54 protein-coding genes (2 of these 54 only partly in view) are annotated in these 57085 nt (G+C 63.0%); 18 read left to right on the forward strand and 36 right to left on the reverse strand.

Annotated elements, in window-relative coordinates; translation table 11 throughout:
* From atpA to BGI01S_RS17315, 22 genes are all read right to left on the reverse strand, one after another.
* Positions 1-1091: the 5' portion of a F0F1 ATP synthase subunit alpha gene (gene atpA, locus BGI01S_RS17210; protein WP_042327175.1), read on the reverse strand. Its footprint begins 451 nt before the window's first position; 1091 of the gene's 1542 nt are visible here — the first part of the coding sequence; the start codon lies at positions 1089-1091; its stop codon lies off the left edge, out of view.
* Positions 1092-1149: 58 nt separating this feature from the next.
* Complete coding sequence (locus BGI01S_RS17215; RefSeq protein WP_042327176.1) at positions 1150-1689, reverse strand: F0F1 ATP synthase subunit delta; 540 nt, start codon at positions 1687-1689, stop codon at positions 1150-1152.
* Positions 1690-1691: 2 nt separating this feature from the next.
* A complete protein-coding gene (locus BGI01S_RS17220) occupies positions 1692-2162 on the reverse strand; it encodes a F0F1 ATP synthase subunit B (RefSeq protein WP_042327177.1) in 471 nt (156 codons plus the stop codon).
* A 138-nt stretch (positions 2163-2300) separates the two neighbouring features.
* The gene (gene atpE, locus BGI01S_RS17225; protein ID WP_007180033.1) at positions 2301-2570 is read right to left on the reverse strand and encodes a F0F1 ATP synthase subunit C; all 270 of its coding nucleotides are present in this window, start codon (positions 2568-2570) and stop codon (positions 2301-2303) included.
* An 82-nt stretch (positions 2571-2652) separates the two neighbouring features.
* On the reverse strand, positions 2653-3504 hold the full coding sequence (atpB, locus tag BGI01S_RS17230) for a F0F1 ATP synthase subunit A (RefSeq protein WP_042327178.1): 852 nt from the start codon (positions 3502-3504) through the stop codon (positions 2653-2655).
* A 161-nt stretch (positions 3505-3665) separates the two neighbouring features.
* A complete protein-coding gene (locus tag BGI01S_RS17235; protein ID WP_042327179.1) occupies positions 3666-4211 on the reverse strand; it encodes an ATP synthase subunit I in 546 nt (181 codons plus the stop codon).
* 852 nt (positions 4212-5063) lie between these two features.
* On the reverse strand, positions 5064-5951 hold the full coding sequence (locus BGI01S_RS17240) for a ParB/RepB/Spo0J family partition protein (protein ID WP_042327180.1): 888 nt from the start codon (positions 5949-5951) through the stop codon (positions 5064-5066).
* A gap of 18 nt (positions 5952-5969) precedes the next feature.
* On the reverse strand, positions 5970-6761 hold the full coding sequence (locus tag BGI01S_RS17245) for a ParA family protein (RefSeq protein ID WP_042327181.1): 792 nt from the start codon (positions 6759-6761) through the stop codon (positions 5970-5972).
* A 78-nt stretch (positions 6762-6839) separates the two neighbouring features.
* Complete coding sequence (rsmG, locus tag BGI01S_RS17250; RefSeq protein WP_042327182.1) at positions 6840-7523, reverse strand: 16S rRNA (guanine(527)-N(7))-methyltransferase RsmG; 684 nt, start codon at positions 7521-7523, stop codon at positions 6840-6842.
* Positions 7520-9478, reverse strand: coding sequence for a tRNA uridine-5-carboxymethylaminomethyl(34) synthesis enzyme MnmG (gene mnmG / locus BGI01S_RS17255; protein ID WP_042327183.1), 1959 nt, complete (start codon positions 9476-9478; stop codon positions 7520-7522). The genes rsmG and mnmG overlap by 4 nt, the downstream gene beginning before the upstream one ends.
* Before the next feature lie 172 nt (positions 9479-9650).
* Positions 9651-10403: an ABC transporter ATP-binding protein gene (locus BGI01S_RS17260; RefSeq protein ID WP_174447417.1), complete on the reverse strand. Its 753-nt coding sequence runs from the start codon at positions 10401-10403 to the stop codon at positions 9651-9653.
* An 11-nt stretch (positions 10404-10414) separates the two neighbouring features.
* Positions 10415-12199, reverse strand: a complete 1785-nt coding sequence (locus BGI01S_RS17265) for a branched-chain amino acid ABC transporter ATP-binding protein/permease (protein WP_052400494.1) — start codon at positions 12197-12199, stop codon at positions 10415-10417.
* A 4-nt stretch (positions 12200-12203) separates the two neighbouring features.
* A complete protein-coding gene (locus tag BGI01S_RS17270) occupies positions 12204-13259 on the reverse strand; it encodes a branched-chain amino acid ABC transporter permease (protein ID WP_042327185.1) in 1056 nt (351 codons plus the stop codon).
* A 216-nt stretch (positions 13260-13475) separates the two neighbouring features.
* Positions 13476-14636 (reverse strand): ABC transporter substrate-binding protein, encoded by a 1161-nt coding sequence (locus BGI01S_RS17275; RefSeq protein ID WP_042327186.1) that lies wholly within the window; start codon positions 14634-14636, stop codon positions 13476-13478.
* A gap of 404 nt (positions 14637-15040) precedes the next feature.
* Complete coding sequence (locus BGI01S_RS17280) at positions 15041-16207, reverse strand: ABC transporter substrate-binding protein (RefSeq protein ID WP_042327187.1); 1167 nt, start codon at positions 16205-16207, stop codon at positions 15041-15043.
* A gap of 524 nt (positions 16208-16731) precedes the next feature.
* Positions 16732-17703 carry a branched-chain amino acid ABC transporter permease gene (locus BGI01S_RS17285; RefSeq protein ID WP_042327188.1) on the reverse strand — a complete coding sequence of 324 codons (972 nt, stop codon included), beginning with the start codon at positions 17701-17703 and terminating at the stop codon, positions 16732-16734.
* Entirely contained in the window at positions 17703-18587 is an 885-nt protein-coding gene (locus tag BGI01S_RS17290; protein ID WP_042327189.1) for a branched-chain amino acid ABC transporter permease, read from the reverse strand. Before BGI01S_RS17290 ends, BGI01S_RS17285 begins: the two co-directional genes overlap by 1 nt.
* A 182-nt stretch (positions 18588-18769) precedes the next feature.
* Complete coding sequence (locus BGI01S_RS17295) at positions 18770-19984, reverse strand: ABC transporter substrate-binding protein (RefSeq protein WP_042327190.1); 1215 nt, start codon at positions 19982-19984, stop codon at positions 18770-18772.
* Positions 19985-20043: 59 nt separating this feature from the next.
* Positions 20044-20802, reverse strand: coding sequence for an ABC transporter ATP-binding protein (locus BGI01S_RS17300; protein ID WP_042327191.1), 759 nt, complete (start codon positions 20800-20802; stop codon positions 20044-20046).
* On the reverse strand, positions 20799-21578 hold the full coding sequence (locus BGI01S_RS17305) for an ABC transporter ATP-binding protein (protein ID WP_042327192.1): 780 nt from the start codon (positions 21576-21578) through the stop codon (positions 20799-20801). Before BGI01S_RS17305 ends, BGI01S_RS17300 begins: the two co-directional genes overlap by 4 nt.
* A gap of 370 nt (positions 21579-21948) precedes the next feature.
* A complete protein-coding gene (locus BGI01S_RS17310; RefSeq protein ID WP_042327193.1) occupies positions 21949-23664 on the reverse strand; it encodes a GMC family oxidoreductase in 1716 nt (571 codons plus the stop codon).
* A 110-nt stretch (positions 23665-23774) separates the two neighbouring features.
* Entirely contained in the window at positions 23775-25313 is a 1539-nt protein-coding gene (locus tag BGI01S_RS17315) for a CoA-acylating methylmalonate-semialdehyde dehydrogenase (protein WP_042327194.1), read from the reverse strand.
* Between the two features lie 143 nt (positions 25314-25456).
* On the opposite strand from BGI01S_RS17315, the gene BGI01S_RS17320 reads away from it, so the two are divergent.
* The gene (locus BGI01S_RS17320; RefSeq protein ID WP_042327195.1) at positions 25457-26356 is read left to right on the forward strand and encodes a LysR family transcriptional regulator; all 900 of its coding nucleotides are present in this window, start codon (positions 25457-25459) and stop codon (positions 26354-26356) included.
* 343 nt (positions 26357-26699) lie between these two features.
* Positions 26700-27239: a class IV adenylate cyclase gene (locus BGI01S_RS17325; RefSeq protein WP_042327196.1), complete on the forward strand. Its 540-nt coding sequence runs from the start codon at positions 26700-26702 to the stop codon at positions 27237-27239.
* Between the two features lie 82 nt (positions 27240-27321).
* Here BGI01S_RS17325 and BGI01S_RS17330 read toward each other — a convergent pair whose 3' ends face one another.
* The gene (locus BGI01S_RS17330) at positions 27322-27813 is read right to left on the reverse strand and encodes an Lrp/AsnC family transcriptional regulator (protein WP_042327197.1); all 492 of its coding nucleotides are present in this window, start codon (positions 27811-27813) and stop codon (positions 27322-27324) included.
* A 147-nt stretch (positions 27814-27960) separates the two neighbouring features.
* Here BGI01S_RS17330 and phhA point away from each other — a divergent pair, with 147 nt between their 5' ends.
* Positions 27961-28860 (forward strand): phenylalanine 4-monooxygenase, encoded by a 900-nt coding sequence (gene phhA, locus BGI01S_RS17335; protein WP_042327198.1) that lies wholly within the window; start codon positions 27961-27963, stop codon positions 28858-28860.
* Positions 28861-28959: 99 nt separating this feature from the next.
* Entirely contained in the window at positions 28960-29250 is a 291-nt protein-coding gene (locus BGI01S_RS17340; protein ID WP_042327199.1) for a 4a-hydroxytetrahydrobiopterin dehydratase, read from the forward strand.
* A gap of 105 nt (positions 29251-29355) precedes the next feature.
* Here BGI01S_RS17340 and BGI01S_RS17345 read toward each other — a convergent pair whose 3' ends face one another.
* On the reverse strand, positions 29356-29580 hold the full coding sequence (locus BGI01S_RS17345) for a DUF3717 domain-containing protein (protein ID WP_042327200.1): 225 nt from the start codon (positions 29578-29580) through the stop codon (positions 29356-29358).
* Between the two features lie 163 nt (positions 29581-29743).
* On the opposite strand from BGI01S_RS17345, the gene BGI01S_RS17350 reads away from it, so the two are divergent.
* Both BGI01S_RS17350 and BGI01S_RS17355 read left to right on the forward strand, forming a co-directional pair.
* Positions 29744-30430, forward strand: coding sequence for a response regulator transcription factor (locus BGI01S_RS17350; protein ID WP_042327201.1), 687 nt, complete (start codon positions 29744-29746; stop codon positions 30428-30430).
* Between the two features lie 132 nt (positions 30431-30562).
* Positions 30563-32068, forward strand: coding sequence for a sensor histidine kinase (locus BGI01S_RS17355; protein ID WP_042327202.1), 1506 nt, complete (start codon positions 30563-30565; stop codon positions 32066-32068).
* 99 nt (positions 32069-32167) lie between these two features.
* Here the strand turns inward: BGI01S_RS17355 and BGI01S_RS17360 are convergent, their stop codons facing one another.
* From BGI01S_RS17360 to mnmC, 8 genes are all read right to left on the reverse strand, one after another.
* Positions 32168-32707, reverse strand: coding sequence for an SET domain-containing protein (locus BGI01S_RS17360; RefSeq protein ID WP_042327203.1), 540 nt, complete (start codon positions 32705-32707; stop codon positions 32168-32170).
* 217 nt (positions 32708-32924) lie between these two features.
* Positions 32925-34037: an NADH:flavin oxidoreductase/NADH oxidase gene (locus BGI01S_RS17365; RefSeq protein WP_042327204.1), complete on the reverse strand. Its 1113-nt coding sequence runs from the start codon at positions 34035-34037 to the stop codon at positions 32925-32927.
* Positions 34038-34110: 73 nt separating this feature from the next.
* Positions 34111-34824 carry a glutamine amidotransferase gene (locus BGI01S_RS17370; protein WP_042327205.1) on the reverse strand — a complete coding sequence of 238 codons (714 nt, stop codon included), beginning with the start codon at positions 34822-34824 and terminating at the stop codon, positions 34111-34113.
* Between the two features lie 127 nt (positions 34825-34951).
* Positions 34952-35590, reverse strand: a complete 639-nt coding sequence (locus BGI01S_RS17375) for a MarR family winged helix-turn-helix transcriptional regulator (RefSeq protein ID WP_042327206.1) — start codon at positions 35588-35590, stop codon at positions 34952-34954.
* Between the two features lie 535 nt (positions 35591-36125).
* Positions 36126-37241 (reverse strand): YbdK family carboxylate-amine ligase, encoded by a 1116-nt coding sequence (locus BGI01S_RS17380; protein ID WP_042327207.1) that lies wholly within the window; start codon positions 37239-37241, stop codon positions 36126-36128.
* Between the two features lie 108 nt (positions 37242-37349).
* On the reverse strand, positions 37350-38555 hold the full coding sequence (locus BGI01S_RS17385; protein ID WP_042327208.1) for a cation:proton antiporter: 1206 nt from the start codon (positions 38553-38555) through the stop codon (positions 37350-37352).
* Entirely contained in the window at positions 38458-39039 is a 582-nt protein-coding gene (locus tag BGI01S_RS30600) for a hypothetical protein (protein ID WP_167335660.1), read from the reverse strand. The genes BGI01S_RS17385 and BGI01S_RS30600 overlap by 98 nt, the downstream gene beginning before the upstream one ends.
* 428 nt (positions 39040-39467) lie before the next feature.
* Positions 39468-41435, reverse strand: a complete 1968-nt coding sequence (mnmC, locus tag BGI01S_RS17390) for a bifunctional tRNA (5-methylaminomethyl-2-thiouridine)(34)-methyltransferase MnmD/FAD-dependent 5-carboxymethylaminomethyl-2-thiouridine(34) oxidoreductase MnmC (RefSeq protein WP_042327209.1) — start codon at positions 41433-41435, stop codon at positions 39468-39470.
* Between the two features lie 414 nt (positions 41436-41849).
* Here mnmC and BGI01S_RS17395 point away from each other — a divergent pair, with 414 nt between their 5' ends.
* Positions 41850-42128, forward strand: coding sequence for an HU family DNA-binding protein (locus tag BGI01S_RS17395; protein ID WP_006050811.1), 279 nt, complete (start codon positions 41850-41852; stop codon positions 42126-42128).
* 131 nt (positions 42129-42259) lie between these two features.
* On the opposite strand, the gene BGI01S_RS17400 is transcribed toward BGI01S_RS17395, so the two are convergent.
* Together BGI01S_RS17400 and BGI01S_RS17405 are read right to left on the reverse strand one after the other, a co-directional pair.
* Positions 42260-43609 (reverse strand): GTP-binding protein, encoded by a 1350-nt coding sequence (locus BGI01S_RS17400; RefSeq protein ID WP_042327210.1) that lies wholly within the window; start codon positions 43607-43609, stop codon positions 42260-42262.
* 365 nt (positions 43610-43974) lie between these two features.
* Positions 43975-44421 (reverse strand): lytic transglycosylase domain-containing protein, encoded by a 447-nt coding sequence (locus BGI01S_RS17405; protein WP_042327211.1) that lies wholly within the window; start codon positions 44419-44421, stop codon positions 43975-43977.
* A gap of 512 nt (positions 44422-44933) precedes the next feature.
* Between BGI01S_RS17405 and gspD the strand changes: the two genes are divergently transcribed.
* From gspD to gspF, 3 genes are read left to right on the forward strand one after another with little or no spacing between them, the layout of a single operon-like run.
* On the forward strand, positions 44934-47321 hold the full coding sequence (gene gspD / locus BGI01S_RS17410; protein WP_042327213.1) for a type II secretion system secretin GspD: 2388 nt from the start codon (positions 44934-44936) through the stop codon (positions 47319-47321).
* Positions 47321-48835, forward strand: coding sequence for a type II secretion system ATPase GspE (gene gspE, locus BGI01S_RS17415; protein WP_408638616.1), 1515 nt, complete (start codon positions 47321-47323; stop codon positions 48833-48835). The genes gspD and gspE overlap by 1 nt, the downstream gene beginning before the upstream one ends.
* A gap of 4 nt (positions 48836-48839) precedes the next feature.
* Positions 48840-50057 (forward strand): type II secretion system inner membrane protein GspF, encoded by a 1218-nt coding sequence (gspF, locus tag BGI01S_RS17420; protein WP_042327215.1) that lies wholly within the window; start codon positions 48840-48842, stop codon positions 50055-50057.
* 95 nt (positions 50058-50152) lie between these two features.
* Here gspF and BGI01S_RS17425 read toward each other — a convergent pair whose 3' ends face one another.
* Positions 50153-50566 carry a type II secretion system protein N gene (locus BGI01S_RS17425; protein ID WP_042327369.1) on the reverse strand — a complete coding sequence of 138 codons (414 nt, stop codon included), beginning with the start codon at positions 50564-50566 and terminating at the stop codon, positions 50153-50155.
* Between the two features lie 159 nt (positions 50567-50725).
* On the opposite strand from BGI01S_RS17425, the gene gspG reads away from it, so the two are divergent.
* The 8 genes from gspG (at position 50726) to BGI01S_RS17465 (ending at position 56933) form a co-directional block, all read left to right on the forward strand.
* Positions 50726-51190 carry a type II secretion system major pseudopilin GspG gene (gene gspG / locus BGI01S_RS17430; RefSeq protein ID WP_042327216.1) on the forward strand — a complete coding sequence of 155 codons (465 nt, stop codon included), beginning with the start codon at positions 50726-50728 and terminating at the stop codon, positions 51188-51190.
* Positions 51191-51331: 141 nt separating this feature from the next.
* A complete protein-coding gene (locus BGI01S_RS17435; RefSeq protein WP_157004213.1) occupies positions 51332-51898 on the forward strand; it encodes a GspH/FimT family pseudopilin in 567 nt (188 codons plus the stop codon).
* A 1-nt stretch (position 51899) separates the two neighbouring features.
* Positions 51900-52313 carry a type II secretion system minor pseudopilin GspI gene (gspI, locus tag BGI01S_RS17440; protein ID WP_042327218.1) on the forward strand — a complete coding sequence of 138 codons (414 nt, stop codon included), beginning with the start codon at positions 51900-51902 and terminating at the stop codon, positions 52311-52313.
* Positions 52291-52968 carry a PulJ/GspJ family protein gene (locus BGI01S_RS17445; RefSeq protein ID WP_042327219.1) on the forward strand — a complete coding sequence of 226 codons (678 nt, stop codon included), beginning with the start codon at positions 52291-52293 and terminating at the stop codon, positions 52966-52968. The genes gspI and BGI01S_RS17445 overlap by 23 nt, the downstream gene beginning before the upstream one ends.
* 1 nt (position 52969) lies before the next feature.
* The gene (gene gspK / locus BGI01S_RS17450) at positions 52970-54193 is read left to right on the forward strand and encodes a type II secretion system minor pseudopilin GspK (protein WP_084585408.1); all 1224 of its coding nucleotides are present in this window, start codon (positions 52970-52972) and stop codon (positions 54191-54193) included.
* Between the two features lie 28 nt (positions 54194-54221).
* Positions 54222-55631, forward strand: a complete 1410-nt coding sequence (gene gspL, locus BGI01S_RS17455; protein ID WP_042327221.1) for a type II secretion system protein GspL — start codon at positions 54222-54224, stop codon at positions 55629-55631.
* Positions 55628-56131, forward strand: a complete 504-nt coding sequence (locus BGI01S_RS17460) for a type II secretion system protein M (protein WP_042327222.1) — start codon at positions 55628-55630, stop codon at positions 56129-56131. The genes gspL and BGI01S_RS17460 overlap by 4 nt, the downstream gene beginning before the upstream one ends.
* 22 nt (positions 56132-56153) lie before the next feature.
* Positions 56154-56933 carry a type II secretion system protein N gene (locus tag BGI01S_RS17465; protein WP_042327223.1) on the forward strand — a complete coding sequence of 260 codons (780 nt, stop codon included), beginning with the start codon at positions 56154-56156 and terminating at the stop codon, positions 56931-56933.
* 124 nt (positions 56934-57057) lie between these two features.
* Here BGI01S_RS17465 and BGI01S_RS17470 read toward each other — a convergent pair whose 3' ends face one another.
* Positions 57058-57085, reverse strand: partial view of an efflux transporter outer membrane subunit gene (locus BGI01S_RS17470; RefSeq protein ID WP_042327224.1) — the end only. 1541 nt of this gene lie beyond the right edge of the window; 28 of the gene's 1569 nt are visible here — the last part of the coding sequence; its start codon lies off the right edge, out of view; its stop codon occupies positions 57058-57060.

Below are 57085 nucleotides of genomic sequence, written 5' to 3' on the forward strand. Positions count from 1 at the left end.
ATACCTGCGTTGAAGAGGTCGGTTTCCAGGAAGATCTGGCCGTCGGTAATCGAGATCACGTTCGTCGGAACGAATGCGGTCACGTCGCCTGCTTGCGTTTCAATGACCGGCAGTGCCGTCAGCGAGCCGCTCTTGCCCTTCACTTCACCGTTCGTGAACTTCTCGACGTACTCTTCCGAGACGCGAGCAGCACGTTCCAGCAGACGCGAGTGCAGATAGAACACGTCGCCCGGGTAAGCTTCGCGGCCCGGCGGCCGGCGCAGCAGCAGCGAGATCTGACGATATGCCCAAGCCTGCTTGGTCAAGTCGTCATAAACGATCAGCGCGTCTTGACCGCGGTCGCGGAAGTATTCGCCCATCGTGCAGCCGGCGTACGGCGCGAGGTACTGCATTGCAGCCGATTCCGAAGCCGAAGCGGCCACGACGATCGTGTATTCCAGCGCACCGGTTTCTTCCAGCTTGCGCACCACGTTCATGATCGACGAAGCCTTCTGGCCGATCGCGACGTAGATACAGAAGAGGTTCTTGCCCTTCTGGTTGATGATCGCGTCGACTGCGACTGCAGTCTTGCCGCATTGGCGGTCGCCGATGATCAGCTCACGCTGGCCACGGCCAACCGGCACCATCGCGTCGATCGACTTCAGACCGGTCTGGACCGGTTCCGAAACCGACTTACGCCAGATCACGCCCGGAGCAATCTTTTCGATTGCGTCCGTCTTCTTCGCGTTGATCGGGCCCTTGCCGTCGATCGGGTTGCCGAGTGCGTCGACCACGCGGCCGAGCAGTTCCGGACCCACCGGCACTTCCAGAATGCGGCCCGTCGTCTTGACGATGTCGCCTTCCGAAATGTGTTCGTACTCACCCAGAATCACGGCACCGACCGAGTCGCGCTCGAGGTTCAGTGCGAGACCATAGGTGTTGCCCGGGAATTCGAGCATTTCGCCCTGCATCACTTCCGACAGGCCGTGGATACGCACGATACCGTCGGTCACGGAGATCACGGTGCCCTGGTTGCGAACGTCTGCGCTCGCTTCAAGGCCCTGGATCCGGCTCTTGATCAGCTCGCTGATCTCAGAGGGATTGAGTTGCATTATTCGCTCCTGATAGTCAATTCTGTTGCGTGCCAGCCGCTTCAGCGCTTTGGGCGCTTCAGGCCGTCAGAGCCGTCTGCATGCTGGCAAGCCGCGCGCGGACCGAGGTATCGAGCACTTCGTCGCCGACCGTCACGCGTACGCCGCCGATCAACGACGAGTCGATCTCGACCGTCGGCTTCAGCTTGCGTTTGAACTTGCGTTCGAGACTTGCGACGAGTTCGTTCAACTGCGCGCCTTCGAGCGGGAATGCGCTGACGATCAGCACATCGGCCGCCCCTTCGCGGGCGTTCTTCAACTCTTCGAACTGCACGGCGATTTCCGGCAGCAATTGCAGGCGGTGGTTGTCCACCAGCATTTGCACCAGATTCTTCGCTTGCGCGTTGTCCTTGAGCGGCGACTTGACCGCGGCCAGCAGCAGTTCGCTGACTTGGGCGCGGCTTACTTTCGGGCTCGAGGCGATCGACAGCACTTCCGGCAGACGCGCAACCTGTGCCAGCTCCTGCACGAGCGTGGACCAGGCGGCGATGTCACCAGCTTCGGCCACGCCAAACAGCGCTTCTGCGTACGGACGGGCGATGGTTGCAAGTTCGGCCATGATCAGAGCTCGGCTTTCAGTTGATTCAGCAGGTCAGCGTGAGCTGCCTGGTCGACTTCGCGCTTCAGGATCTGTTCGGCGCCCTTCACAGCGAGTGCAGCAACTTCGCCGCGCAGCGTTTCGCGCGCCTTCACGACTTGCTGGTCCGCGTCGGCCTTCGCTTGCGCGATGATGCGAGCAGCTTCAGCTTGTGCCTGAGCCTTGATTTCGTCAGCGACTGCGACAGCGCGCTTTTCTGCGTCGGCGATACGTTGCTGACCGTCGTTGCGTGCCTGAGCGAGTTCCTGGTCGACGCGCTTATGAGCAGCTTCGAGTTCTTGCTTGCCCTTTTCAGCAGCCGACAAACCGTCAGCAATCTTCTTCGAGCGCTCGTCGAGGGCGTTGATCAACGGCGGCCACACGAACTTCATCGTGAACCACGCGAGGATCAGGAACACGACCATTTGCGCAAACAGGGTTGCGTTGAGATTCACGGTGTTTCCTTAAACGTTGCTAGTTCGGAAAGTGAAACGGCAAGGCGCTCATCGATTCTGTATTCGATCAGCGCCCCAGTGCCCGTTCCGCCCTGCGCCTTTACCAGTTATAGCTCAGGCGCAAACTTCCGAGGAACCTCAGCCTGCCAGCTTCGACAGCAGCGGGTTCGCGAACGCAAACAGCATTGCCACACCAACGCCAATCAGGAACGCCGCATCGATCAGACCAGCCAGCAGGAACATCTTGGTTTGCAGCGGGTTCATCAGTTCCGGCTGACGCGCACATGCTTCGATGTACTTGCCGCCCATCAGGCCGATACCGATACAGGCGCCGATTGCACCCAGGCCGATGATGATGCCGATACCGATGGCGGTCAGACCCTGGATGTTGGCGATGAAAGCTTGCATGATCACTCCTTTGTGAAAAGTCTTTTAGAACTGGTTGGAACTGGGATTTAAAAACTAAAGCGATTCTTTTTGACGGCGCAGTTTAGTGCGTGTCGTGTGCCTGGCCGATGTACACCAGCGTCAGCATCATGAAAATGAACGCCTGCAGCAGAACGATCAGGATGTGGAAGATTGACCACACGCTGCCGGCGATCACGTGGCCGATGAAGCCAAGCACCGTCGTGTCCGCGCCGAAGCTCCAGATGCTGCCGAGCAGGGCAATCAGCAGGAACAACAGTTCGCCCGCGTACATGTTGCCGAACAGCCGCATGCCCAGGGAGACCGTCTTCGCGACGAACTCGATGATGTTCAGTGCAAGGTTCGGGATCCACAGGAGCGGATGCGCGCCGAACGGAGCGGACAGCAGTTCGTGCACGAAGCCGCCTGCGCCCTTGATCTTGAAGTTGTAGTAAATCATCAGCACGAACACGCCGAGCGCGATGCCGAGCGTGCCGTTCAGGTCGGCGGTCGGCACGAGGCGGTGGTGCGGGATGGCTTCGGACAGACCCAACCAGCCAATCACATGGCCCGGCAGGTCGACAGGGATAAAGTCGAGCGAGTTCATCAGCGCGACCCAGACGAACACGGTCAAGGCCAGCGGTGCGATGAAGGTGCGCGTGCCATGGATCATCGACTTCGATTGATCCTCGACCATTTCGACCAGCATTTCGATCGCGCATTGGAAACGGCCGGGCACGCCGGACGTTGCCTTGCGGGCAGCGAGATGCAGGATGAAAATGGTGGCCAGACCGCAAACGATCGACCAGAAGAGGGTGTCCAGATTCCACACGTGGATGTCGAAAATCGACGTCTGGTGCGCGGTGGAAAAGTTCTGCAAGTGGTGCGCGATGTACTCGGACGGATCCATTGCGCGCGTGCCTTCGCTAGCTGCCATATCGTTAAAGCCACCCAAATTGTCGAAAATCGTCTTAGGCCGTACCCGCAGCAATGCTGTCTTGCGGGAACATGCCGGGTGCGGACCGTGTCATATCCGCACACCTGATGCCAGCGCCACGCGCCAGCCTGAATTTTTTGCTGCTACTTGCTTCTGCTGTCTTAGCGCCACGCCAAGGCGATCCAGTAAGTCTTGAGCGCGATGAGGTAAGTCACGAGCAGCGGAACCCAGCGTACGTCGTGATACCAGAAAGCGATGGCTACAAACATCGCGATCGTCGTCCCCATCTTGAGCGCTTCGCCGAGCATCCAGCTCATGACTGTCTCGGCGCCGCTCAGCGTTCTTAGGCGTGCCGCGAACAACGCGCCTGGGATCCAGCAAATCGCTCCCCCCAGGAACGCGGACAGCGCAGCAGCGCCCGGCGGCGTGTAAAACAGCCACCACACCAGCGTAGCACCCAGGGACAAAACCATTTGCGCCGCCACGACCTTGAAAGGCGTAACGCGCGATGGACGACTCACGTTAGGACCAAACAGCTTTTCAGCCTCGGCCCGCGTGAGCGGAACGATATTGTTATCTTCTTGCTCGACGCTCCACGGCTCGTCGTGCGCAACTTGCTGGCCGGTGGACGAATCGGAAACGGAGCCTTCAGCGCGGTGTCCGTCGGGCCCATTCTTCGGCGCTTGATTCGACGTTTTGACCGCCATCGCAGTGTTCCGAAAGTCTTGTTCAGCTCGCGAGCTTACGCTGCGATTACGGGGTAGCCGTGCAATTAAATCCGGGCGATTGTAAGCGATAGTTGCAGGCAATTCAAGACTTTAGGCCGCTCAATAACCGGGCCTGAAAAGCCTCCTCATCATGCGGAAACCGCATTCTGCTGTGAGAAAACACGTCAAATGTAAGGCGGCCGGGGAACGGCAAAACTGGCATTTCGGATCGGGCGCGTTTGCGCCTCATGATAGGGAGGCGCAGACGTTGTGGCGGACGTGTCGAAAATGCAACAACTGCGATTTTTTGCGTGCGGGATTGGGCGTCAGCAGGTAGATGCCTCGCGACGCGTTCGTATTGGATGCTTTTTATCGTGGTCGACGATGGCTACGCGGAAGCCTGCTATCCAAGCCTACGGCTCGCGCTGAATGCTCGGTCAATGAAACTCGGCGAACTCGGTGTCACGTCAGGGCGACTGCCCTGCTTACCCTCACTCATTGAGCGAACGCCCCGATGAGGAACGGATACAACCCTCCCACTTTTGCGACGGCGATTTCGAGAGACAGCCACTCCGTATTTGGCCGAGCCGCAACCACACCATCCTGTCGTCGCGAAAAGATGCGGGACCTACCGATATATCCGGATTCCTTACTATTTTCTGCGCTTGTTATTTAGGAATCCGATCAAAATTGGGCGGGGACGCAAAGGAATGAAATCGGGCACTCGGGTGCGATCGACTCGCCAGCGCCGGTGCCGCGGACAGAAGAGACCCGGGGTGCGCCAATAGCTTTGCAAGCGAGCGTCAAACTCGCCGCAAGCCCTATTCGCCGCCCTTTCGACGCAATCCGTTGTCAGGCAGTCGCATTACCCCGCAACCGAACGAGAATGCCTTCCAGCGCATCCAGATCGCCGAAGTCCACCAGCACTTGTCCCCGGCCGCGTCGGCCGAGCTTGATCTTTACCGTCGCCGACAGCAGATCCGACAGTTCTTCTTCAAGCCGCCGCGTATCGCGTCCGCCGTCGGGATTCGCGCGCGCCTTGACCGCTGGCGCGGCCTTGGTCGTCGTCGTCACGAGCTTTTCGGTTTCGCGCACGGACATGCGCTTGTTAACCACCTGATTGGCCAGCGTGATTTGCGTCGCGGCGTCGACGGCCAGCAGCGCGCGGGCATGCCCCATGTCCAGATCGCCGGCCAGCAACATCGTCTGCACGGGCGACGCGAGGTTGAGCAAGCGCAGCAGATTCGACACCGCACTGCGCGACCGGCCCACCGACTCCGCCGCCTGCTCGTGCGTGAAATTGAACTCGTCGAGCAGGCGTTGGATACCCTGCGCCTCTTCGAGCGGATTCAAATCTTCACGCTGGATATTTTCAATCAGCGCCATGGCGGCGGCGGCCTGATCCGGCACGTCCTTAACCAAGACCGGAACCTCTTCCAGGCCCGCGAGACGTGCGGCGCGAAAACGCCGCTCCCCCGCGATGATCTCGTATTTGTCCGGCGAGACAGGACGGACGAGAATCGGCTGCATCAGCCCTTGGGCACGAATGCTGGCGGCCAACTCCTGCAACGCACCTTCGTCCATGCGCGTACGCGGCTGGTACTTGCCCGCCTGCATCTTGCTGAGTGGCAGCACGTTGGGCGCGCCTTCGATCGCCACCGCTTCAGTGATATCGGCGGTGCCGCCCAGCAACGCCTCAAGGCCGCGGCCCAATCCCTTCTTTCTTGCTACTGCGTTCATCGTGCTTCCTCGATCCGCTTAGGATGCCTGGGGCGCGTCATTCAACGCGCGCACCCGCTCAATCATTTCCGCGCCGAACTGCACGTACGCCTGCGCGCCGCGCGATGCCCGGTCGAACACGACACCGGGCAAGCCGTAACTCGGCGCCTCCGCCAGACGTACATTGCGCGGGATGACCGCGTCGAATACCTTGTCGCCGAAATGCTCTTTCAGTTGATCCGAAACCTGCTGTTGCAACGTGATGCGCGGATCGAACATCACGCGCAACAGGCCGATCACTTTCAGATCCCGGTTCAGGTTCGCATGCACCTGCTTGATCGTGTTGACCAGATCGGACAAGCCTTCGAGCGCGAAGTACTCGCACTGCATCGGAATGACGACGCCATGCGCGGCGCACAGGCCATTGAGGGTCAGCAGCGACAGAGCCGGCGGGCAATCGATCAGCACGAAGTCATATTCGCTCTCGACTGCCGCGAGTGCGGTTTTCAATTGACGCTCACGGTTCTGCACGCTGACGAGTTCCACCTCGGCGCCCGCGAGTTCGCGGTTGGCGGGCAGTACGTCGTAGCCAAGTGCTTCTGGACGGATTCGCGCATCTGCCACCGATACGTTATCCACGAGCACTTCGTAGACGGTGTTCGCGCAGGCGGCTTTGTCGATGCCACTGCCCATCGTGGCGTTGCCCTGCGGGTCCAGATCGATGAGAAGGACTCGCTGTCCCTGCGCTGCCAAGCTCGCGGCCAGATTGACGGTGGTGGTCGTCTTGCCGACGCCGCCCTTCTGGTTCGCAACGCAGAAGATTTTTGCCATCGTTGGTGTGTCCCTTTTGCTGCTAGATGAAGTAAAAATCGCTGATGGTACCGAATGCGACATGGCGCTCGCCGCGCCTCAGTGGTCGGCGTCGACCCGAACCTTGATCAGATGCCGCTCGGCATCAAGCGACGGCACCGTCAACCGGATGATCTGTTCCACGTGGGCACCCGCCGGCAAGCGTTCGATTTCCCCCTCCGGGCGCACGCCTTTCATTGCCCAGATCGCTCCGTGTTGCGCAACCAGATGACGGGCCAGTGTAACGAAATCCGCGAGCTCTGCGAATGCGCGCGAGACGATTACGTCGAACTTTGCTGGTACTTCGGCGCCCGGCTGCAAAGTTTCGACGCGGCCCGTCACGACCGACAGATTTGCGAGACCAAGCTCGGCCTTTGCCTGCGCCTGGAAAGCCGTCTTCTTATGAACGATGTCGTTCACGGTGACGGTCCAGTCCGGCAGAACGATCGCCAGCACGATGCCCGGCAGGCCGCCTCCCGAGCCTACGTCGAGTACCGAAGACGGCCCCAGCGGCGCTAGGTGCGGCACGATCGACAGGGAATCGAGGATGTGCTGGATCAGCATTTGCCGCGGATCACGGATCGCTGTCAGGTTGTAGACGGCATTCCATTTGGACAGCAGTGCGACGTAGTCGAGCAGTTTGCCGAGTTGAGCGTCGTTCAAATCGAGGCCGAGCTCGCGGACACCGTCGGCGAGCAGCGGCGCCAGCGCGTGCTGAGTGCTTCCCTTCTGGCTCACCGTCATTGCGTCACCGGCGTGCTGTCAGGGCCGGGTTCGGCGGGCTTCGTGGGACGGCGGCCCAAGCCGCGCTTCAGATGAACCATCAGCAACGAGATTGCCGCCGGCGTAATGCCGGAAATTCGGGACGCCTGGCCGATGGTTTCGGGCCGGAATTGAGCCAGCTTTTGGCGCGCTTCGAATGAAAGGCCGCGGACTTCCGCGTAGTCCAACCCCTCGGGCAGACGTGTGCTTTCGTGGGCCTCGTTCCGCTCGATTTCACCCGCCTGACGATCGATGTAGCCCTGATATTTGATGCCGATTTCGATCTGCTCTTTGATCTGCGCGAGCAGCACCGCGTCTTCCGCGAGAACGTCGGGCGGGCCACATGCGCCGGCGCGCAAACCGCAGACGCCGTCGTAGGTCACGCCCGGGCGACGCAGCAGCTCCGCCAAACTGTACTCGTGGTCGATTGGCTTGCCGAGCAAGGCGGACGCTTCGTCTGCGGGTAACGTCTTAGGATTAACCCACGTCGTGCGCAGGCGTTCTGTTTCACGTGAAACAGCATCGCGCTTCCGGGTAAACGCATCCCAACGAGCGTCGTCAACCACGCCCAGTTCTCGCCCCATCTCGGTCAGGCGCATATCGGCGTTGTCTTCGCGCAGACTCAGACGATACTCAGCGCGGCTCGTAAACATCCGGTACGGCTCGGACACGCCGCGCGTCACCAGATCGTCGACCAGCACGCCCAGATAAGCCTGGTCGCGACGCGGGCACCATGCCTCCTTGCCCTGCACGTGGAGACCCGCGTTGATGCCAGCCAGCAGACCCTGCGCCGCAGCTTCTTCATAGCCGGTCGTGCCGTTGATCTGCCCGGCAAAGAACAGGCCGCTGATCACCTTGGTCTCCAACGATGCCTTCAGCCCACGCGGATCGAAATAATCGTACTCGATCGCATAACCCGGCCGCAGGATGTGCGCGTGCTCCAGACCACGCATCGAGCGCATCAATTCGAGCTGCACATCAAACGGCAGGCTCGTGGAAATCCCATTGGGATAAAACTCATTGGTGGTCAGCCCTTCCGGCTCCAGAAAAATCTGATGCGATTCCTTGGACGCGAAACGGTGAATTTTGTCCTCGATCGACGGGCAATAGCGCGGCCCTACCCCTTCGATCACGCCCGTATACATTGGCGACCGATCAAGCCCACCGCGGATAATGTCGTGAGTCCGCTCGTTCGTATGCGTCACCCAACACGGCACCTGACGCGGATGCTGTTCCACTCGCCCGAGGAACGAGAAGACCGGCACTGGATCCAGATCGCCGGGCTGTTCTTCAAGCTGAGAAAAGTCGATCGTGCGGCCGTCAATCCGTGGTGGCGTACCCGTCTTGAGTCGGCCTTGGGGAAGCTTCAACTCCTTTAGGCGAGCGGACAGCGAGACCGCAGCCGGATCGCCGGCACGGCCGCCCGTGTAGTTGTTCAAACCCACGTGGATCTTGCCGTCGAGGAACGTGCCTGCCGTCAGCACCACCGCGCGCGCGCGGAAACGGATCCCCACTTGCGTCACGGCGCCGACGACACGGTCGCCCTCCACCATCAGATCATCGACGGCTTGCTGGAACAGCCACAAATTCGGCTGATTCTCCAGCCGATGCCGGATAGCTTGCTTGTACAGCAGACGGTCGGCCTGAGCGCGCGTCGCGCGGACGGCCGGGCCCTTCGACGAATTGAGGATGCGGAACTGAATCCCGCTCTCATCGGTGGCCGCTGCCATGGCACCGCCGAGCGCATCGACTTCTTTTACGAGGTGGCCCTTGCCGATACCGCCAATCGACGGATTGCAGCTCATCTGGCCGAGGGTTTCGATGTTGTGGGTCAGCAGGAGCGTGGTGTTGCCCATGCGCGCCGAGGCCAAGGCGGCTTCGGTGCCGGCATGACCACCGCCAACGACGATGACGTCAAATTCTGTGGGAAAGAGCATTGCGGATCTCACGCCAGATCGTCGCGTGAGCCTTCAAAGGAAAAGTATGGGCTAATTATAACGGGTTCGGTTTCGGCCCGAATTTCGGCCGAATGGCCGAGGCACAAAAAAGCGTCGTGTTTCACGTGAAACACGACGCTTTGAACTCCGCCGACTAGCGACAAGTGGGCAGCTAGGCCACGTTTTTTGCCAATCCCAGATAGGTTTCGATCACTCGCGGGTTCTGCGCAAGATCCGCTGCCGGCCCTTCCAGTGCCAGTTCCCCGGTTTCAAGCACATAGCCGTAGTCGGAGATTTGCAACGCGGCGCGCGCATTCTGCTCGATGAGTAACGTCGCGACGCCGGTCTGTCGCAGCGCGCTAATGATATGGAAAATTTCTTTTACGATAAGCGGCGCGAGACCCAAACTCGGCTCGTCGAGCATCAGCAGATCGGGCTTACCCATCAGCGCGCGCCCGACCGCCAGCATCTGCCGCTCGCCGCCCGACAGAGTTCCAGCAGCCTGCTTGCGACGCTCCTTCAAGCGCGGGAACAGCGTGAAGACCGGTTCGAGTTGATCCAGAAAGTTACGCTCTCCCGCCCGTTTGCGCCTATACGCGCCGAGGACGAGATTGTCCTCGACCGTCATCGCCGCAAACAGCTCACGTTTCTCCGGCACCAGGCACATGCCGCGCGCGACCCGTTTTTCGACCGGCACAGCGCTGACATCTTCGCCCTGATAGATGACCGCGCCCTTCGCATGGCCCGTGCTCGGCAACGCGCCCATGATTGCGTTCAACAATGTGGACTTGCCGGCGCCGTTCGGGCCGATCACCGAAACGATCTGCCCCGGACGCACCTTGATGGCCGCGCCATGCAGCGCCTCCACTTTGCCGTATCGGACCGACAGACCGCCCACGTCGAGAATCGGTGCCGCAGCATTCATTGCGTTCTCCATCATTCCACCCCGCCCAGATAAGCCTCGAGCACGGCCGGGTCTTGCTGCACCTCCAGCGGCAAGCCTTCCGCGATCCGCGTGCCGAATTCCATCACCACCAGCCGGTCGGTGAGATTCATCACGAAATCCATGTCGTGCTCCACCAGCAGCACGCTCATACCTTCCGCCTTGAGGCGGCGCAGCAAATCAGCGAGTTGGAGTTTCTCCTGATAGCGCAAGCCAGCCGCCGGTTCGTCGAGCAGCAGCAACGTCGGGTCGCAGCAAAGCGCTCGCGCGATTTCGAGAATCCGTTGCTGACCCAGCGCGAGGCTGCCCGCTTCGTCGTACGTGTGCTGCTCAAGCCCGACGCGACGAATCTGGCGAGCCGCTTCCGCCATCAAGCGCGCTTCTTCGGCGCCGTTCAGACGTGCGACGCTGCGCCAGACACCCGCCTGTCCCCGCAAATGCGCGCCGATCGCGACGTTCTCGAGCACCGTCATTCCCGGGAGCAGCTTGACGTGCTGGAAGGTCCGGCCGATCCCGCGCTTGACGATTTCACGTGAACTGAGCGAATCGATGCGCTCGCCGCGGAACGTGATCTCGCCGCTGGTCGCCTGCAGCACGCCGGTCACGAGATTGAACGTGGTCGACTTACCGGCGCCATTCGGCCCGATCAGTCCGATGATCTGCCCCGCTTTCACCTCGAAGCTGACATCGTTCACCGCGACCAGCCCGCCGAATTGCTTACGCGCCTTGTTCACGGTCAGCAGGCTTTCACCAGCTTGTGGCTTGCTGCGCTGCGGCAACGGTTCCGCATGATCCGCCAGATGAGCACGCGGACCGCGCGGGAAGAAGCGCGCGACGAACGGCCAGACCCCTTGGCGAGCGTACTGCAGCAGCAAAACCATCAAGATGCCGAATACGATCACTTCGAAGTTGCCGTTTTCGCCCAGCAGCTTCGGCAGCAGCGTTTGCAGGTAGTCCTGCAGCAGCGTCAGGATCGCCGCGCCCAGCACCGCGCCCCAGACATGCGACACGCCTCCCACCACCGCCATGAACAGATATTCGATGCCGTGATTCAGACCGAACGGCGTCGGATTCACAGCGCGTTGCAAATGGGCGTACAAAAAGCCCGAAATCGACGCGAGCACCGCCGCGTAGACGAAGATCACCACGCGCATCCACGCCGTATTCACGCCCATCGCCTCGGCCATCATGCCGCCGCCGCGCAACGCGCGAATCGCCCGCCCCGGCCGGCTATTAAGCAGATTCTGAACGGAGATCACCGCGCCGAGCACGACCAGCCAGATCAGGTAATAGATATGGCGGCCGGACTCCAGATTGATGCCGAAAACATTCAGCACTGGAATCCCGTTGATGCCGTCGTACTTGCCAAGCATCTCCAGATTGCCGAACAGATAGAACAGCGCGAGCCCCCACGCGATCGTGCCGAGCGGAAGAAAATGGCCGGACAGACGCATCGTCACGAGGCCCAGCATCAACGCGATCAGCGCCGTGACGACGACCCCCGCGATCAACGCGAGCCACGGCGACACGCCGTACGAGGTCGTCAGATAGGCGGTCGCGTAGGCGCCGATGCCAACGAATGCCGCCTGCCCGAAGCTCGTCATCCCGCCGATGCCGGTCAGCAGCACGAGGCCGAGCGCGACAATCGAATACAGGCCGATGTAGTTGAGCAGCGTCACCCAGTACTCGGGCACGTGAATCGGCTGCGGCAACACCGGCAGCGCGAACAGCACCACGAGGAACAGCCAGAAGAACTTGTTTTGCATGATCCGTTTCATCGTGTCACTCCTCTTCCTCTTCGGCGTGCGGGCTGGCAAGACTGCGCCAGAGCAGCACCGGGATGATCAGCGTGAACACGATCACTTCTTTATAAGCACTCGCCCAGAACGAGGAATACGACTCCAGCAGGCCCACGAGGATCGAGCCCGCCGCCGCCAGCGGATAGCTGACCAGACCGCCGATAATCGCCCCCACGAAGCCCTTCAGACCAATCAGGAAGCCCGAGTCGTAGTAGATGGTGGTCAAGGGTGCGACGAGGATCCCGCACAGCGCGCCGAGCCCCGCCGCCAGCGTGAACGCGAGGCGCCCCGCCTGCGTCGTGCCGATGCCGACCAGCCGAGCGCCGAGACGGTTCACCGACGTGGCGCGCAACGCCTTGCCCGAGATCGAGCGATCGAAGTACAGATACAGTGCGCCGATCAGCACGACCGCCGTGCCGACCACCCACAGGCTCTGCCCCGAGATCGACAAACTGCCGACGTTGAAGGTCGCATCCGAGAACGCGGTCGTGCGCGAGCCTTCCGCGCCGAACATCACGAGTCCGAGGCCGACCATCGCGAAGTGCACCGCCACCGCCACGATCAGCAGAAGCAGCGTGGTCGCTTCCGCGATCGGCTCATACGCGAGCCGGTAGACGAAAGGTCCCATCGGAATCACGATCAAAAGCGTCAACGCGATCTGTACGATCATCGGTAGAGGCTGCAGGAAAACACCTCGCGTGAGCGCATAGACCGCGATCGGGAACAACAGATATTTCCCCGCCAGCGTGACCAGCGTGCGCGCCGCATGGCGGCGTCGCTCGGCATGCCGCACGAGCCCCGCCACCTCGACGACGAAGCAGGCCGCGCCCATCGCCATCAGCAGCCAGCAGGTGGCCGGAAACTTTTGTGTCTGCAGTGCGGCGAGCGTCAACGCGCCGTACGAAACAAACTCGCCCTGCGGGATGAAGATCACCCGCGTCACGGAGAACACCAACACCAGCGCAAGCGCGAGCAACGCGTAAATCGCGCCGGTGGTGATGCCGTCCTGCGCGAGGATCGCCGCAATTGATAGATCCATACTTCCTCGTCCTGAAGCGTCGAAATCGAAATCGGGAAACGGTCGTGGCGTTGGCGGCAAAACCCGCGGCCGGCCGCCGACCTGCAATGCCAGAAAAGGCGACCGCCGCACCGGAACACGGCGCGGCGGTCGATGCCATTGTCATCGAACAGAATGGCAATGCGGCGTTGTCACATGCCGCAGATTGCGCGAGAGGCGCGTACCGCTTTTTTATTGTTAGTCGTTTTGCAGCTTCCACTTGCCGTCGACGATCTGCACGATCACGCGAGCGCGCTTGTCGAGGCCGTTGTGGTCGGTCGTCGTGGTGTTCATGATGCCGTGAGACACCGGCAATTCCTTGATGTTTTCGAGCGCGCCGCGCAGTGCCACACGGAACGCTTCGGTACCCGGTTGAGCGGTCTTCAGCGCGACCGGAATCGCCGCCTGCAGCATCTGGCCGGCGTCCCATGCGTGACCGCCGAAGGTCGCCACCGAACCCGCGCCATAAGCCTTCTCGTACGCCGCCTTATACGCTTGCGACGACTTCTTCACCGGATTCGATTCCGGCAGCTGGTCCGTCACGAGGATCGGGCCGGCCGGCAGGAATTCGCCTTCGCAATCCTTGCCGCACACGCGCAGGAAGTCGTTGTTGGCGACGCCGTGCGTCTGGTAGACCTTGCCCTTGTAGCCGCGCTCCTTGAGCGTCTTGGCCGGCAGCGCCGACGGCGTGCCCGCGCCCGCGATCAGCACCGCGTCGGGATTCGCGCCCATCGTCTTGAGCACCTGCCCGGTCACCGATGCGTCGGTGCGGTTAAAGCGCTCGTTGGAAACGATCTTCAGATTGTGTGCGGCGGCCGCAGCGGTGAAGACGTTGTTCCAGCCGTCGCCATACGCATCCGCGAAGCCGATGAAGCCGACCGTCTTCACGCCGTGATGCTCCATGTAGTCGGCGATCGCGTCGGCCATCAGGCTGTCGTTCTGCGGCGGTTTGAAGGCCCATGCGCGCTTCGCGTCCATCGGCGAGATAATCGCGGCCGATGCCGCCAGTGAGATCACCGGCGTCTTGCCTTCGGCGGCAGCGTCGAGCATCGCGAGCGAATTCGGCGTGACGGTCGAGCCGATGATCGCGTCGACGTGGTCCTCGTCGATCAGCTTGCGGGTGTTCTGCACGGCCTTGCCGGTATCCGATCCGTCGTCGAGCACGATGTACTGCACCGTCTTGCCGCCGATCTCCTTCGGCAGCAACGCGATCGTGTTCTTCTCAGGAATCCCGAGCGATGCGGCCGGCCCCGTCGTCGACAACGTCACGCCGATCTTCACCTGGGCAAACGCCGCGCCGGCGCCGCACATCAACGCGATTGCGATGCCGGTGCGTACCCATTGCCTTGTCTTGTTCATTGCGAGTCTCCAAACGCTTTGAAGCGCGTATCTGTAATCCGGCTTGACGACCGGGTGTCTGAATCTAGTTATAGGGTTCAGGTGTGCCAAGCATGGTTTTCCCTGCTGGGCGCGAATACCTTCGCCGTTTTGTTGGGTGCCGCTCCCTTGCTCACCACCACTGCAAATGCCGCGATTTTCTGCGATCGCGTCCACACTTCGCTGCTGCGAATTCAAACCAGCAAACCACTAACATGTTAGTAGTATTGCGTTCTGCATCATTGACGGTCAATAGACCGCCAGTCAACTGCGGGTTTGTCCTGAAGCGACAGAACCACACTTTTCACGTCACGCGGACAATAAAAAAGACGCGTCAACTGCACGCGTCTTTTTTCATTTGAGGTCCCGTATCGCTGCGCCTTCGCTCAGTCGCCGGCCAGCTTCCACTTGCCGCCGACAATCTCCACCATCACGCGCGCCCGCTGGTCGAGACCAGCGTGGTCGTTCGCGCTCATGTTGAAGATGCCGTGCGACGCGGGCAGGTCTTTGGTGTTCTCCAATGCTGCGCGCAGCGCCTCGCGGAATGCGGGCGTGCCCGGCTGGCCCTTCTTCAGCGCGAGCGGAATCGCGCGTTGCAGCAGCAAGCCCGCGTCCCATGCGTGACCGCCGAAGGTCGACACCGAGCCCGCGCCATACGCGGTTTCGTACGCATGCTTGTAGGCGAGCGCGGTCTTCTTCACCGGATTGGAATCGGGCAGTTGCTCGGCAACCAGCAGCGGACCGGCCGGCAGATACGTGCCTTCGCAATCCTTGCCGCACACGCGCAGGAAGTCGTTATTCGCGACGCCGTGCGTCTGATAGTACTTGCCCTTGTAGCCACGTTCCTTGAGCGTTTTTTGCGGCAGCGCGGCCGGTGTGCCCGCACCCGCGATCAGCACGGCGTCCGGGTTCTGCGACATCATCTTCAGCACCTGGCCGGTGACCGATGCGTCGTTGCGCGCGAAGCGCTCGTTCGCGACGACCTTGATCTTCGCGAGATCCGCCGCTTTGCCGAATTCCTTGAACCAACTCTCGCCGTACGCGTCCGAGAAGCCGATGAAGGCGACCGTCTTCACGCCGTGATTCGCCATGTGCTGCGCGATAGCGGTGGCCATCAGAATGTCGTTTTGCGGGGTCTTGAAGACCCACGCGCGTTTCGCATCCATCGGTTCGACGATGCTCGCGGCAGCGGCCATCGAGATCATTGGCGTGGTGCTTTCGGAAGCGACGTCGATCATCGCGAGCGAGTTCGGCACAACGGTCGAGCCGATCATCGCATCCACGTGATCTTCGCTGGTGAGCTTGCGCGCGTTCTTGACCGCCTGGGTCGAATCCGTCGCATCGTCGAGCACGATGTAGTCGATTTTCTGGCCCGCTACTTCTTTGGGCAGCAGCGCAACCGTGTTCTTTTCCGGAATACCGAGCGAGGCGGCCGGGCCAGTTGCCGACACCGTGACGCCGATTTTCACATCCGCGAATGCATGACCGCTCCATGCTGCAGATACCCCGGTGGCGACCAATGCCGCACTAATCCAACGCAATGCCGACTTCATCCCGCTCCTCTATCAACGCCGTTATTCATTTGAATTTAAATCGACGATTTAAATGCCGACCCAGCGGTCGGTGAATAGCGAGTTTAGCGGACGAAAGCCCGGCGCTGCAAGCGTTTTGCAGGGTTATACGGCGTGTTGTCGCGAGCGGTTCGGTGAATAAAAAAGGGCCACCGAATTAGCGAAAGAAGGGAATGGCGGCTTTAGCAAAAGCACAAATAAAAAGCGCTGTTGGATATCAATCCAACAGCGCTTTCGTCTGGGCACTGAGTGCCTCATTGTCTCCTCGTTCTCCACCTGCAAAATTCGTGGTGCATCAGAACTGCATGAAGATTAAACGACGCCCCCTCCCACTACAACTAGCAATTACCCTAGTGGTGCACTGCGGCACCGAATTGGGGCGCATTTTGCGAAGCCTCTTCCGGCCGGTTGCGTCCGCTTGACGGCGCTTTCGGAACGGAGTGCGCCGGGACCCAAGCCATCCAATTACATCGGATAACGAATTAATTTGGCATCCGCACCGCGCGTCAGGCTCGCAGTGGCCGCACTCGCGCGATGATCTCACCGACGATGCCGCGCCGGAACGCCAGCACGCACGCGATGAAAATCACGCCGGTCACGATCGTCACCGACTCGCCCAGCGAGCGGAACCAGTCGATGCCGGTCGTCGCGGCGAGCGCCCCGCCGATATCGCCGAGCCGGTCTTCGAGCGCGACGATCAGCGCGGCGCCGAGCAGCGGCCCAAACAGCGTGCCCATACCGCCGACGAGCGTCATCAGGATCACGAGACCCGACATGGTCCAGTAAGCGTCGCCCAGCGTCTCGAAGCCCTGCACGAGTACCTTCAGCGAACCCGCGAGACCAGCCAACCCCGCCGACAGAATGAAGGCGAGCAACTTGAAGCGATCCGTATCGTAACCGAGCGACACCGCGCGCGGCTCGTTTTCCTTGATCGCCACCAGCACCTGCCCGAACGGCGAGTGCACGATTCGCACGATCAACAGGAAGGCGAGCACCATCGCGACCAGAACGACAAAATACAGCGCGACATCCGAGGACAGATTCAGCAGACCGAACAGTTTGCCACGCGGCACCCCTTGCATGCCGTCCTCGCCATGCGTGAACGGTGCCTGCAGGAACACGAAGTAGACCATCTGTGCGAGCGCGAGCGTCACCATCGCGAAGTAGATGCCCTGCCGCCGAATCGCGAAGAAGCCGACCACCAGCCCCAGCAGCGTCGCCACCGCAGTGCCGGCAAGCACACCGAGCTCCGGCGAAAAACCGAGCGACTGGATCGCATAACCGGTCACGTAGCCGGCCGACGCGAGGAACATCGCGTGCCCGAACGACAGCAAGCCGGTATAGCCGATCAGCAGATTGAACGCCGCCGCGAACAGCGCGAAGCACAGCACCTTCATCACGAACAGCGGATAGATGCCGAGCACGGGCACCGCAATGAGTCCGATCAGCAGCAGACCGTAGAGCACTTTTCTCTGCATCATTTTTCCTTGCCGAAGAGACCCGCCGGGCGCACCAGCAATACCAGCGCCATGATCACGAAGACGACGGTCGCCGACGCTTCCGGATAGAACACACGCGTGAGCCCTTCGATCACGCCGAGCATCAGGCCGGTCAGAATCGAGCCCATGATCGAGCCCATCCCACCGATCACGACCACGGCGAATACGGTGATGATCATCGGCTGGCCCATCAGCGGCGACACCTGGATCACCGGCGCGGCCAGCACGCCGGCGAACGCCGCCAACGCGACGCCGAAGCCGTACGTCAGCGTGATCATCAGCGGTACGTTGACGCCGAACGCCTCGACCAGTTTCGGGTTCTCGGTGCCCGCGCGCAAATAGGCGCCAAGGCGCGTCTTCTCGATCACGAACCACGTCGCGAAGCAGACCACCAACGACGCGACAACCACCCACGCGCGATAGTTCGGCAGAAACATGAAGCCGAGATTGGTCGCGCCGGTGAGCGCTGACGGCACGTCGTACGGCTGGCCCGACGAACCGTAGACCGAGCGGAACACGCCTTCGACGACCAGCGTGAGACCGAACGTCAGCAGCAACCCATAAAGATGGTCGAGCTTATAGAGCCAGCGCAGCATCGAGCGTTCGATCGCGATGCCGAACAACCCGACGATCAGCGGCGCCAGCACCAGCATCACCCAGTACGGCAGGCCGAAATACGACAGCCCCATCCACGCGAGCATCGCGCCGAGCATGAACAACGCGCCGTGCGCGAAGTTGATCACGTTGAGCAAGCCGAAGATGATCGCCAGCCCGAGGCTCAGAATCGCGTAGAACGAGCCGTTCACGAGCCCCAGCAGAAGCTGGCTCAGCATCGCCGGTAGCGGAACGCCAAAGATATCCATTGAAGCCCTTAACCCCTGAAGCCATCGCCAAGGTGAGATCGCTCACGCACGATCCGGCCGGCGCGCGACAGGCGGCAACAGCGGCCATCGCACGCGGCATGTGAAACGGTTTGCCGTCCGTCCGCCGCCCCGCCCATGTGGGGCGTCGACAGACAGACGGCCTTCGGACCCTCAACCCACGCTTACTTCCACAGCGCGCAGCGCGTTTCCGCCTTGGTCGTGAACGCCTGCTCGCCGGGGATAGTCGCAGTGATCTTGTAGTAGTCCCACGGCTCTTTGGATTCCGCCGGCGTCTTCACCTGCATCAGGTACATGTCGTGGATCATGCTGCCGTCCTGACGAACGTAGCCCTTCGCGTAGAAGTCGTCGATCTTGGTCTTCTTCAACTGCGCCATGATCTTGTCGGAGTCGGTCGAGCCAACGGCCTGCACCGCCTTCAGGTAGTTCATGGTCGCCGAGTAGTCGGCGGCCTGCAGGCTCGACGGCATTTTCTTCGTCTTGTCGAAATAGCGCTGCGCCCACTTGCGTGTGTTGGCGTCCTTGTTCCAGTACCAGCTGTCCGTCAGCACCAGACCTTGCGTGGTCTCCAGTCCGAGGCTGTGGATATCGTTGATGAACACCAGCAGCGCGGCAATCTTCATCGTCTTGTTGATGCCGAATTCCTTGGCCGCCTTGATCGAGTTGACGGTGTCGCCGCCGGCATTCGCAAGACCGAGAATCTGCGCCTTCGACGCTTGTGCCTGCAGCAGGAACGACGAGAAGTCCGACGCCGACAGCGGATGACGCACTTCGCCGAGCACCTGCCCGCCGTTCGCCTTCACCACGTCCGACGTGTTCTTTTCGAGCGCCTTGCCGAACGCGTAGTCGGCGGTCAGGAAGTACCACGTCTTGCCGCCCTGCTTGGTCACCGCCGAACCCGTGCCCTTGGCGAGCGCGGTCGTATCGTACGCATAGTGGATCGTGTACGGCGTGCACTGCTCATTGGTCAGCGTGTCCGCGCCTGCGCCGATGCTGATGTAGACCTTGTGCTTCTCGCCCGCCACCGTGTTCATCGACAGACCCGTCGCCGAGTTCGTCCCGCCGATCAGCATGTCGACGCCGTCACGATCGAACCACTCGCGTGCGCGCGATGCCGCAATGTCCGCCTTGTTCTGGTGATCCGCGTAGACCAGCGTGATCGGCTTGCCATTGACCTTGCCGCCGAAGTCCGCGATCGCCATGCGGATCGCTTCCAGTCCGCCCTGCCCGTCGATGTCCGCATACAGCCCCGACAGATCGGTGATGAAGCCGATCTTCACCGCATCGTCGGCCGCTTGCGCGCTGCCCATCGTGAAAGCGGCGCCGGCCGCGACCGCGAAACAAAGTGAGGCAAGCCGCGCGAGTGGGTTCTTTTTCATTCGTGTCTCCTGTTTCTTCGCTTGTGGTTATCAGAGGCAATCGGGCGGTGCTTAAGCGCTCATACGCCCAGTAAATCGTGCAGGACAGGCATCTTGCCTTCGAGTTCTTTCGCCTCGAAGTGCTCGACGATCGAACCGTGCTCCATCACGTAGAAGCGATCGGCAAGCGGCGCGGCAAAGCGGAAATTCTGTTCGACCATCACGACCGTATAGCCGCGCGCCTTGAGCGTGATGATCATGCGTGCAAGCGCCTGCACGATCACGGGCGCGAGCCCTTCCGAGATTTCGTCGAGCAGCAGCAGGCTCGCGCCGGTGCGCAGAATCCGCGCGACCGCGAGCATCTGCTGTTCGCCGCCCGACAGGCGCGTGCCCTGGCTCATACGGCGCTCGTGGAGATTCGGGAACATCGAATAGATCTCTTCGAGCGACATCATGTGCGCCTTGTCGCCGACCGGCGGCGGCAACAGCAGATTCTCCTCGCACGAGAGGCTCGAAAAAATGCCGCGTTCTTCCGGGCAATAACCGATGCCGCAATGCGCGATGCGATGCGTCGGCATGTTGATGGTTTCGCGTCCGCCGATGCGGATCGAACCGGTGCGCCGCCCCGTCAATCCCATGATCGCGCGCAGCGTGGTGGTGCGACCCGCGCCGTTGCGGCCGAGCAGCGTCACCACTTCGCCGCGGCGCACGGTCAGATCGACGCCATGCAGGATGTGCGATTCCCCGTACCACGCCTGCAATCCCGCGATCTCCAGCGCGGGCGCGGCGTCGCTTGCGCCGCTCAATTCGACGCCTTCGCGCTCGACAATCGTATTCATGCGTGGGCTCCGGCGAGCGCCGCGTCGGCGCTGCCCATATAGGCTTGCATCACGAGCGGGTTCTTCGACACTTCCGCGTAGCTGCCTTCGGCCAGCACTTCGCCCCGTTGCAGCACGGTGATCGTGTCGGAAATGCCGGCGATCACATTCATGTTGTGCTCGACCATCAGAATCGTGCGGCCGCTCGATACTTTTTTGATCAACGCCGTCACACGGTCGACGTCTTCGTGACCCATGCCTTGCGTCGGTTCGTCGAGCAGCATCAGCTCCGGCTCCATCGCGAGCGTGGTGGCGATTTCGAGCGCGCGCTTGCGGCCGTATGACAGCTCGACGGTCAGCACATCGGCGAAATCGGTCAGGCCGACCTGAGTGAGCAGATCCATCGCGCGGTCGTCGAGTTGATGCAGCGTGCGCTCGCTCTTCCAGAAATGAAACGACGTGCGGAGCGAGCGCTGCAAGCCGATGCGCACATTCTGCAATGCTGTCAGATGCGGAAATACCGCGGAAATCTGGAACGAACGGATGATGCCCCGCCGCGCGATTTGCGCTGGGCGTTCGTTCGTGATGTCGACGCCGTTGAAAACGATCTGACCCGCAGTCGGTTCGAGGAACTTGGTCAGCAAATTGAAGCAGGTGGTCTTGCCTGCCCCGTTAGGACCGATTAGCGCATGGATCGAGCCACGGCGCACGCGCAGGTTCACACCGTTCACGGCGATGAAGCCTTTGAACTCGCGAGTGAGGCCGCGCGTTTCGAGAATCGTATCGCCGAGAATCATGTTCCCTTCCATACGGAGTAAGGCGAAGCACTACGATCTTCCGCGCGAATTTCTGCGCGACTTTTTATGACGGCGGCACCCCTGGCCGCTCGTTGGCGTGCTGCACCAATCCGGACGGTAATCCATGGCGCGGCACGCAGCATGGCTGCCATTGTCGCGCCAATGATGCAGCGCATTCATTGGGATTTGCACTTAGTGGAGCACGCCCGTTATTTGCGCGGTCATGCGCGTGAACAAAGGTACGGGCCGCGCGTCGGCAATACGGCCGCAATACATCGGGTTAACGCGCGGCGTCGCCGACGCATGAGACATCCGGCCCGGCAGACGTGACCGGTGTCTCACGCGATGGACTTTCTCATCCCCCGCTTTGTCACACAGCGGACATCGAAGCCGTTACGCGGCTTTGCTCCGCGACGCTCGCGTTCGCGCGTGCGCGGCGATCTTCGCGGATCATGTCGCTCGCGCGCTCGGCGATCATCAGCGTCGGCGAGTTGGTGTTGCCCGATGTGATGTTCGGCATCACCGAAGCGTCGACCACGCGCAGCCCGTCGACGCCGATCACGCGCAACCGGTTGTCGACCACCGCCGCCGGATCATCGAGCGTCCCCATACGGCAGGTGCCGACCGGATGGAAGATGGTCGTGCCAACCGCGCCGGCCGCCTGCTGCAATTCTTCCTCGGTTTGATACTGGATGCCCGGCAGAATCTCCTGCGGCCGATAACGCGCGAGCGACGGCGCCGCGGCAATGCGGCGCGTGAGACGCAACGCGTTGGCGGCGACGTGACGGTCGTAGTCGGTGGACAGATAGTTCGGTGCGATCAACGGCGGCGCCGATGCATCCGTCGACTCGATGTGGATGCTGCCGCGCGAAGTCGGCCGCAACTGACACACCGACGCCGTGAACGCATTGAACCGATGCAGCGGTTCGCCGAAGCGATCGAGCGAAAGCGGCTGCACGTGATACTCGAGGTCGGGGCGCGTGAGCGAGCGGTCGTCGGGATCGGACTTCGCGAACGCACCGAGTTGCGACGGCGACATCGACATCGGCCCGCTTTGCAACAGCGCGTATTGCACGCCGATCATCAGCTTGCCCCACCAATGCGCGGAGGCCGTATTGAGCGTGCGCACGCCGTCGACCTTATAAGCCATGCGCAATTGCAAATGGTCCTGCAGATTTTCGCCGACGCCACGCAGATCCTTGACCACGTCGATGCCGAGCTTCTGCAGACGCGCACCGTTGCCGATGCCGGACAGTTCAAGCAGTTGCGGCGAGTTGACTGCGCCCGCGCTGAGGATGACTTCGCCGCGCGCGCGGGCGAGATAGTCAACGTTGTCGCCGCGATATTCGACACCGATGCAGCGACGTCCTTCGAACACCACGCGCTGCGTATGCGCGCCGGTGATGATGGTCAGATTCGGACGCTTGAGTGCGGGCCGCAGAAACGCTTTCGACGCATTCCAGCGAATGCCGCGCTTCTGATTGACGTCGAAGTACCCGACGCCGGTGTTGTCGCCGCGATTGAAGTCATCCGTGGCGGGAATGCCGCTCTCTTGCGCGGCTTTCGAAAACTCTTCGAGAATCTTCCATTTCAGCCGCTGTTTTTCGACGCGCCACGGTCCGCCCACGCCGTGCGATTCGCTCGCGCCTGCGTGGTGGTCTTCGCTACGTTTGAAGACCGGCAGCACGGCATCCCATGACCATGACGCATCGTGTGTCACGCGCGCCCATTCGTCGTAGTCTTCGCGCTGGCCGCGCATGTAGATCATGCCGTTGATCGACGAGCTGCCGCCCAATACGCGGCCGCGCGGATACGACAGCGCGCGTCCGTTCAGGCCCGCTTCCGGCTGCGTTTTATAGAGCCAGTCCGTGCGCGGATTGCCGATGCAGTACAGGTAGCCGACCGGTACGTGAATCCAGTGGTAATCGTCTTTGCCGCCGGCTTCAAGCAACAGGACGCTGACGTCCGGATCTTCGGTCAGCCGATTCGCGAGTACGCACCCTGCCGTCCCCGCACCGACAATGATGTAGTCGAATTCGCCTTCCAGCCGCCGGGCGGCCGCATGCGTGCTTCCGGTGTCGCTCATCGTTCAGTCTCCTAAGCTTTTTCGCCGCGCGCCGCAGGGTTCCATGTGGCGCACGTCGTCAGGCTTTATTTGTGTTTTTTGCGCATGCGTCTGCGCAGGCCGCGCTCGGCTTATTTGGCGACCGGCATCGTAAACTCCGCGCCCTTCGCGATACTGTCCGGCCAGCGCTGCATGATGCTCTTGTAGCGCGTATAAAAACGCACGCCCTCCTCGCCATACGCGTGATGATCGCCGAACAGCGACTTCTTCCATCCACCAAACGAATGCCATGCCATCGGCACCGGAATCGGTACGTTGATGCCGACCATGCCGATCTCGATCTGTCGTGAGAAAGCCCGCGCAACGCCGCCGTCGGATGTGAACAGCGACACGCCGTTAGCGAACTGGTTGCCATTGATGAGCTCCACAGCGGAAGCGAAATCGGGCACACGCACCACGCACAACACCGGCCCGAAAATCTCCTCGCGATAAATCTTCATCTCGGTCGACACGTCATCGAACAGCGTGCCGCCCAGGAAGAACCCCTTCTCATGACCGTCCACCTGATGACCGCGTCCGTCGACCACCAGCTTCGCGCCCGCCGCGACACCTGCGTCGATATAGCCGACCACCTTGTCCCGATGCGTCGCCGTCACCAACGGCCCCATCTCCGCGGCGGACTCCATGCCGTTGAGAATCTTCAGGCTCTTCACGCGCGGCGTCAGTCGCTCGATCAGTTCATCGGCGATATGACCGACTGCGACCGCCACCGAAATCGCCATGCAGCGCTCGCCCGCCGAACCGTACGCGGCGCCGATCAACGCGTCGACGGCCTGGTCGAGATCGGCGTCCGGCATCACCACCAGGTGATTCTTCGCCCCGCCCAACGCCTGGACGCGCTTGCCGTGTTTCGTGCCTTCCGTGTAGATGTATTCGGCAATCGGCGTCGAACCGACGAACGACAACGCGCTCACCTCCGGATGCACGAGCAGCGCGTCGACCGCGACCTTGTCGCCGTGCACGACGTTGAACACACCGTCGGGCAAGCCCGCTTCCTTCAACAATTCGGCGAGCCGGTTCGACGCGGACGGATCGCGCTCCGACGGCTTCAGCACGAACGTGTTGCCGCATGCAATCGCGACCGGGAACATCCAGCACGGCACCATCATCGGGAAGTTGAACGGCGTGATGCCGGCGACCACGCCGAGTGGCTGGCGCAGATTCCAGTTGTCGATGCCGCCGCCGATCTGATCGGTGAAGTCGGTCTTCAACAGGTTTGGAATGCCGCACGCGAACTCGACGATCTCGATGCCGCGCATCACCTCGCCCTTCGCATCCGAGAACACCTTGCCGTGCTCGCGCGTGATCAGCTCCGCCAGTTCGTCGTGGTGGCGGTCGAGCAATTCCTTGAACTTGAACAGCACGCGCGCCCGTTTGATCGGTGCGGTTTCGCTCCACGCAGGAAACGCGGCTCGCGCGGCGGCGACCGCCGCGTCCACTTCCGCGACGCTCGCGAGCGGCACGCGTGCGCTTACGCTGCCGAGCGCGGGATTGAACACGTCGCCGAAACGACCGCTCGTGCCGTCGATCGGCTTGCCATTGATGAAATGGGTCAGCGCGCGTGCGGTCGCCGCGCCGCGCAGGGTCTCGTCCTGAAGTGTCTCGCTCATGTTTTTCCTCAATCGTGTGAAGTCTTCCGCCCGCCGCGCGCTGCGCGGCACTGGCGTGCTGAACGCCAAGCGTACGGCGCTTCGGGGCGACAAATCCAATGAGTAATGCTCAACTGCGCTATAAGGCGCGCTAATATCACCGGATGGATCTCACTCTGCTCCGGGCCTTCATCACCGTTGCGCGGGAGGGCAACCTCACGCGTGCCGCGGTGCAGCTTCACCTGACCCAACCCGCCGTCAGCCTGCAAATCAAGCATTTGCAGGAGGCGCTCGGCGTGACGCTGTTCACGCGGACTTCGCACGGGCTTTCGCTGACGCGCGACGGCCAGGCGTTGCTGCCCCACGCCGAACGCGCGCTCGGCGCGGCCGCCGACGTGCAGCGCGCCGCGCAATCGCTGCGTCACGAAGTGCGCGGACGGCTGCGGATCGGCACGATCCTCGACCCCGCGTTCCTCCGTCTGGGCGGCTTTCTCAAGCAACTCGTGGAGACCTGGCCGCAAATCGAAACGGCGTTGCGCCACGGTATGTCGGGCTGGGTGCTGGAGCAGATTCGCGCGGGCGAACTCGATGTCGGCTACTACATCGGCCTGCCGTCCGATGACGAACCGCGCGACGGCCCGGCGTTCCACGCGCTCACGCTCACTCATTTCCAGTATCGTGTGCTGGCGCCGGCCGGCTGGAGGGATCGCGTGAAAGGCGCGCGCGACTGGCGCTCGCTCGCCGCGCTGCCGTGGATCTGGACGCCGCCCGCGTCCGCGCATAACCGCTTGCTGTCGCGCTGTTTCGGCGAGGCCGGCGTGAAGCCGGTCAAGGTGGCGGAAGTGGATCAGGAGCCGTCGATGCTCGATCTGGTGAAGTCGGGCGTTGGCCTCACACTGGCCCGCGATGCCACCGCGATCGCTGAAGCGCATGCACACGCGTTGACCATCGTCGACGGGATCACGGTGCCGACTCAACTCAGCTTCATCACACTCGAAGAGCGCAAGGAAGAACCGGCGATTGCCGTGGCGTTGAAGCTGATCGAACAGCAATGGGCGACGTGAATGCCAGCATCAACGCGGGCAACCAGTGGATTGAGGGGATGCGATATGAGTCGCGCTAATGCCAGAGAGAGGCGAGATGATCCGGGTCCGGCGGCGCTATAACCCTGGCGAGAGCCTTTGCAGTCCCGCATTCACCAGCCGCCGTCAACGACGCTTCGCTCTTTGCCCTCATCCATCGGGTCGCCTGAAACGACGCCGTCACGCACTTTTTGTTAGATTGGCGGTTCGCGCATACGCGCCGGCCCCGCATCGTTTCTGTTCCGCATGACTTTGTCCTTCCCGGCAGCTTCGCCCGGCAACACCGGAAGCCGCCGACCACTCCATCCTTCGACAGGAGCCTGACATGGCACGCAACATTGAAATCAAAGCCCGCGCCCAGCATTTCGAGCAACTGCGCGAGCGTGCGGCGCAGCTCGCCACCGACGCGCCGCTGATCTTCCGCCAGCAGGACTTTTTCTACGACGTGCCGCGCGGCCGTCTGAAGCTGCGCCAGTTCGATGACGGCACCCCGGCCGAACTCATCTTCTATCAGCGCGACGATCGCGACGGCCCGAAGGCGTCCTACTACACGCGCAGCCCCGTGACCAATCCCGAGGCAATGCACGCGCTGCTCGCCACCGCGCTGACCACGCGGGGCATCGTCACGAAGGAACGGCATGTGTACCTGACCGGTCGCACGCGGATTCATCTGGACCGGGTCGACGGACTGGGCGACTTCGTCGAACTCGAAGTGCTGCTCGCCCAGGATGACGACGAAGAAGGCGGCCATGCCGAAGCCCGCGCGATGTTCCAGAGCCTCGGCGTGGAGGAATCGGATCTGGTGGCCGTGGCTTATGTCGATCTGCTGAGCCCGGAAGACGAGTCTTCGAAGCAGGCCGCATAAATCTCATGCAGCGCGAGCGTGTAAAAGTTCGCGCGGCCGCTTTCACCACCCCGCTGGCAGCAACGACCGCAACACCACTGCATCAGCTCGCGGCCGCCCCCGGCGACAGATGGCCGAGCGGCAATGGCCCGTTGCGCTTGAAAGTAGTCAACACGATATTCGAGCGCACACTGTCGACGCCCGGCACGCGCATCAGCTTCTTCATCACGAAGTTCGACAGATAGTTCAGATCGGGCGCGACGATGCGCAACAGGTAGTCGGCGTCGCCCACCACCGCGTGGCATTCGAGCACTTCGGGCAGCACGTCGATCTGCTGCTGGAATTGCTCGATGATCGAATCGCCGTGGTGCTTCAGCTTCAGGCTCGTAAAAGCGGTCACGCCGAGCCCGAGCTTCTCCGGCCGCAGCACGACGCGATAGCCGTCCACCACACCCACCTGCTCCAGCCGCTGCAAGCGCCGTCCGATCTGCGACGGCGACAGCGGCACCTGCTCGGCCAGTTGCTGATGCGTGGCCCGGCCGAAGCGCTGCAGCACGTCCAGCAGCGCGAGATCGAAGTGATCGAGTTCCAACATGTCGAATATCCGCACTAAATCGTGATTTGATGCACGATTATCGCATATTACTCGGTATTCACGCCATCATTGCGCCCTTTCCGCGCGCACACCGCTCTACACTCGCATCACCGATTCCATCTGCACGACCCGTAGAGCATACCGCCCATGTCCATCGCCAGTAACGCCAACACCGCCAAGCTGAAAGAGCAGTTCGACGCCGGCCTCGAAACCCGCGCCGATTTCACCATCGATCAACCGACCGAACGTTCCGGCGCGGTCGACCACGCGGTCTGGCGACAGCTCTACGCGCGTCAAACCGCGCTGCTCGAAGGCCGCGTGTGCGACGAGTTCCTGGAGGGTGTCGAACGAATCGGCATGCCGGCCGACCGCGTGCCCTCCTTCGACGAAATCAATGCGAAGCTCACGCCGGCCACCGGCTGGCGCATCGTCGCCGTGCCCGGCCTCGTGCCGGACCAGGTGTTCTTCGAGCATCTCGCGAACCGCCGCTTTCCGGTGACGTGGTGGATGCGCCGGCCGGACCAGCTCGATTATCTGCAGGAGCCCGACTGTTTCCACGATCTGTTCGGCCACGTGCCGCTGCTGATCAACCCGGTGTTCGCGGACTACATGCACGCATACGGCCGCGCCGCATTGGCCGCGAACGACGCGGGCGCGCTGCCGCTACTGGCGCGACTTTATTGGTACACAGTGGAGTTCGGACTGATCCGCGACGACGCGAGTCCCAACGGTGTGAAGATCTACGGCGCCGGTATCGTATCGAGCAAGGGCGAAACGATCTACAGCCAGCAGAGCGCGTCGCCGAACCGATTGTGCTTCGATCTCGAACGCGTGATGCGCACGCGCTACCGCATCGATACGTTCCAGAAAAGCTACTTCGTCATCGATGACTTCGAGCAGCTGTTCGGCGTTGCGCAGACCGATTTCGCCGCACTGCTGAAGCGGCTCGTAGCCGAACCGGCTTTCATGGCCGGTGACGTGCTCGACAGCGACCGCATCATCACGCGCGGTTCGCAGGACGGCTGGCAAGCCGACGGCGATATCTGAAGACGAGGCCCGCCGGGTCCACAGCGGGGTCCCCTCATTCATGAAAAAATAGTGAAGGCGCGCGTCCACCAGCGCGTGCTCCTACGACGAGGTAATGCCATGATCCAGAAACTCACTTCCGAAGAACGCGCGAGGCAGATCGCATCACTGCGCGGCTGGCACGCCGTCGCGGAACGCGACGCGATCCAGCGCAAGTTCGAATTCGCCGACTTCAACGAAGCGTTCGGCTTCATGACGCGCGTGGCAATCAAGGCGCAGGAGATGGATCACCATCCCGAATGGTTCAACGTGTACAACAAGGTGGATATCACGCTGTCCACGCATGAAGCCAATGGCGTCACCGAGCGGGACATCGCACTGGCTGCATTCATCGACAGTATTACCGCGTAATACAAAAAATCTACGGCGTTTCGCGCGTGTTTATCCGCCGAGCGTTGAACAATCCCGCGGCGATGAAAGGACAATGCAGGCAATCCCGCGCTCAATCCTTCAGTTCTACAGGCTATTATTAAGGCGCACGTAAGATTCCCACGCTTGCCTCGCGACGGCGTCCAAACGATCCAGTGATAGCGTCTGTCGACGCTGTACAATCAGCAACGCATACGGCTTGGAGAGCGCGCTTGCCTCCTTGCACAGAACGAGTTCGTCGCCGCTCGAAGGTGAGCGGGCGCGCCAGAAGTTAATCGCGGCTTCCAGTTCGTGAATGGATATATCGGACATGACTGCGTGATTGCTCGGAGGGCGCTTCGAGGCGGCTCGCTGGCTGCTTCGTGGCCCGTTCCCGCCGATCCCGGCATGGCCACGCCGCACGCTGACTGTGCAGCAGGCGCCCCGGCGAACCGCTTGCCCAAACGCCTAAACCCATTGTACTTGAGCGAATTCCATGCGACTCCTTCTGATCGAAGATGACCGTCCCATCGCACGCGGCATCCAAAGCAGTCTCGAACAAGCCGGCTTCACCGTCGACATGGTCCACGACGGCATTTTCGCCGAGCAGGCCCTCACGCAAAACCGCCACGAGCTCGTGATTCTCGATCTGGGCTTGCCCGGCATCGACGGCATGACGCTGCTCTCGCGTTTCCGCCAGAGCAATCGCCACACGCCGGTGATCATCCTCACCGCGCGCGACGAACTGCACGACCGTGTGCAAGGCCTGAATTCCGGCGCCGACGACTACATGCTGAAGCCGTTCGAACCCGCCGAACTCGAAGCGCGCATTCGCGCGGTGATGCGCCGCAGTGGTCCGCACGGCGACATGCCGCGTCCGGAAGTGTCGCTGGGCGGTGTGCGTCTGTCAGGCGTTGATCGCCGCATCTTCAACGACGACAAGCCGCTCGAACTGTCGCCGCGCGAATTCGCGGTGCTCGAAATGCTGCTGCTGCGCCACGGCCGCGTGGTCAGCAAGGCGCAACTGCAAGATCACCTGACGCATTTCGGCGGCGATCTCGGTGACACCGCGATTGAAGTCTATGTGCACCGGGTGCGCAAGAAGCTCGAGAACTGCCGTGTCGAAATCGTCACGGTGCGCGGTTTCGGTTATCTGTTGCAGGAAATCCGCCAGGCCGCATAATCGTCGTGAAGGCCGCAAGTTCGCTTGCGGCCTGACGGCGCCGGGCCGGCGCCGCGCACTCGGTGCGCAGTTCGCCGGCATCCGGCGAATTTCACGGCGCCCGACGCCGTCCCCTTTCCCACGCGTTCGATCATGCCCCAGCCGGCCGCCAATAGTCTGCGCCGCACGCTGCTGCGGCGCCTCGCTGCACCTCTTTCGCTGCTCGCTCTGATGAGCGGCCTGATCGCTTACTGGCTGGCCTGGCAGTACACGCAGCATGTCGTCGACCGCTCGCTCGCCGACCTTGCCACCGCGATCTCCAAGCAGATCCAGATTGCCGGCCCGGATGCGCCGATCACGGTGCCGCCGCTCGCTCAGGCAATGTTCTCCGATCCGGTCGAACAACTCGTGTACCGGATCAGTGACGGCGAAACCGAAATCGCCGGCGACCACAACCTGCCGCTGCAAGGCACCAGCGTGCGCCGCATGCACTACGCGTACGTATTCGAAACGCAGCACGAGGGCGTGACCGTACGCGTCGCGCAGGTGCGGGTCGATCAACCGACCGGCAATCCGATCGTCGTCGAGGTGGGTCAGCCGGTCCATCACCGGTTCCGGATCGCCGCCGAGTTTCTCATCGCGATCATGATGCCGCTGCTGTTGCTGCTGCTCGCGGGCTGGGTGATCGTGTGGCGGGTCGTCAACCAGCAGCTCAATCCGCTCACCGATCTCGCCGACTCGCTAAACCGGCAGACCCACACGTCGCTCGAACCGGTCGACGAAACCTATGTGCCCGTCGAAATCCGGCCGCTCACCGGCGCGCTGAACGCCCTGCTCGGCCGCTTGAAAACCGCGCTCGACGGTCAGCGCAAATTCATCGCCGACGCCGCGCATCAGTTGCGCACGCCGCTCACCGCCGTGAAGCTGCACGCGGAGCAGGCGGCTATCGCGCGCGATCCGCAGCAAACGCTCGCCGCGGTACGTGAGCTGCGTGCTGCGGCCGACCGTGCGGTGCGATTGTCGAATCAACTGCTGTCGCTCGCACGCGCGGAGCCGGGCGAACAGGCGGCCCGCTTCGTCGATGTGGACATGGCCGCGCTCGCATTCGATACCGGCGCCGAGTGGGTGCCGCGCGCACTGACGTTCCACGTCGACCTCGGCTTCCAACGCCTCGACGATCCGGGCAACGATCATCCGCTGATCGCGCGCGGCAATCCTGTACTGCTGCACGAGGTGATCGCCAATCTGCTGGACAACGCACTCAAGTACGTGCCGCCGTCACGCTTCGATGGCGGCCGCATCACGGTGACGGTGTCGCAAACTTTGATCGACGATCTGCGCATGGCCGAGATCGTGGTCGAAGACAACGGCCCCGGCGTGCCGCGCACGCAGCAGTCGGACCTGTTCAAACGGTTTTTCCGCGGCGACGGTCAGAGCGATGCCGGCGTGGATAGCGGCGCAGGTCTCGGTCTCGCGATCGTGCACGACATCATGGTGCTGCATCATGGCAGCGTGCATTACGAGGATGCGCCGGAAGGCGGCGCACGTTTTATCGTGCGGATTCCGCTTGTGTCGGGCGTCGTTCAGAGCAACGTCACCGATGCCGAGCCGAAACGCCAGGCAAAAAAATCGGCGCACTCGGCGCCAATCGACATGTAACGTGTGGGCATTCAGCGGACTGCTCATGCACCGCTGATGGACCACGAACGGGAGGTCGCTTCGAACCGGCTCTACTGAGCGGCTCGGGCGGCCCGTGCGTCATTTCTTCTTCGCTTTCTTCTCCGACGCCTTCACGTCCGATCCCTTGGCCTTCTTCGCCGACTTGCCGGCCTTGCCCGCGCCCTTCTCTTTCTCCGGCGGCGCCAGCATCGTGCCGCGGCACTTGCGCGCGCCGCAACGGCATTCGTATTCCTTCTTGAGCTTCTTGGTCTGACGCGCGTCGATCACGAGGCCGTAGTCGTAAAAAACCTCCTCGCCTTCCGCGATATCGCGCAGCGCGTGCACGTACACGTGACCGTCGATTTCCTCGGCTTCGCAGTTCGGCGCGCACGAGTGGTTGATCCAGCGCGCGCTATTGCCGTCCACCTTGCCGTCGATCACCTTGCCGCTATCGAGCGCGAAATAGAACGTGTGATTCGGTTCGGCCGGATTGTGCGGATGACGGCGCAATGCTTCTTTCCAAGAGATCCGCTCACCCTCGTATTCGATCAACCGCTCGCCAGCCGCAATCGGTTCGAGGGCAAACACGCCTTTGCCGTGCACACCCGAACGGCGCACGGCGATCCTGCGTGAACTCATTGAATGAATCCTTGTGAAGAACTGGGGGTGAAGTCCGGCAGCCGCTTGAAATGCCCGCGTCTGACGCGCTGCTTTTTTCTGACGCGGATAGCAAACGCGGCGCCTTGCGAGCGCCGCGTCGACTGGTGACGCTCTGCGCCACATCCGGCATCGTACACGCTCAGGACGGCTTCGTTCAACCGTCAAAAGTCGTGTTCATGCAGCCGCAGTCCGAGCTTCAACGTTGTCCGAACGAAATATCGCCGAACAGCGCTTTCTGCTCGCGCGGTTGCGAGCGCCAGTACTGCGGCGGCGCTTCGACCGTCGCACCGAGTTGCGCCGCGGCGTGCCACGGCCAGCGCGGGTTGTACAACAATGCGCGGGCCAGTGCGATCAAATCGGCCTCGCCCGCTTCGATCAGCTGCTCGGCATGCAGCGGATCGGTGATCAGTCCGACGCCGATCGTGGTCAGTCCAGTGGCCTGCTTGACCGCCTTCGCAAACGGAATCTGATAGCCCGGTTCAAGCGGAATCTTCTGCAACGGCGACACGCCACCCGACGACACATCGATCCAGTCGCAGCCGCGCTTCTTCAACTCCTGCGCGAACGCGATCGTGTCCGCGAGCGTCCAGCCGCCTTCGACCCAATCGGTCGCGGAGACTCGCACGCCGACCGGCTTGTCGGCGGGGAATGCCGCGCGCACGATGTCGAAGATTTCGAGCGGAAAACGCATGCGGTTTTCAAGCGAACCGCCGTAGTCGTCGTCGCGCTGATTGGCGATCGGCGAAAGGAATTGATGCAGCAGATAGCCGTGCGCCGCATGCACTTCCAGTCCGTCGATGCCAAGCCGTGCGGCACGTCGCGCCGAAGCCGCGAACGCTTCGCGGATCCGGTTGAGTCCGGCGGCGTCGAGCGCGAGCGGCGGCTCTTCGCCCGCCTTATGCGGCAACGCGGAGGGCGCGTGCGGCAGCCAGCCGCCTTGCGACACCGGGATCAGCTGGCCGCCGTCCCATGGCACATGGCTCGACGCTTTGCGGCCCGCGTGCGACAACTGCATCGTCACGTTGATATGCGAGTACTTGCGGATCGCGGCCAGCACCGGCACAAGCGCGGCTTCGGTGGCGTCGTCCCACAAGCCGAGGTCGCCCGGCGTGATGCGGCCGTCCGGCTCGACCGAGGTCGCCTCGATGAACAGCATGCCGGCGCCCGACAACGCGAGACTGCCGAGATGGATCATGTGCCACGCCGTCGCCTCGCCACGTTCGGCGGAGTACTGGCACATCGGGGAGACGACGATACGATTGGGAAGCGTCACGCTACGCAGCGTGAGCGGAGAGAAAAGCGCGCTCATGGATTACGCCCAGTGAAAGCCCGAGAGCGATCGAGCATAGCACCGCAAGCGGTTTACTGCATGCGCCTGTCGGTCAGGCTTGAGCTTCCACCTGATCCAGCCATTCGCCGAACATCTTGCACGTAGCGGCTTCGAGCGCCGGACCGAATTGCGCAGTCTCGGCCCGCAATTGACGCGCGTCGATGCCGTGTGACGCAAGCTCGCCCGCGTTGCCGATCAGCCAGGGCTCGAAGCGGTCGGCGCGAATCTCCGGATGACACTGCAAAGCCAGCACGTGCTTGCCCCACGCGAACGCCTGGTTTTCGCAGGCGGGCGTCGACGCAAGACGCGTCGCATTAGCGGGGAGATCGAAGGTGTCGCCGTGCCAATGCAGCATCGACGTCTGCGCGCCATCCAGATGACGCAGCGGCGAAGCGCGGCCGGCATCGGTCAGCGTGAGCGGAGTCCAGCCGAGTTCGGTATGGCCTGCCGGATAAACACGTGCACCGAGCGCACGCGCGATCAGTTGCGCACCGAGGCAGATGCCGAGTGTCGGCAAACCGGCCGCGATGCGTTTTTCGATCAGCGACAGCAGCGGGACGAGTGTGGGATAAAGCGCGTCATCGGTGGCGCTGATCGGGCCGCCGAGGACCACCATCAGCGATGCCGCGACCGGGTTCGGCGCCTCGATCCGCGCAAAGCCGACATCGAGATAACGGACCGGACGCCCGCGCTCGCCTAGCACGCGCTCGAGACTGCCCAGATCCTCGAAGTGCACATGACGGATGGCCAGTACTTCGCGATTCATCGCCCTGCCCCACCTTCAGGTTGACTAAAGACTTGCCGCGACGCGGCGCCAAAACGGCTGACAGGCGGACGAGGCCGCCCGCCGGAGCCGGCTTGGCAGTGTAGCGGATTGTCCCGGAAGAAGGCGCTTATTGCGCGAAGATCTTCCAGGTCTTCTTCTGGGCGGCGACGTCGGCGGTTTCATGCACCGAGCAATCGAGACGCAGATCCGTGTCGGACATCTTCAGGTCGAGCAGCGCGCAGTGATGCGGCGTCTTCTTCGGATTCTTGCTCGGCTCGAAGTGCGTGCAGCTCAGGCACATGCGGTGCGGCGGAATCGTGCCGTGTGCTTCGAGCTGATAGATGGTCTTGAGCAGCGTGCGATAGAAGATGGCCTGCTCGTCGTCGCGCAACGTGCCGACCGCTTTGCCCAAAAAGTCCGGCCATTGTGCGGCGCGCTTCGCAGCGGTGCGGCCGCGCGCGGTCAGGCGGACCGCGAGCGCGCGGCCGTCGTCGAGGGCGCGGCGCTTTTCGACCAAGCCTTTGGTTTCGAGCGTGCTGACCGCATCGCTGGTGGTCGCGGCGGTCAGGGCCGTTTCACGGGCGATTTCGCCAAGGCGCATCGGGCCCTTGCGTTGCATCAACAAGACCAGGATTTCGCCCTGAGTCGGCGTGAGACCCGCGCCTTCGGCCCATTCCCAGGCCTGGCTTCGCATCGCCGTGCTCAATCGCAATAGGCTGTGGGTCACTCGCCCGGTTGCCTGTTCTCCGTATACGCCTTCGCTCATAATCTTCGATTCGTTTATTTACAGCGTTCGTACGATGCCGGTGAACTGCTTGCCGACCTCGCCCGTAGCCTGTGTGGGGTAGCCTCGTCCAATCACGGACGACACCGTTTCTACTATCTCAAAAATTTACCGCCTTGCAAGCCCAAGGCGGCGAAACGACATTCTATGCGAGAGCGGCAAATCGTACAGCTAACTTATCCAACGCAATCTGTGGATAACCCTGGGAAAACGCGTGGACAGCGTGTGCATCGATTCTCCGCAAGCGTTCGGACCAAGTCGGCCGGCACCGGAATCGCCCTTGTTTAGCGAGGCCGATGGCTAGCAAGCCAACCTGGTTATGCTTAACGCAGCATATTGACTTTTCAGGGAATTATTCAGTTGTCCACAGCCTGGTGCGATGCGTGTCGAGTGCCACACCTTGTGTATACGTGATCTTTGGCCAAATCTGAAGGCCGCGAGCACGAAAATAAATTACAAAAAAACCCGCACGCAGCGGGGTTTTTTTGTTGGCGGGCCTGAGCAAAGCGATTCGCGACTACGCTCGCCATTGCAGACACTGCTGCCGCACAGCTTCGTGCAAGGACTTTTCCTGCGCGAACACACCGCGCAGCCAGGTCGCATCGTTCACCTGACCGCGAGCAATCGCGCCGATTTCGGCGAGGGCGTTACCCGAACCGAGTGCCTCCGCATGCGGTGCAATTAGATCGAGCGTTTCGAGGATGTCCTCTGAAATCGTCTTGCGTTCGCCGGTTTGCGGATTGATGCAGGTGCCGGCCAGACCGAAACGGCAGGCTTCGAAACGGTTGAACGTGTAGACGAGATAGTCGTCTTCCTTCGGCGCGATCGGCTTGTCGAGCAACAGATGGCGGGCCAGCGTCTGGATGTAGCACGCAATCGCCGCCGCGCGGTCGACCGACAGCGGCGTATCCATCACACGCACTTCGATCGTGCCGAAACCCGGCTTCGGCCGGATGTCCCAGTAGAAATCCTTCATGCTGTTGACCACGCCCGTGTGGACCATCTTCGAGAAATATTCTTCGAAGCTGTCCCACGTCAGCACGAACGGCGCGCGACCCGATAACGGGAACGCGAACACGGAATTCAGTCGTGCCGAATGAAATCCGGTGTCGACGCCCTGCACGAACGGCGACGAAGCGGACAACGCGATGAAATGCGGAATGAAGCGCGACATCGAATGCAGCAGGTACAGCGCGCTGTTCGGATCCGGGCAGCCGATATGCACGTGCTGGCCGAACACCGTGAATTGCTTCGCGAGATAGCCGTACAGCTCGGACAGATACTGGAAACGCGGCGTGTCGACAATTTGCCGCTCGCTCCATTGCTGGAATGCGTGGGTGCCGCCGCCGCACAAACCGACGTTCAGATGATCGGCTGCGGACACCAGCGTGTCGCGAATCTTGCGCAAATCGGCGACGGCCTGCTCATGCGTCGTGCAAATGCCGGTCGACAACTCGATCATGCTTTCGGTGATTTCCGGCGTGATGTTGCCGGGGATCTTTTCGTCCTTGATGAGGCGCAGCAGATCCGTGCCGGCTTTGGTCAGATCATAGTCATGCGTATTGACGATCTGCATCTCGAGTTCGACACCGAAGGTAAACGGTTTCGAATCGATGAAGGGTTCGAGTGACATGGCGTCCCCTGAGTCAGGTCGGCCGGGTAGCTCTCACATGCCCGGCCGTTTTGGAATCGAATGAGTTGAATGAAACGTCGCCACCAACCTGCAGCGAGCGGCGCGCGATTACTCTTCGCGCCGTTCAGCCACCAGCGCGAGGCTGCGATAGACGAGCCACGGCCCGAGAATCTGCAGCACGAAAATCGAACACATCACGATCGCCCGCAGTTGCGGGTCGAAATTCGGATAGAGGTTGTAGGTGTCGTCGACCAGCAGATACGCGAGCGCCGACATCGGCGATAACGACAAACCGAGCGCCATCCCCTGTTTCCAGTTCAAGCCGCTCGGTTTGGCGAACGCCATCACACCGATCAGCTTTGCCACCAGACGAGCAACGATCAGACCCAGCGCGGCGACGCCGCCGAGCGCGATGTGCTTCCATTCGAACGACGTCAGCGTGAGCACGAACAGGATCACGGTCAACAACCAGCCGGCGGTGCCGAAATGCTGCGGCCACAACTGCGGACGCGCTTCGTGATTTTTCACGATGATGCCGGCGGCCAGCAGCGAAAGAATGGTCGACAGCTTGAACAGATGCGAAATCGCGATCGCCAGCAACACCAGGCCGAACAGCGCGACGAACGAATGCTCGTCCTGCATGTTGAGCCGGCGATAGAAAAACGTGCAGGTGCGCGCGAGCAGATAGGCGAGTACGAACGAGCCGATCAGCAGGTAAAGCGGTTGCAGGATGGTCGCGAACACATTGCCGTAAACCTCCTGATGCAACCAGCTCGACACGAGCTTTTCGATCACCACCGCATACATGCTGTTCAGCGCGGTGAGCGTCAGCAGACGCTGGGTCACCTGCCCTTCCGCGCGCAATTCCGTTTTGAGCTGGATCACCATCGCGGGCGAGGTCGCCATCGCGATCGCCGCGAGCACCATCGCCACCATCAGCGGCACGTTCAGGAACAACAGGACCGGCAGCACGAACGCGAAAGTCAGCGTCGCTTCGGCGAGGCTCGACAGGATCAGCCACGGATTGCGGCGGATCCACCGCAGATCGAGCCGGCTACCCAGTTCGAATAACAGCAACCCGAGCGCGACATCGAGCAATGGCCGTGCGGCCATCGCGGAATCCGCGTCGATTACGCCGAAGCCAGCGGCGCCGGCAATGAGGCCGATGACCGCATAGCCGGAAATGCGTGGTAAACGCCACGCGCGGTAGCACAGCTCACCGCACAAGCCAGCGGCGAGCAACGCAAGACCAGCCCAAAAAATGGCGTCGGGTGAAAGCGGCCAGGCTGGAAAAAATGAAAACGCCGAATTCATCGTAATGGGTTCTCCTTTGCAGCAACGGCGGGCGACACGAACCGGCGCAAACACCGGCGAGCAGGTGGGCGCGTTCGCGCTCACTGTCGCAATCGCTTCGCATGGCCAGCGTTGCGAGTTTTCTTTGATCGGATGATCTGAATCTGAATGCGCCGCTGCCGCGAGAAGAGCCCGGCACATTCAAGGATGCGGCTGTAGCAACCGGCACGGTGAAAGAACGCCGTCGACTTTGAATCAGATTCTGATTGAGCGGCACCGTTCCGTTGCAGCGCGTGCCGGCAGAGACAAAGGCACGACGCCGAAAAGAACGGCGATTGTGCCATAGCTTGTTCGACCTCGACCGAAAACACACGAACACGCAGGCAAAACGGTAAAAACGTACGTTATCTCCGAAGCTCGCGGGAAAAGCGACTTTTTTACCGCTGATGCGGGCTACGTAAACCGTCAGATTGATGGTTGCGTGTGTGCTTTTCGGGTCATTCACCGAAGAAGGTTTACGTCGGTTGGAAGAGGTTAACCACGCCGACGGACTTCTCTCCAGCCTCGGCCTTGCTGTTTACAGGTTTACTGTATGTATACGTAGTAACAGTTAACAAGGTGCCTCGGTTTCTGTGGATAACCCTTGTTTACCGAAACGAATCATTAGCTTGCCGGCGGCATAACCGGATGCACAGCATGTGCGGGAGCGGCGGGTATACGCGAGCAACTTTTGGCGATTTTCGGCGCGAGCAAAGTTACCCCGTTTACGTCCACAACGGTTCCACACGACTTGCGCCGGTTAACGGCGTGGTTATCCACAAGTTTCAGTGGATAACTTCGACGCCGCGTTAACAGGCGTATACCGCGGCGTGGGTCGGTTAACGGTGGGACGGTGGAGGGCGGAGCCGATGGCGTAAACGCGTTCGCGTGCGGTTAACTCACCGTTCCCTGTCGCAATGCGCGCAGCAGGAAACGCGCGGGATCGAGGTCTTCGGCCAGATCGCGTTCGAGCGGCCACGGCTCGCCTTCTATCTGCGACGCGATCAGTTCGGCACCGAGCGCCGCCCACACCAGTCCGCGCGACCCGTACGCGAACGCACTGTACAGGCCGTCCATGCGCGGTAGATCGAGCGGCCAGGCGCCGCGCAGACGCTGTGCGTCATGGGCCGCCTGGGCTTCGTCGGCGAGTTGTCCGATCATCGGTATGCGGTCGCTCGTCACGCAGCGGAACGCGACGCGTCCGGCTAGTTCCATCGAGCGTGCGGTAGCGACAGAGCCGCCGAACGCCGGCAGCATCTGCGCGACGCGCTCGAGGTTTTCCAGATGTCCGTCCGCACGCAACGACGTGTCGGGGTCATCGAGTTCATAAGTGGCGCCGGTCAACGTGACGCCGTTTGCCAGCGGCACCGCATAGCCTTCGCCGATCACCGGCAACGCGAGCGACGGCGCCGCGCCCGACGGCAGCAGCGTCAACTGGCCGCGAATGCTGCGAGTGGGCGCATGCTGCAAGCCGGCGATGCGCGCGGCATCGTGCGCGCTCGCGACGATCACCACCGGCGCGCGCGCAACAACCTGGCCAGCGGTGTCGATGACGGTCCATTGATCCCCGGAGCGTTCGAGTCGCGCAACTTCGACGCCGAAGCGGCGTTCGAGCAGACCGCCCGCTGCGGCGAACTGCGCGGCGCATAGCGAAGCCGGATCGATCCAGCCGCCCTGCGGAAAAAACCAGCCGCCGCGCGCGAGCGGCGTGCCGGCAAGCTTGTACGCGGCGGCCGCCGACACCGGCGCCACATAGGCGGACGGATAGCCGAACGCGGCGATTGCGTCGCCGATCGCACGGGCTTCGCCGTCGTCCGCGGCGATCTGCAACAGCCCTGCGCCGCCGCGCGACGGCCGATGACCCAGCCGTTCGAGCGCGGCCCATCGTTGCAGCGCGTAGAGAAAGCCGGCGCGGGTGACGCGTGAGGCGACGCTGTCGTCGCGTGAAATCATCGGGTGGAACACGCCAGCCGGATTGCCCGACGCGTCCTGCGCGACCGACGCACGGCGTTCCAGCGACGTGATGCGCCAGCCGCGCGCCGCGAGCCGTTCGATCACCGCGCTGCCGGCGAGCCCGGCGCCGATCACCACCGCATGCCGTTCGTCGAGCGCGAGCGGCGCGGGCGGCTCGTAGCGACGCACGCGCCAGCGGGGCGCGAAGTGGCCGACCAGCATCGCCCGTTTCCAGCCGAAGCCGTCGATCTTGCGGTACTCGAAACCGCATTGGGTCAACGCGCGTTTGATCTCGCCGGCGCTGCTGTAGGTGGCGAATGTCGCGCCCTCGCCCGCCAGCCGCGCGAGCGCCTTGAAGATGGCCGGGCTCCAGAGCTCGGGATTGCGCGCCGGCGCAAAGCCGTCGAGGTAGAACGCGTCGGCGCGCAGCCGCAAGGCCGGCAAGCTCTCGGCGGCGTCGGCCAGCACCAGCGTGAGAACCACGCGGCCGTCGTCGAATTCGAGCCGATGCGTGCCGGGGACCAGCATCGGCCACGCGTTTGCAAGCGTGTCGGCCAGTTCTGTAATCGCGGGATCGGACAGCGTCGCCGCATAGACGCTGCGCAAATCGTCGACGGTGAACGGATGCTTCTCGGTCGACACGAAATGCAACCGCTCGCAACGCGCCGGATCGGCGCGCCACGCGGCCCACGTCACGAGGAAGTTGATGCCCATGCCGAAGCCGGTTTCGAGCACGGTGAAAATGCGGCGGCCTTGCCATCGTTCGGGCAGCGCATTGCCGCGCAGAAAGACGTAGTGAGCCTGTTCCAGACCCCCGACGGCGCTGTGATAGATGTCGTCGTAGAGCGGCGAAAAGGGGGTGCCGTTGTCGCGAAAAGCGAGGACGGCGGGGATCAGCGGATCAGTCATGCGCGTCGGGAAATGACGCTCGAAAGAGCGGTTCTAACGTTACCGCCAGCGCGCGCAGCTCGCCTGGCGGCGAAAAGGACGCGCCGAACGTTGGCAAAAACCAACGCTAAGCCCCGTCCCTACTGGGTTTCAGCCCTCTTCGGGAGGGTGCCGGAAGGGGAAATCGCGCTTTCCTTGCGATATCGGCGCTGGAACCTCGTAAATCTTCGAAACCCTTGTCCTGATTGGGTTTGCGCTGCGCTATCATAGCAAGCGCCGCGAATCGAGCGGGAGCACGGCCAGCGCACAGTCAACTGTCCGCGCTCCAGGCCCGGAGGGGCTCCGGGGCCGCAGCTGCTCGACGGCGCGGCGCGCGCACGTATAATCGGCGCGTTCGCGCTGTTCGTGTCAACCTAAACTCAGAAAGGAACCTTAATGAACAAACAGGAACTGATCGACGCCGTCGCAGGACAGACGGGCGCCAGCAAGGCTCAAACCGGTGAAACGCTGGACACGTTGCTTGAAGTGATCAAGAAGTCTGTGTCGAAGGGCGACGCGGTCCAGTTGATCGGCTTCGGTAGTTTCGGTTCGGGCAAACGCGCAGCGCGTACGGGTCGCAATCCCAAGACCGGCGAAACCATCAAGATCCCGGCTGCCAAGACCGTCAAGTTCACGGCCGGCAAGGCGTTCAAGGACGCCGTCAACAAGCGCTAAGCAGAATACTGCCAGGCAGTTGACACCCGCCAACGGCGGGTTTTTTTTCGTCCGCGCGGTGTGCACGTGGTGCGGCGGGCCGCGACGGGCGGTGTCGCGGTTCCATGGGAACGATGGCGGCGGGACGCCGTTCAGTCGTGGCGATGCGGGTGGTGTTCGGCGTGATCATGGCCATGACCGTCGTGACCATGGTCGTGGCCGTGATGATGGTGGTGATCGTGGTCGTGGTGATCGTGATCGTCGTCGTCGAAATCCCAGGCGGGGAAAGGGTCGGCGAACTGCTGCCAGCCCTGCGGACCGAGCGCGTATTCGTCGTCGCTCAGCAGGCAGGCGTCGAACTTCGCGGTCCACGCGGCCGGGTCGATGTCGACGCCGATCATCACCAGCTCCTGACGACGATCGCCGATGCTCAGATCGTCCGGGTCGCCATACCAGTCGCCGGCGATTTCGGCGGCCAGCTCGTCGTCGCCGTCCGGCCATTCGCTGCGATCCTGCGCCGCCCACCACATCCCTGCCGGACCGTGCCGGCAAGCGCCGCCCGCCTGCGACAGCGAACCGGCGATATCGTTGCGCGTCGCGAGCCAGAAGAAGCCCTTGCCGCGCAAGACGCCCTTCCATTCCTGATGCAGTAGCGTCCACAGCCGTTCCGGATGAAACGGCCGGCGCGCGCCATAAACGAATGTGCCGATACCGAACTCGTCCGCTTCACCGTGATGCGCATGACCGTGCTCGTCATCGTGTTCATGCGTGAGCGCGGCGAGCCAGCCCGGCGCGCTCGCTGCTTCGTCGAAATCGAAACGGCCGGTGTTCAGCACCTGCGCGAGCGGCACCGAGCCGAAACGGCTGACCACCTGCACCGCGCGCGGGTTGAGGCGCGCGAGGATGCGTTGCAGGCGCGTGAGCTCGTCGGCGCTGACGAGGTCGGCCTTGTTCACCACCAGCACGTCGCAGAATTCAATCTGCTCGATCAGCAATTCGACGATGGTGCGGTCGTCTTCGTCGCTCACGGCGATACCGCGCTCGGCGAGCGCGTCCGCCGAAGCGTAGTCGCGCAGGAAATTGGCCGCATCGACCACCGTCACCATCGTGTCGAGTCGCGCGACGTCGGCGAGCGACGCGCCGTCGTCGTCGACGAAGCTGAAGATGTCGGCGATCGGCATCGGCTCAGCGACGCCGGTCGCCTCGATCACGATCGCATCGAAGCGCTGTTCGGCGGCAAGACGTTTGATCTCGACCGCGAGGTCGTCGCGCAACGTGCAGCAGATGCAGCCGTTCGATATCTCGACGAGCTGCTCTTCGGCGTGCGACACCGCGGCGGCATCGCGCACGAGCGCCGGATCGACGTCGACGGCGCCCAGATCGTTGACGATCACGGCCACGCGCAAACCGGCGCGATTCGCGAGGATGTCGTTCAGGAGCGTGGTCTTGCCGGCGCCCAGAAAACCGGAGAGCACGGTGACGGGCAATAGCGGCTGGTTCATCGCAGTACGGAAGTGCAAGAGGAGTGGAGGGCGTACCGGGCTCGGGGCCGCATGACTGCGCGGCGCTATGACGCGAGCCTCGACGGCAGCACGAAGCCGCATTGTGCATCAAAACGGGCGGCGCTCGCGTGACGGGCTGGCGCGGCGGCCGGCGGCAAGCGCGTTTGGCAACGTGGCGGCAAGCCGAACAGCGGGCGCAAGCAGGCGCACGAGAAGACGGACAGAACACGTCGATGCGCGTTCACAGGCAAGCCGCCAGATACGCGGGCAAATCAGCCAGTAAGCGGGTTCAACCAGGGAGGCGACAGTCGCGCCGAAGCCAAAAGCAGGTCGCCGAGACGAGGGGACGCCGGCAAGCGAGACGCTCAGCGTGTAGCCGGCATCAGATTCCACTTGCGTAGAATGGCGACGATCTGTTGCGCATACTTGTCGCGCAAAGCCGGCGTTTCGGAGTGGTACGCTCCGACTGCCTGCCACGTATTGCCGTACTTGTTCATCTGACGACGCAGATGCCACGCCGCGATATAGACGTTCTTGCAGGGCTCCATCAGTGTGCCCTGCGAGATGCCGTATTGAGCGAGGATGGGCAGATGGATCGAATTGATCTGCATCACGCCGTAGTCGGTTGAACCGTTGGCGTTCTTGTGCTGCGCGTCGGGCCGGTTGTGCGACTCCTGCCACGCAATCGCACGCAGAATCAATGGGTTAACCTTTTGATACTTGGCCGCTTCGTCAAAGCAATCGGCGCGCGCGGACCCTGCTGCTGCCAGCATGGCAAGTCCTGCGGCGACGGTGACGAAGACATGGTTCATCGGTCAAGACGACTAAGTAAATCGCAAGGGTAAGGGTTGGTAAGGCGTTTCTTCGGCCAGAGTTCAGCCGCTGAGAGCCGCCAGGGCACGCCGGTCGGGCGTTCGTCGAATATCGGGGAAAACCCGCGGCGGCAAACCATCAACCGGAGACTCGAACGGCTCGTATCATACCGGCAGTCCGACCCGCGTCAAGTTAGCTAACAGACATAGGCAGGCGGAAAACGATGCGTCGCCCGGCTCGCGCCAGGCGCCACAAGCTTTCAGTTGCATGACAACGGTGCGGTCTTTTAACGGATTCGCATATCGCCGTCTGATTTGTGACAAATCCGACATGAAAAACTGTTACTGTTCATTTTTTTCGGACGTCGGATGGTCGGCACCCGCAGCGAGCCCGGCCCGCGAGGCTGTCCCCCAGACCGGCGAGAGGGTGGCTTGCCCCCGTGTCCGCACCGCATGACCGTCGGCAGCATCGGCTGCCGGCTTCGATATCACAACCCATGAGAAGAAATTGTATGGCTTTGCGTCGCGTTGCAACGGCGCTGCTGGTGGCTGGATTGATCACCGCGCAGACAGCACAGGCACAGGTGACACTCAACTTCGTGAACGCCGACATCGACCAGGTCGCCAAGGCGATCGGCGCGGCAACCGGCAAAACGATCATCGTCGACCCGCGTGTGAAGGGGCAGTTGAACCTCGTGTCGGAAAATTCGGTGCCGCAGGACCAGGCGCTGAAGACCCTGCAATCCGCGTTGCGCATGCAGGGTTTCGCGCTGGTGCAGGACCACGGCGTGCTGAAGGTCGTGCCCGAGGCCGACGCCAAGCTGCAAGGCGTGCCGACCTATGTCGGCAACGCGCCTGTCGCGCGCGGCGACCAGGTGGTCACGCAGGTCTTCGTGCTGAAGAACGAATCGGCCAATAACCTGCTGCCGGTACTGCGTCCGCTGATCTCGCCGAACAATACCGTGGCCGCGTATCCGGCCAACAATACGATCGTCGTCACCGACTACGCCGACAACGTGCGGCGCATCGCGCAGATCATCGCGGGCGTGGATACGGCGGCCGGCCAGTCCGTCGCGGTCGTGCCGCTGAGAAACGGCAACGCGATCGACATCGCCACGCAGTTGACCAAGATGCTCGATCCGGGCGCGATCGGCAGCACCGACGCGACGCTGAAAGTCTCGATCACGGCCGACCCGCGCACCAACTCGCTGATGATCCGCGCGTCGAACGGCGGCCGTCTGGCCGCCGCGAAGGAACTCGCGAAGCAGCTCGACATGCCGACCACGATGCCTGGCAACATGCACGTCGTCGCGCTGCGCAACGCGGACGCGACGAAGCTCGCAAAGACGCTGCGCGGCATGATGGGCAAGGGCGGCGACAGCGGCTCGTCGGGTGGCTCGGGCGAAGCGAATTCGTTCAACCAGAACGGCGGCGGCGGCTTCTCGGGCAGCAATTCGACGGGCACGTCGGGCACCCCGCCGCTGCCGTCGGGCGGAATGAACAGCAGTTCGATGTCGTCGCCGATGAGCGGCAGCGGCTCGGGCGCGAACGGCGGTTCCGCTTCGGGCGGCCTGCTCGGCGGCGACAAGGACAAGGGCGACGACAACCAGGCCGGCGGCATGATCCAGGCCGACTCCGCCACCAACTCGCTGATCATCACGGCGGCCGAGCCGGTGTACCGCAATTTGCGCGCGGTGATCGACCAGCTCGACGCGCGCCGTCCGCAGGTCTACATCGAGGCGCTGATCGTCGAGTTGAACTCGAACACGAGCGGCAACCTCGGCATTCAATGGCAGATCGCGAACAACTCGCTGTTCGCGGGCACGAACCTGTCGACCGGTTCGAGCAACAGCATCGTCAACCTGACGGCGGCCGCCGCGACAGCCGCGGCCACGGGCGCCACCGGCGGTCTCGGCGCGGCGGTGGGCAACGGCGTTTTGCAGCAGGGCCTGAACATCGGCTGGATTCACAACATTTTCGGCGTGCAGGGACTCGGCGCGCTGCTGCAGGCACTGTCGCAGAGTGCCGACGCGAACGTGCTGTCCACGCCTAACCTGATCACGCTCGACAACGAAGAAGCGAAGATCATCGTCGGGACGAACGTGCCGATTCAGACCGGTTCGTATTCGAACCTGACGAGCGGCACCGCGAGCGCGGCATTCAACACGTTCGACCGTGTCGACGTGGGTCTGACGCTGCACGTGAAGCCGCAGATCACCGAGGGCGGCATTCTGAAGCTGCAGCTCTACACGGAAGACTCGGCGATCGTGAACGGCACCACCAACGCGACAACCAATCCGTCGGGTCCGCAGTTCACCAAGCGCTCGATCCAGTCGACGGTGTTGGCCGACAACGGCGAAATCATCGTGCTGGGCGGCCTGATGCAGGACAACTACCAGGTCAGCAACAGCAAGGTGCCGCTGCTCGGCGACATCCCGTGGATCGGCCAGTTGTTCCGCTCGGAACAGAAGAACCGCGACAAGACCAACCTGATGGTATTCCTGCGCCCGGTGATCATCGCCGACCGCGATACCGCGCAGGCCGTCACGTCGAACCGCTACGACTACATTCAGGGTGTGCAGGGCGCGTACAAGACGGATAACAACGTGATGCGCGATCGCGACGATCCGGTCGTGCCGCCGATGCCGCTCGGCCCTAGCCAGGGCGTGCCGCCCGCGATGAATCTGTTCGATCTGAACCAGATGCGTCGTCAGCAGATGGCCCCGCAGCAGCAACAGCAAGTGCCGCAGCAGGTGCCTTCGCAGGCGCCGGAGGCCGTCCCGCAAGCCGTGCCGCAGTCGACCCAGCAGCCCGTGCTGCAGACGCCGCAGCAGATCGCCGCGCCCTACCCGGCAAGCGGCACGCAGCCGACCACGATGTCACCGGGAGCGCGTCCGTGATTCAGGCGCCCGCGCAAACGGCGCAGCGCGCGCCGGGCGGCGACCCCGCCAACAGCGAGCGCGCCGCGCCCTCGCCGCTCGCCGCGCGGCTCGTGCCGTACGGTTTCGCCCGCAGCGGCCAGATTCTGGTCGCGCATCAACACGCGGACAGCCTCGAAGTCTGGATCAGCGAACGCACCAGCGAAGCCGCGCTCGCCGAAGTCGCGCGCAATTTCGGCGCGGTGTCGGTCGTGCGCCTGCCTGCGGACGAACTCGCGCAGGCAATCAACCAGGCGTATGCGCGCCAGGACGGCAGCGCCGCGCAGGTAGTGGGCGAAGTGGAAGGCGAAGTCGATCTGTCGCGACTGATGCAGGACATCCCCGAGGTCGAGGATCTGCTGGAGTCCGAGGACGACGCGCCGATCATCCGGATGATCAACGCGCTGCTCACGCAAGCGGCGCGCGAACAGGCATCGGACATTCACATCGAGCCCTTCGAAACTTCTTCGGTGGTGCGCTTCCGGGTCGACGGCACGCTGCGCGACGTCGTGCGCCCGAAGAAAGCGCTGCACGGCGCGCTGATCTCGCGGATCAAGATCATGGCGCAGCTCGACATCGCGGAGAAACGTTTGCCGCAGGACGGCCGGATCACGCTGCGAGTCGGCGGCCGTCCCGTCGACGTGCGCGTGTCGACGCTGCCAACCGGTCACGGCGAACGCGCGGTGCTGCGTCTGCTAGAAAAAGACGCGTCGCGCCTGAACCTCGAAGCGCTCGGCATGGCGTCCGACACGCTCGTCAAATTCGACAAGCTGATCGGCAAGCCGCACGGCATCGTGCTGGTGACCGGCCCGACCGGCTCCGGTAAGACGACCACGCTGTACGCGGCGATGTCGCGGCTCGAAACGGCCACGACCAACATCATGACGGTCGAAGACCCAATCGAATACGACCTCTCCGGCATCGGCCAGACGCAGGTCAACGAACGGATCGGCATGACCTTCGCGCGCGCGCTGCGCTCGATTCTGCGGCAGGACCCGGACGTCATCATGATCGGCGAAATCCGCGACCTCGAAACCGCGCAGATCGCGGTGCAGGCTTCGCTCACGGGCCACCTCGTGTTGGCGACGCTGCACACCAACGACGCGGCCTCGGCCGTCACGCGTTTGACCGACATGGGCGTCGAGCCGTATCTGCTGGCGTCGTCGCTGCTCGGCGTGCTGGCGCAGCGGCTCGTGCGGCGGTTGTGTCAGGTGTGCCGCGAAGAGCGCGTCGAGGAAGACGGCAGCGTGCGTTGGCATCCAGTGGGCTGCGACAAATGCGGCCAGTCCGGTTATGCGGGACGGCGCGGTGTGTACGAACTGCTGTTGATCGACGACGCGATCCGCGCGCTGGTTCACCGCAATGCGGCCGATGCGGAAATCCTCACGGCCGGCCGCGAACAAGGCATGCGCACGTTGCGTGAGGATGCGGACCGTTGGCTCGCGTCCGGGCTGACGTCGCTGGAAGAAGTGATTCGCGTGACGGGCGGAGCATAAGCGCATGCCGGCATTTCGTTTCGAAGCGATCGACGCGGCGGGCAAGGCGCAAAAAGGCGTGCTCGACGCGGACAGCGCGCGTGGCGCGCGCACCAGCCTGCGCTCGCAAGGCCTCACGCCGCTCGTCGTGGAACCCGCGGCCACGCGCACGCGCGGCGAGCGCAATCAACGGCTGTCGCTGGGGCGGCGTCTGTCGCAACGAGAACAGGCGATCCTCACGCGCCAACTGGCCAGTCTGCTGATCGCCGGTTTGCCGCTCGACGAAGCGCTCGCGGTGCTCACCGAGCAATCGGAGCGCGACTACATCCGCGAATTGATGGCGTCGATTCGCGCGGAAGTGCTCGGCGGCCATTCGCTTGCCAATGCGCTCACGCAGCATCCGAAAGACTTCCCCGAAATTTACCGGGCGCTCGTCGCGGCCGGCGAGCACACGGGCAAGCTCGGTCTGGTGTTGTCGCGCCTCGCCGACTACATCGAGCAACGCAACGCGCTGAAGCAGAAGATCGTGCTCGCGTTCACGTACCCCGCCATCGTGACGCTCATCGCGTTCGGCATCGTCACCTTCCTGCTGAGCTACGTGGTCCCGCAAGTGGTGAACGTGTTCGCCAGCACCAAGCAGCAACTGCCCTTCCTCACCGTGATGATGATGGCGCTGTCCGGCTTCGTGCGGAACTGGTGGTGGGCGATGCTGATCGGCGTGGTCGTGCTGGTGTATCTGGTGCGCTCGGTGCTCAGGCAACCCGGCCCGCGCCTCGCGTTCGACCGCTGGCTGCTGACCGCGCCGCTGCTCGGCAAACTCGTGCGCGGCTACAACACCGTGCGCTTTGCGAGCACGCTCGGGATTCTGACCGCGGCGGGCGTGCCGATCCTGCGCGCGCTGCAGGCGGCGGCCGAAACGCTCAGCAACAACGCGATGCGCGAGAACATCGACGACGCGATCGTCCGCGTGCGTGAAGGCACGTCGCTGTCGCGCGCGCTCGGCAATACGAAGACGTTTCCGCCGGTGCTGGTGCACCTGATCCGCTCGGGCGAAGCGACCGGCGACGTGACCACCATGCTCGATCGCGCGGCCGACGGCGAAGCGCGCGAACTGGAGCGTCGCACGATGTTCCTGACGAGCCTGCTGGAGCCGCTGCTGATTCTGGCGATGGGGGGCGTGGTGCTGGTGATCGTGCTGGCGGTGATGCTGCCGATCATCGAGTTGAACAACCTCGTGCAGTAACGCGAAGAGATAGAAGGTAGAGGACAGGTTGCGCGGCGGCTAAAGCCACGCAACCGGTTGAAGCGAAGACGCCGGCAGGTCGGGCGCTTTGACGATTAACGCACGTAGATCGTAGGACCGACGGCATTGGCGGGCAGGAAGACTTCGGAGTGTGCGCCGTTGCGGTCGATGATGATCGAGCGGGCGCGGACTTCGGAGAGTTTGGCGCCTTGCATCAGCGTGCTGCCGAGCGACACCGCATGCGGCGGTTCACCGCCCACGCTGACGATGGCCGCGGCGCCTTCGCTCAAGGCGAGGATGCCGAACAGATGCACGTCCTGATTGACGCTGCGCGTGAGCTGGCCGCCGAACAGCGTGGCGGCCTGGTCGGTCGAGACCTGCGCATGCGCGGCGGCGGCGGGCAACGGTGCGCCGGACATCGTGGTGAGCGTGATGACCCAGTAGGTCAGCGTCGCGCAGAAAACGGCGAACAGCGCGAGCGACAGAAGGCGGATTTGGATGGCGTTCATGCGCATCATTGTACGGACTATTGTGAAAATTGCGTTGCGTTGAAACCCTTCAACACCATGACATTAAAATGACCGGCCGGGCGTGTTCAATAGCGGCCTGATCGCTGACCAGCGAATCCCGCCCAGTCGAAAATTTCACCAGAAAAGAGGTAGCAAGCTATGCAACTGTCGACCACTCGCCGCACTGATATCGCGGGTTCGCGCAGCCGTCGTCAGCGAGGTTTCACGCTGATCGAAATCATGGTCGTGATCGCGATTCTCGGCATTCTCGCCGCGCTGATCGTGCCGAAAATCATGAGCCGTCCGGACGAAGCGCGGCGCGTCGCCGCCAAGCAGGACATCGGCACGGTGATGCAGGCATTGAAGCTCTATCGTCTCGACAACGGCCGCTATCCGGCTCAGGAGCAAGGCCTGCGCTCGCTGATCGAAAAGCCGAGTACCGATCCGGTGCCGAACAACTGGAAGGACGGCGGTTATCTCGAACGTCTGCCGAACGACCCGTGGGGCAACGCGTATAACTATCTGAATCCGGGCGTACATGGCGAGATCGACGTGTTCAGCTACGGCGCGGACGGCAAGGCCGGCGGCGAAGGCAACGACGCCGACGTCGGCTCGTGGCAGTAAGCGCAACGAGCACAGCCAGCGTATTCGTCAATCGTTGACTTCCCCGCGCGCGAGATCCGCCCCGCTGTTGAGCGAGGCTCGCGCGCTTTGTCGATACATCGTCGTTTGATCAATTTAGTCGATCGTTTCGTGGCCGGCACTATGCGTATGTCCGCTTGCAAGTCCCATGTGGACACTCCGTGTACGGCCTCGCCGCCGCATGCGGCGTGCGCCGGCGCGCGCAGGCATATTCACACACGCATGAGTCATGGTCCGCGCCGCGCGGCAGGCTTCACGCTGCTCGAAATGATGGTGGTGCTGGTGATCGCGGGCCTGCTGGTGTCGTTGACCGCGTTGACGATGACGCGCAATCCGCGCACCGATCTCAACGAAGAAGCGCAGCGTCTCGCGCTGCTGTTCGAATCGGCCGGCGACGAAGCGCAGGTGCGCGCGCGCCCCATCGCGTGGCAGCCGGTCGAAGGCGGCTTCCGTTTCGATCAACGTACCGAAGACGGCTGGCGTCCGCTGCGCGATGATCTGCTCGGGCCGCGCCAGTGGGAAGGTGGCGTGACCGGCGTGACGATCAGTTATCCGGGCTCCGATTCGCAGCCGAGCCGCATCGTCTTCGGCACCGAAGCGATCGACGTGCCGATACAGATCACGCTGTTTTCGGCGGCGGGGCGCGCGACGATCGTCGGCACCGGCAATGGCCGCTATGAGGTGCATTGAGATGGCTCGTTGCAGCAGCATCGCGCGCCGGCGAGCCGGGCGCGCGCAGCGCGGTTTCACGATGATCGAAGTGCTGGTGGCGCTCGCGATCATCGCGGTCGCGCTGTCGGCGTCGTTGCGCGCGGTCGGCAGTCTCGCGAGCGGCGAAGCCGATCTGCACCGCCGTCTGCTGGCCGGCTGGAGTGCGGACAACACGCTCGCGCAGTTGCGTTTGACGCACGCGTGGCCGAACGTCGGCGAGACGAGCTTCGAATGTTCGCAAGGCAACCTGCAATTGATCTGTACCGAGCATGTGACGGCGACGCCGAATCCGGTGTTTCGTCGCGTCGAAGTGATGGTGACAATGCCTGGGCGTTCCGGCAATCTCGCCCAGATGGTCACGGTGGTCGCGAATGAAAACAACCGCTCGCTCTGAGCGCCGCCGCCGATCCGGCGCGCGCGGCTTCACGCTGATCGAACTGCTGGTCGCGATCGCGATCATGGCGGTGATCGCCGTGTTGTCGTGGCGCGGGCTCGACCAGATCATTCGCGGCCGCGCCACGATCACCAACGCGATGGAAGAAGAGCGCGTCTTCGCGCAGATGTTCGACCAGATGCGGATCGACGCGCGCCAGGCCGCGTCCGACGACGAGTCCGGTCAGCCGGCGATATCGCTGGCCGGCAACACGTTGCAGATCGTGCGGCAGATGACCTTGCCGGGCACCGCGCCGCGTCTGCAGGTGGTGCGCTACCAGGTGTCGAATGGCCGCGTGATTCGTTACGCGTCGCCGCCGCTCGGCAACGCCGGCGAACTGCGGCGCGCATTGCGCGGCAGCGAAGGCGACGGATGGAGCGGCGTGCCGTTGATGGGCGGCGTCGGCGCGATCTCCGCGCGGCTCTATGTGCCGAAGGTCGGCTGGACCACGCAGATGAAAGACGTGCAGAGCGCGATCACCGAGGCCGACAACAATCTGAAGGTGCCGCAGCTCGGCAACGCGCCGCTGCCGCGTTCGGTGACGGGGTTCGAAGTGAGCGTCGGCGCGCGCTCGTTGGCGCGGCCTGTGACGCGGGTTTTTCTCGTCGGGGAATGACATGAGATTCTCTTGCTCCGCTCCGCGACGCCCTTCATCTTCTTCCAAAGCTGGCAAGGTGCGTACGCATGCCGTCAGGCCGAGCGTTGCGCGCGTCCCTACGCGCGGCGAATCGCTCAAACGCGTGGCCAGATGCCAAGGCAGACGCTCTGCCTCCCGCGCCCAACAGCAAGGCGCGGCGATCATCAGCGCGCTGCTGGTCGTCGCGCTATCCGCGATCCTCGTCTCGGGCATGCTGTGGCGCCAGCAGGTGCAGATTCGCCGGATTGAAAATCAGCGACTGCTTTCGCAGGCGCAATGGGTCGCGCGCGGCGCGCTGGACTGGACGCGCCTGATCCTGCGCTCGGAAGGCGATACGTCGGCCGGCATCACCTATCTCGGCGGACTGTGGGGCGTGCCGATCGCGAAGACGCGCCTGTCCGATTTTCTCGGTCAGATCGGCGAGGTTCGCGCCGAGCAAGGCGCGGCCACGTATCTGTCCGGTTCGATCGAAGACGCGCAGGCCAAATTCAATCTGCGCAATCTGGTGTCGAGCCCCGCGCCCGGCGTGATGCAATTGAACGTCGAGCAGATCGGCGCGTATCAGCGCCTGCTGGTGTCGCTCGGCGTCAACAGCCAGCTCGCGAGAGCCACCGCCTTGCAGGTGCGCAACAGCCTCTCGCGTTCGGCGACCCGCTTCCAGGCCGTCACGTCCACTAGCGGTTCGACGGCGGCCGCGACGCCGAACATCGGGGGCGGCGCCACGGGCGGCAGTTTTACAGACAAACCGGGCATCGAAGACGACGATAGCTCGGCGGTCGCGCCGTTGCAGATGACTGGCGTCGATTCGCTGCTCGACATTCCGGGCTATACGCCGGAGATGATCGAGCGCTTGCGGCCCTTCGTCACCGTGTTGCCGACCGTCACGGCGCTCAACATGAACACGGCGTCGGCTGAAGTGATCGCGGCAGTCGTGCCGGGCATGAGCCAGTCGGCCGCGCAGGGTTTCGTCGCGAGCCGGCAGACGGTGTTCTTCCGCAATGTCGGCGACGTGCAGCTCGCGTTGCGCGGTTCCGGCGTGCAGTCGGTCGCGATCGATCCGGCGCAGATGGACGTGAACTCGAGCTACTTTTTGATCCACGGCCGCGTGCAGCACGAACGCGCCGAAGTCGATCGCACGACCCTCGTCTATCGCGACGCAATGACTCACACTACGCGTATCGTGCGGGTACAAGACCAACTATGAACAACGCAATTCCCAGAGAGAGTGGCCTTTGAGCACGCTGATCGTCCTACTGCCGCCGCGTGATCCGGCGGTGCCATCGCAGGAATGGCAATTGCCGGAGCTGCCGTTCGTCCTGCTCGACAAGTCGGGGCGCACCCAGCGCGCCGGGCGCTCGGCGCTCGCGCTGCTGCCGCGCGCCACGTCGACGGTGCTGATGGTCGCCGCGCGCGACCTGCTGATGATGCCCACCACGCTGCCGCCGCTGCGCGGTCCGAAGTTGCGTCAGGCATTGCCCAACATCGTCGAGGATCAGCTGATCCAGGATCCGCAGACTTGCCACATCGCCGTCGATCCGCAACCGGTCGCGGGCGGCCGGCAGGTGCTCGCGATCATCGACCGCGGCTGGTTCCGCTTCATCTGCGAAGCCTTCACGACGGCCGGTCATCGCAGCTTGCGCGCCGTGCCGGTGACACGCTGCCTGCCGCAAACCGCTAAAGCCGCTACGACTGCCGAAGTCGCGGAACGGGTGAATGCAGGCGAGCCGGCTATGGCGGGCGCGGTCGAGGTCGCCACGTCGCTGCCCGGCCTCGCACCGGTTGTCGCGCCGGACGCCGCAGCCGTGGTGCCGATGGTCGCCGCCGTGCTCGGCGCGGTCGTTCAGACCGCCCCCGCGCTGCTGCTGGAAGGCGCGGGAGAGAGCGGCGTGCCGCGTGTCGAACTGGCGATTGCGCGCGGCGTGCAAGGCGAAGGGCTGGCGGTGCCGGCCAACGCCGTGAACGCGACGCTCGGTGCGCTCGCCGGCGCGGCGTCCGTGTCGCTGTACATGCTGACCGAAATGCCCGGCAACGAGCCGAGTCTCGGCAACACCAGCCCGGCGCGGCTGGCTGCGCATATCCACGGCGCCAGTCCGTTGCCGTTCGAACAGCTCGCGCGGCGTGCATTGGAGTGCCGCTTCGATCTGTGCCAGTTCGAGTTTGCGTCGCAGCCGTGGCGGCTCGATCGCGCGACGCTGCGGCGTCTGCGTTTGCCGGTGCTGCTGGCGGTCGGTGCGCTGCTGATCTCGATTGTCGGGGCGAACGTGCAGTGGATGATGCTCGCGCGTCAACGCGACGCGATCAACACGGACATGACCCGCCTGCTGCTCGACACCTTCCCCAAAACGACGGTCGTGCTCGATGCGCCCGATCAGATGTCGCGCCAATTGCAGCAGTTGCGGGTCGCGGCGGGCGAACTGTCGCCGGACGATTTCCTGTCGCTCGCCGACGGCCTCGCGCGTTCGATGGCGCCGGTGCCGGTCAACGGCATCGCCGGACTCGACTATCACGACCGGCGACTCGACGTGACCTTCAAGCCCGAGATCAAGCTCGACGCGGACTTTCCAAAGCGCCTCGCGCGCAACGGGCTGAGCGGCGCGATCGACAGCAATACCGGCAAGTGGACCATCAGGAACGGACAATGAAAGCTGAACTCGCTCAAACATGGGCCGGCTTCTGGGACCAGCGCACCGAGCGCGAAAAGAACCTTCTGACGTGGGGCGGCGGTGTGCTCGCCGTGGTGGTCGCTTGGTCGGTGCTGTGGGCGCCGGCGCAGGAAGGCCGCGCGCATCTGCGTGAATCGCTGCCCAGCCTGCAACGCCAGCTCGCGCAGATGACCGCGCAATCGAACGAAGCCCGGACACTGTCGGCGGCCGCGCAGGGCGTCGCGCCGACCGGTGCCGCGCTGAAGGACGCGCTCACGGCGTCGCTCAACGATCACGGCCTTGCCGCGACGCAGGTGCAGGTGGTCGGCAACGCGGTGCAGGTCCAGATGAAGAACGCGTCGTTCCCGGCGTGGACGAGCTGGGTCGACGACGCGCGCAAGCAATTCAAGGTGCAGATTGCCGAGGCGCATGTCACCGCGCTGAAGGAAGACGGCCAGGTGGATCTGACGGCGTCGTTGCAGCCGTCGACCGCGAAATGACCGCACCGTCACGGGATCTCGCATGAACTACTGGATGCGGCGCCTGCGCGTCGCGCTGCCTTGGGCGGTGGTCGGTGCGTTGGCCTCCGCGGCGGTGATGCTCGCGCTGTTGCCGGCCGCGTGGATCACGCCGCAGTTCGCACGGCAGACCGGCGGGCACGTCAATCTCGTCGACCCGGCCGGCTCGCTGTGGCACGGCTCCGCCACGCTGATGCTGGCCGCCGGCTCCGACATGAGCGCGGCGACGCTGCTGCCTGGGCGGATCGAATGGAGCACGGCGTTCTGGCCGCTGTTCACCGGCCGCGTACGCATGGTGATGCGGCACAGCGAGGCGATGCCCGACCCGATCACCGTCGATGCCACCCCGCGCAGCGCGACCGTCACGCCCGGCACGATCGCGGTGCCCGCTTCGCTGCTGAGCGGACTGGGCGCACCGTTCAACACGCTCGATCTGCAAGGCAACGTGCAGCTCTCCTGGTCCGACTGGCGCAGCTTCAACCGGGAGGCGTTCGGCCAGCTGACCGTGACGCTGAACGACGTCAGTTCGCGGGTGTCGATGGTCAAGCCGCTCGGCTCATATCGGGTGAGTTTCCAGGCACAGGGCGCGTCGTCGACGCTCGATCTGACGACGCTCAAGGGGCCGCTGATGCTGAGCGGCAACGGCACGATCTCGGCGGCGTCGACGTCGTTTCGCGGCACGGCCAGCGCCGCGCCCGAAGCACGCGACAATCTCGCGGGCCTGCTGAATCTGCTGGGCCGTCCGAGCGGGCCGGACTCGGTGACGCTGACGTTTGCGCATTGAAGTCTGGATCAACGACGCGCGCGAGCGTGTAGGTCGCAGCGCGCGAGCGCGATAAAAAAGAGGCATGGACGCTCGATGCGGCCATGCCTCTTCTGCTTTACCCCGCCAGGAGGCGGCGCTGCGCTTACTTGGTCTGCGTCTGCTGCGGGCCC

The sequence above is a fragment of the Paraburkholderia ginsengisoli NBRC 100965 genome (genome assembly GCF_000739735.1).
Classification (GTDB): Bacteria; Pseudomonadota; Gammaproteobacteria; order Burkholderiales; family Burkholderiaceae; genus Paraburkholderia; species Paraburkholderia ginsengisoli.

Coding starts and splice junctions, on each gene's coding strand:
- BGI01S_RS17215 (WP_042327176.1), bottom strand. CDS start 1,689: ATGGCCGAACTTGCAACCATCGCCCGTCCGTACGCAGAAGCGCTGTTT.
- atpE (WP_007180033.1), bottom strand. CDS start 2,570: ATGCAAGCTTTCATCGCCAACATCCAGGGTCTGACCGCCATCGGTATC.
- atpB (WP_042327178.1), bottom strand. CDS start 3,504: ATGGCAGCTAGCGAAGGCACGCGCGCAATGGATCCGTCCGAGTACATC.
- BGI01S_RS17235 (WP_042327179.1), bottom strand. CDS start 4,211: ATGGCGGTCAAAACGTCGAATCAAGCGCCGAAGAATGGGCCCGACGGA.
- BGI01S_RS17240 (WP_042327180.1), bottom strand. CDS start 5,951: ATGAACGCAGTAGCAAGAAAGAAGGGATTGGGCCGCGGCCTTGAGGCG.
- BGI01S_RS17245 (WP_042327181.1), bottom strand. CDS start 6,761: ATGGCAAAAATCTTCTGCGTTGCGAACCAGAAGGGCGGCGTCGGCAAG.
- rsmG (WP_042327182.1), bottom strand. CDS start 7,523: ATGACGGTGAGCCAGAAGGGAAGCACTCAGCACGCGCTGGCGCCGCTG.
- mnmG (WP_042327183.1), bottom strand. CDS start 9,478: ATGCTCTTTCCCACAGAATTTGACGTCATCGTCGTTGGCGGTGGTCAT.
- BGI01S_RS17260 (WP_174447417.1), bottom strand. CDS start 10,403: ATGAATGCTGCGGCACCGATTCTCGACGTGGGCGGTCTGTCGGTCCGA.
- BGI01S_RS17265 (WP_052400494.1), bottom strand. CDS start 12,199: ATGAAACGGATCATGCAAAACAAGTTCTTCTGGCTGTTCCTCGTGGTG.
- BGI01S_RS17270 (WP_042327185.1), bottom strand. CDS start 13,259: ATGGATCTATCAATTGCGGCGATCCTCGCGCAGGACGGCATCACCACC.
- BGI01S_RS17275 (WP_042327186.1), bottom strand. CDS start 14,636: ATGAACAAGACAAGGCAATGGGTACGCACCGGCATCGCAATCGCGTTG.
- BGI01S_RS17280 (WP_042327187.1), bottom strand. CDS start 16,207: ATGAAGTCGGCATTGCGTTGGATTAGTGCGGCATTGGTCGCCACCGGG.
- BGI01S_RS17285 (WP_042327188.1), bottom strand. CDS start 17,703: ATGCAGAGAAAAGTGCTCTACGGTCTGCTGCTGATCGGACTCATTGCG.
- BGI01S_RS17290 (WP_042327189.1), bottom strand. CDS start 18,587: ATGGATATCTTTGGCGTTCCGCTACCGGCGATGCTGAGCCAGCTTCTG.
- BGI01S_RS17295 (WP_042327190.1), bottom strand. CDS start 19,984: ATGAAAAAGAACCCACTCGCGCGGCTTGCCTCACTTTGTTTCGCGGTC.
- BGI01S_RS17300 (WP_042327191.1), bottom strand. CDS start 20,802: ATGAATACGATTGTCGAGCGCGAAGGCGTCGAATTGAGCGGCGCAAGC.
- BGI01S_RS17305 (WP_042327192.1), bottom strand. CDS start 21,578: ATGATTCTCGGCGATACGATTCTCGAAACGCGCGGCCTCACTCGCGAG.
- BGI01S_RS17310 (WP_042327193.1), bottom strand. CDS start 23,664: ATGAGCGACACCGGAAGCACGCATGCGGCCGCCCGGCGGCTGGAAGGC.
- BGI01S_RS17315 (WP_042327194.1), bottom strand. CDS start 25,313: ATGAGCGAGACACTTCAGGACGAGACCCTGCGCGGCGCGGCGACCGCA.
- BGI01S_RS17320 (WP_042327195.1), top strand. CDS start 25,457: ATGGATCTCACTCTGCTCCGGGCCTTCATCACCGTTGCGCGGGAGGGC.
- BGI01S_RS17325 (WP_042327196.1), top strand. CDS start 26,700: ATGGCACGCAACATTGAAATCAAAGCCCGCGCCCAGCATTTCGAGCAA.
- BGI01S_RS17330 (WP_042327197.1), bottom strand. CDS start 27,813: ATGTTGGAACTCGATCACTTCGATCTCGCGCTGCTGGACGTGCTGCAG.
- phhA (WP_042327198.1), top strand. CDS start 27,961: ATGTCCATCGCCAGTAACGCCAACACCGCCAAGCTGAAAGAGCAGTTC.
- BGI01S_RS17340 (WP_042327199.1), top strand. CDS start 28,960: ATGATCCAGAAACTCACTTCCGAAGAACGCGCGAGGCAGATCGCATCA.
- BGI01S_RS17345 (WP_042327200.1), bottom strand. CDS start 29,580: ATGTCCGATATATCCATTCACGAACTGGAAGCCGCGATTAACTTCTGG.
- BGI01S_RS17350 (WP_042327201.1), top strand. CDS start 29,744: ATGCGACTCCTTCTGATCGAAGATGACCGTCCCATCGCACGCGGCATC.
- BGI01S_RS17355 (WP_042327202.1), top strand. CDS start 30,563: ATGCCCCAGCCGGCCGCCAATAGTCTGCGCCGCACGCTGCTGCGGCGC.
- BGI01S_RS17360 (WP_042327203.1), bottom strand. CDS start 32,707: ATGAGTTCACGCAGGATCGCCGTGCGCCGTTCGGGTGTGCACGGCAAA.
- BGI01S_RS17365 (WP_042327204.1), bottom strand. CDS start 34,037: ATGAGCGCGCTTTTCTCTCCGCTCACGCTGCGTAGCGTGACGCTTCCC.
- BGI01S_RS17370 (WP_042327205.1), bottom strand. CDS start 34,824: ATGAATCGCGAAGTACTGGCCATCCGTCATGTGCACTTCGAGGATCTG.
- BGI01S_RS17375 (WP_042327206.1), bottom strand. CDS start 35,590: ATGAGCGAAGGCGTATACGGAGAACAGGCAACCGGGCGAGTGACCCAC.
- BGI01S_RS17380 (WP_042327207.1), bottom strand. CDS start 37,241: ATGTCACTCGAACCCTTCATCGATTCGAAACCGTTTACCTTCGGTGTC.
- BGI01S_RS17385 (WP_042327208.1), bottom strand. CDS start 38,555: ATGAATTCGGCGTTTTCATTTTTTCCAGCCTGGCCGCTTTCACCCGAC.
- mnmC (WP_042327209.1), bottom strand. CDS start 41,435: ATGACTGATCCGCTGATCCCCGCCGTCCTCGCTTTTCGCGACAACGGC.
- BGI01S_RS17395 (WP_006050811.1), top strand. CDS start 41,850: ATGAACAAACAGGAACTGATCGACGCCGTCGCAGGACAGACGGGCGCC.
- BGI01S_RS17400 (WP_042327210.1), bottom strand. CDS start 43,609: ATGAACCAGCCGCTATTGCCCGTCACCGTGCTCTCCGGTTTTCTGGGC.
- BGI01S_RS17405 (WP_042327211.1), bottom strand. CDS start 44,421: ATGAACCATGTCTTCGTCACCGTCGCCGCAGGACTTGCCATGCTGGCA.
- gspD (WP_042327213.1), top strand. CDS start 44,934: ATGGCTTTGCGTCGCGTTGCAACGGCGCTGCTGGTGGCTGGATTGATC.
- gspF (WP_042327215.1), top strand. CDS start 48,840: ATGCCGGCATTTCGTTTCGAAGCGATCGACGCGGCGGGCAAGGCGCAA.
- BGI01S_RS17425 (WP_042327369.1), bottom strand. CDS start 50,566: ATGAACGCCATCCAAATCCGCCTTCTGTCGCTCGCGCTGTTCGCCGTT.
- gspG (WP_042327216.1), top strand. CDS start 50,726: ATGCAACTGTCGACCACTCGCCGCACTGATATCGCGGGTTCGCGCAGC.
- BGI01S_RS17435 (WP_157004213.1), top strand. CDS start 51,332: ATGCGTATGTCCGCTTGCAAGTCCCATGTGGACACTCCGTGTACGGCC.
- gspI (WP_042327218.1), top strand. CDS start 51,900: ATGGCTCGTTGCAGCAGCATCGCGCGCCGGCGAGCCGGGCGCGCGCAG.
- BGI01S_RS17445 (WP_042327219.1), top strand. CDS start 52,291: ATGAAAACAACCGCTCGCTCTGAGCGCCGCCGCCGATCCGGCGCGCGC.
- gspK (WP_084585408.1), top strand. CDS start 52,970: ATGAGATTCTCTTGCTCCGCTCCGCGACGCCCTTCATCTTCTTCCAAA.
- BGI01S_RS17460 (WP_042327222.1), top strand. CDS start 55,628: ATGAAAGCTGAACTCGCTCAAACATGGGCCGGCTTCTGGGACCAGCGC.
- BGI01S_RS17465 (WP_042327223.1), top strand. CDS start 56,154: ATGAACTACTGGATGCGGCGCCTGCGCGTCGCGCTGCCTTGGGCGGTG.